Here is a 57,671-nt window from a genome sequence, read left to right as displayed (position 1 = left end):
GTAAGTAGATACAATGCAAGCTGAATTCCCCAGATAAGCGAGTCCTATTACTCCCCAGTCTTTATACCCTTTAACTTTAGCAGAAATGTCGTCATTAGATAATGCAATAACCTTATCATATTCTACAGATTTAGTGGCTATAAGATGATCTAATACCTTACTTGCCTTGTACCTGCTACGTGGCTTGTAAAAAGCATTAGCTGGCATTTTAGCTCTATTTAAAACATCAACTTCAAATCCATAAAACTTTTCAATCTGGGCCTTCACATACTGAACTTCAGAGTTTCTAATTTCTCCAAAGGGCACAAGCGCTATTTTACCTTCGAAAAACAAGTTATCATTTTTAGTGTAGTGAATGTTTACATACCCTAAAGAATGTAAGCCATAACTTATAGATAAAAAGATTAATAGTGAAGCTATTATAATCAAGTATAACCTCTTTGTCATTTTTAATATTACCTAAAGGACTATAAGAAAGGATAAATAGAAATGCATAGGTTTAATATAAACCGTGTAAACAAAATAGCCAGGTCTAATTTATACCTGGCTATTTTATTTATGTACTTTGTATTACTTCTTATTCCAAAGACTCACAAGTAATGTTTATTCTAGCGTCCAAACTGCTTAGCAATTTTAATTGCTTCTTCACTTTGTTTCTTTAAAGATCTCAAGTTTGACTCCAACCTATGTAGGGTCTCAATTTGATTGTGACAAACGTTGTAGAAACTATTGATCTCACCCTTGAAGATAGGGTACTGTGGATCTTTCCATGATTGACTTAAGCCTTCAGAATAAGATTTGATTTTCTTAATATCAGTTTCGAAGTTTTGTTTAAAACTACTGATCTTAGTTATGATAGACTCAAGCTCGGCAGGTGATAAGGAAATATGTGACATATGATATATATATAGTAAAAGGTTATATTTTATTGTAAATTCTGAAACCTTCAATTTTGTACTTCCCGTGTGGGTACTTTATTTGGCCAATTCTTTCCTGAGTAACAGGCTTAGCAGAGAAGTCAAAGACTTCAGTAGAATCATCACCTTTTAAAGCAATGATGTTTTCAAACTCATTGATAACATTAGTATCGAAAATTTCTCTGAAAGACGCATAAGAGTAGTAATGCATAAAGATGTGTATTCCGAAATCTGGCCCATCTTTCATTAACTTAATTAGTTGCTGTGTTACCTGCGGTACATCCCAGTCCGCTTTTCGGAGCTCTCTGGCTGATTGAGCATTTGTAATACCAATACAAATTCTCTTACTACCTTCGTCATCATCACTTATGCGCTTTTGCAATTCTTCGTAAACGCGCTCTACAACTTCCTCGATGTTTCTGCTTCTGCTAAATAACTTTACATCGCCTAAATCCTTAAGTCCGTCTAGCTGCCCCTTAAAGCCTGAATCTATATTAAACAAATCGAATAGATAAAACTCACTCTCAGGAGAGCTCTGCTTTATTAGCTGATAGAAGGAATTGTAAAAAATAGAAACTACAGAAGCACTATCCTGTCCTAAGACTAAAACATTTGACTGTGGCTCTCTCTTTATCCTCACTTTTACACTTTGCTTCGAGAGGTAAGATGGTTCACCTATGTATATATCTGAAATAACATCATTCGGTACAAATGCATCATTTCCAATAGCTTCAGATAGAGCAAGGTTATCGTTAACAGTTGCATTGATGGTACCATCATAAACAAACTTCTCTACTGCAGAACTACCTACTTTAGCGTACTCATCCGCAATTCTGGTAACCTTCTCTTTTAACTCATCATTAGATAAGTAAGCAACTTGAAACTCTGTATTACCTACTTTTAAACCATTCCTATCATTATAAACCGCTTGGCCTGCTCTACTAAAGGTAGATGGCAAAGTGTTCTCGTAATGTAAAATTCTATCACAATCGCTTTCGTTTAATTTGAGCGCAATTCTTAAGCCTATGTTGCTTTTTGTAGAAGTACTAACTTCCACATCAGCTAAAGTCTGAGATGATAGGAGAAGATTAATGCCAAATGACCTACCTCTCTTTGATAAATCTTCTAACAGGCTACTTGATTGGTTACTAACATTGTCCTTTCCTGAAAGCAAAACCTGAAATTCATCTATCACAACTAAAAACCGTGGCATACTTTCGCCAGTAGCCTTCCGATAATCGCCAATGTTAGCAACTCCTGCCTCTCTAAACTTTTCACCCCTATTCTTAATTTCCTCTACCAGGTATTCGAAAACACTCAGACCATATTCTCGCTCACTACCAATAGATAAAATCTTAGCATGTGGCAAGTCTAAGTATAGCTTGAATTCTGTGCCCTCTTTATAGTCAAGTAAAATAAATTGTAGATTGTCTGGAGAATAGAGATGCGCTCCATTTACAATTATGTTGTGTAAGAGCACAGATTTACCAAAACCTGTTGCACCACCTATAAGCGCATGATGAACATTACTTTCACCACCAAGTTCGAAATGTTGTACATTCATTCCTGTTTGTCCAACAGGTATTTTCACACCATAAGAAGAGTCTTCCTGCCAGTAGTCGCCCAAGCGCTTATTAAGATCTACCTTAAGCGTAACTACTTTGTTTACCTCTTCATTAATGTTGTTTATTAAATGCTGTATTTGTGGTAATGTGTTATAGCTTACAGTATAGTTTGCAGAAGGATATAGATCAGTTGAATATTCTGAAACAGTATTTTGCTCTATCGTTAAGAAGTTTTGGAATAACTCGTCTACAAGTGGTTGCAGATCCTGGTGCTTTGTCTTCCAATCTTCCAGAGCAGGTTTATTTATACTAATGAAGGCATATAGCCCTACCCTATTGCCAATTTTAAGCAGCTCAAGCAGTTTCTTAGTTCTCTCACGATCGAAACCTGATGGGAAGTTAGAAATTGCCAAAAGAGTTACCGGCAATGCCATATCAGGATTCTCTTTGTTAAAAGTAGCTATGTTGGTGTACTGGTTCTTTAATATACTTAGTACCAGTTCACCAGATTTCTTTATTGATTCATCGAAAAATTGATCAATTTCCTGAGTCGTATCCAATACATCGTTCCCAATAACCTTTGGACTAAGCGCCACTAAATTTGAGAATGCCAACCCCTTTTTCTCAGTATCTACTATTTTAACAAGAGTCTTTTTAGGAGTATTAGAAGCTATAAGCCTGAAAATAATATTCTCTAAAAGATCATTTGATTTTGAGCCATCTGCAGATAAAGTTATACCTCTCTTTGTATCATTAAATTGAATACAAAAAGGGAAAACCGAATCGTGCAGTTTATAATCTCCGACCTTTAGATAGGCGGGCAGAGTTCGCTTCGTATTATATAGATCAAACTCATCTGATACTGCTGAGCTTGGTTCAGCACCTAGCACATTATCTAAATGAGCTGAATATAGATCAACTTCATGCTGTTGTTTCTGCTTTTTCAAAAACAGCAACAATTCATCTTCTTCTCTTTTTCTTTTTTCAATCTCAAACTGCTTGGCTTGCTCTTCTTGTTGTTGCTGATGAAGTATGGCAGCCGCTTTTTGAGCCTGGGTATATAGAATATTAACGTAGGCATCTACTTCTTTTTTATAGCTACTATAAAATTGCGCATCTGCCAGTACTGTTAGACTTTCTCCGTCATGTAGCTTTTGCGCAATAGCTTTTATTCGTTCATCGATTTCTATTTTTTTCTTCTCCGCTGCAGCAGCTTCTTCAGCCCGTTGCTTTAGCTCAGCCTCTAAGTCTTGGTTTTTTTTAGCTTCTACTTGTAGCTCTGCTTGACGGAGTCTTTCAGCTCTTTCAGCTTCTTTTTTATTACACAGCTGTAACAGTTGGTTCAAGTCAACTTTATGAGAGCCTAGCTTAATCTCATCAGCAAAATTTACTTTAGAAGAGCCAATCTTTTTACCATTGATCATTACACCATTAGTAGAGTTTTGATCTTGGATTTCAAAAGTCGAATCTGGATATAAAATCAGAACAGCATGAGTTCTTGATACTGTTGGGTTGTTTATGGCTATATCGCTCTCATCTAAGCGACCTATAATATATTTTTTCATTTTCCGAATAAAACTTAGTCAATGGGTATTATTTGCCACAGAATTCTATAAGTCTCATAACGAGCAATATATGAGCTATTCAACAATTGTGAGTTTGTTATTATCTAGTATAACTTGTCTGTTGACTATTATAGTTTTAGATGGTGACTCATTTGCTGCTATGTATATTTCTCCTTTAAGGTTAATCACTCCGTTTTTAATATTCTGCAAAACAAAGCCTTGACTCATTTCTTCTCTTGAATAATCGACCATGACTAATGCCTTGCCTGTATTAATAAAGGCAACAAGAATTGAAGAACCATCCACTCCTTCTTGGGTAGAAGAAAAAGTCATAAGTGAACAATCAACTATACCATCTTGCAGGCCATCGCCATTTATGTCCCCTACAATTGCTTTGTACCTCTTTCCATTACCATGAACTCTTCTCAGTTGGTGAACTTGAAACCCACCAGAAATGGAAAATATCACATCCTCAAAAGCAGCTCCAACAACTGATTTAGTTACAACAAAGGGCTCTTCTACAGCAGTTACCTCCTCTGGTACGGCAGTAGTATCCACTTCGATAGCTGTTGTATCTTCAATTATGGTCTCTTCAACCAAGGTCTCATCACTTATTATAGTCTCTGAATCAGAATAAGGTGAGTTACCAGACATTGCAATAGATCCCCAAATAAAACCACCAATAACTACCACTAAAATTGCTATGATCCAGTATAAGGAATTACTTTTTTTCTTAGGCTCTCTACCGAATTTATTTAGATCCAGTCCCGCCTTCTGTTCTACTGCTTTGGTCGCGGCAGCGGGAGAGAAAAATTGAGTAGTTAGTGGCTTTTCGAGTATTTGTGTGGCCTGCGCTGCAGCAGCTACTTGCGTCTTCTGTTGGTCAGGCGTACTTACCACTGTCTTAGCCTCCACTCTAGGAGTTTCATTATAAACAGGCTTAAAAACTGGCTGCTCTACTTTGCTAGATGGAGTTTCTCTTTTGAGTGCCTGTAGAAAATCATTACAGCTTTGAAAACGATCTTCTCTTTTCTTGGCTGTAGCTTTGTCTACCACCTTCTGCAACCACTCGGGCACCTGCTCTAGGCGTGGCAGGGGTTCAGTCATGATCTTTAGCTGCATTTCAAAGCCTGAGTGGGTATCAGCATCATAGGGCGGACGACCTGAAAGGATCTGGTGCAGCGTCACGCCCAGCGCATAAATATCGCTGCGGTGATCGATGCTCTCGCCTGGCTTTAAGTTGATCTGCTCTGGGCTCATATACATCGGCGTGCCTAGCATCGTGCCTGTAGCTGTTGCCTTGGCTGCTCCTACTGGTGTTTCTAGCAGTTTAGCAATCCCAAAGTCCAATACTCTAACCTGTCCGTCTTGTGTTACCATCAGGTTGCCGGGCTTGATGTCGCGGTGCACTACTCCTTTCTGATGGGCGTAGCTGAAGGCGTCGAGCATCTGCGAAAAAAAGGCAATGGCTTTAGACGGGTCACGCAAGGCGTTGTGAGTATAAAGGTATTCGTCTAAGGGAAGCCCTTCCACATAATCCATGACAAAAGCCAGCACATCACCTTCTTCAAAAAAGTCTTTTACGCCTACAATGTGCGAGTGCTGAAACGAAGCCAGTACTTTAGCTTCTGTTAGAAAGCGGCTACGTACCTGCTCGTGACGGACATAGTGAGAGTTAAGCACTTTGATGGCTACCTTGTTGCCCAGCCGGGCGTGCTCGCCTAAGTACACGGTGGCCATGCCACCTTCACCAATAGTTCGAAGGATGTTATAATTGGGAATTAGTAAGTCTGTTGTCATAGAGGTTTACAATCAAAATCTATATCAAAATTTTTAAAATTAAAATAACACCACTTATCAATGGTCCGCCGAAAAAATGTAGCGCACCAAAAAGTTTAAGTGCCTCCCAATACTTATTTTCATCAGGTTCATTACTTACAAAAGGAATTGCCGAATAAGCAAGCGTGAATATTATACCCGTTAGGAATATAATTTCTGTACTATAGTAAACAGCTGGACTATCAAAAGGATATATATTTGATAAATAAACATTTAGGACATAATTTGGTAACCCTCCATAAAGATTATAGATTTCATTTAGGGATTCAGCTCTAAGATCTGCGACAAATTGTAATAAAAGCCATGCTACTCCAAATAAGGCAAGTACACCTAGTAATATCTTCTCTGACAGTGGACTTGATTCTTCCTCAATTTGCTGATCTGGCTTTGACTCAACAACTTTAGTTGCCTGTGCCGGAGGAATAAACTGCGTGGTCTGAGGCTTTTCAAGTATTTGCGTGACTTGTGGCGCAGCAGCAATCTGTGTCTTCTGCTGCCTTGGCGTACTTACCACAGTCTTGGCTTCTACTTTTGCTGCTTCGTTGTAGACAGTCTTGAACACTGGTTGCTCATCCTGCTTGGAGCCTGTTACATTAAAGTTGCCAGTTTCTATTTTGAGCGCCTGCAGAAACTCCGAGCAGTTCTGAAAGCGGTCTTCTCTTTTCTTAGCTGTGGCCTTGTCTACTACCTGCTGCAACCACTCGGGCACTTGTTCTAACCGAGGCAGGGGCTCAGTCATGATCTTCATCTGCATCTCAAAGCCTGAGTGGGTATCAGCATCATAGGGCGGACGACCTGAAAGGATCTGGTGCAACGTTACCCCTAGTGCGTAGATGTCGCTGCGGTGGTCGATGCTCTCTCCTGGTTTTAAATTGATCTGCTCCGGGCTCATGTACATGGGTGTGCCTAGCATGGTACCGGTAGCTGTGGCCTTGGCCGCGCCTACCGGTGTTTCCAAAAGTTTAGCAATCCCAAAGTCCAATACCCGCACTTGTCCGTCCTGTGTTACCATCAGGTTGCCGGGCTTGATGTCGCGGTGCACTATTCCATTTTGGTGCGCATAACTGAAGGCATCGAGTATCTGCGAAAAAAAGGCAATGGCTTTAGCTGGATCACGCAAGGCGTTGTGGGTGTAGAGGTACTCATCCAGCGGTAGTCCTTCTACATAATCCATCACAAAGGCCAGCACATCACCTTCTTCAAAAAAGTCTTTCACCCCTACAATGTGCGGATGCAGAAATGAAGCCAGCACTTTAGCTTCCGTCAGAAAGCGGCCACGCACCTGCTCGTGGCGGGCATAGTGAGAGTTAAGCACTTTGATGGCTACTTTGTTGCCTAGCCTGGCGTGCTCGCCCAGGTACACGGTTGCCATGCCCCCCTCACCTATCACGCGCAGAATATTATAGCTAGGAATCAGTAAGTCTGTTGTCATAGAGTTATTTATTACCGAAAAGATTCGGTATTATTTTAATTGATATTTTTTTTGAGACCTTTAATTTTAATTAGGCATAACCATTAACATATAATAAGTTATGTTTATCAAAAAAAATCAAAAGCTATCTATTTCTCCAATTACCTCTAATTTTTGTAGACCATTTTTGGCGGAATAATTTGTTATCGCGTAAAACAACTTCAAGCTTTGCAGTTCTTATATCACCTCTCATATTATCAACTTCAATTCCTTCTAAAAAAATTATTCCATTTTCAACTTTTGCTAACTTCTTTAAGAGAAACATGTATTTACCGTTTTCAAAAAGTTCAGATGAATTATCATATTCTACTAAATAACTTCCGTTATTAATCATAGCCAAGACACCAAATAACCGCGAAGGAATTGTGTCATTATATCCAGCATATTGTTTGTAGTTGTATGCTATTACTCCATCTTCTAAACTGTCTTTATTAATATCACCAATACCAATGTCATAACCTTTGGGCAGCAGTTCTTTAAAATGACTTGAGTACAAATTAGGATCTGGATGATATTGTACAAAAGAGTCATCGACAACTGTTTTTGATACGACAAAAGGTTCATCTTGAATAGTGAACTCCTCATCATTCATCATAACTCGCCACATTACAACGCAGATGACTGTTAACAACAAGGCAAGACCGATCCATAAAATTGCTTTACTTTTTTCTTCCGGCTCTTTACCTAACTTACTTATATCTAAACCCGCCTTCTGTTCTACTACTTTGGTCTCCGCAGCCGGAGAGATAAACTGCGTGGTCTGTGGCTTTTCAAGTATTTGTGTGGCTTGTGGGACTGAAGCAATCTGTGTTTTTTGCTGCTCTGGGGCAATTGCCACTGTCTTGGCTTCTACTCTTGAAGCTTTGTTGTAGACAGGCTTGAACACTGGCTGCTCTTCTTTGCTAGCACCTATTTCTCTTTTCAGTGCTTGCAGAAATTCAGAGCAGCTCTGGAAACGATCTTCTCTTTTCTTAGCTGTAGCTTTATCTACCACCTGCTGCAGCCAGTTTGGCACATGTTCTAATCGTGGCAGGGGTTCAGTCATAATCTTTAGCTGCATTTCAAAGCCCGAATGGGTATCAGCATCATAAGGCGGACGGCCGGAGAGAATCTGGTGCAGCGTTACGCCCAGCGCATAGATGTCACTACGGTGGTCGATGCTCTCGCCTGGCTTTAAATTGATCTGCTCCGGGCTCATGTACATGGGTGTACCTAGCATGGTACCGGTAGCTGTGGCCTTGGCCGCGCCTACCGGTGTCTCCAGCAGCTTGGCGATGCCAAAGTCTAACACGCGCACTTGTCCGTCCTGTGTTACCATCAGGTTGCCAGGCTTGATGTCGCGGTGCACTATTCCATTTTGGTGCGCATAACTGAAGGCATCGAGTATCTGCGAAAAAAAGGCAATGGCTTTAGCTGGATCACGCAAGGCGTTGTGGGTGTAGAGGTACTCATCCAGCGGTAGTCCTTCTACATAATCCATCACAAAGGCCAGCACATCACCTTCTTCAAAAAAGTCTTTTACCCCCACAATGTGCGGGTGTTGAAATGAAGCCAGCACTTTCGCTTCGGTCAAAAAGCGGCTGCGCACCTGCTCGTGGCGGGCGTAGTGGGAGTTGAGTACTTTAATAGCTACTTTGTTACCAAGCCTGGCATGTTCGCCCAGATACACGGTGGCCATGCCACCTTCGCCTATCACGCGAAGAAGGTTATAGTTAGGAATCAGTAAGTCTGTTGTCATGTAATTATTTTTCTTAAAATAATTTATAGAAAGGAGCTATATGTATTGATTAATCTAATGATGTTAACTTATCATTTCGAAGTACAAGCTTCTTAGTTACTTCAATTGAAGGACAGCACCTTGCGTCATCCTCTGCATATTCGAACCCTTCAAGAAAGATAACCCCATTATTAATTTTCGATATTTTATACATGTAATTAAATTCTTCTGAATGATCAGCAATAGTCAATTTATTACCAGTATTGATGAATGCTACTAGCCCCGGTAGTGCGCCAATTGCATTTCCTCCGCCAGTATCTTCAAATGTTGGTTCAAGAGAGTAATCAACTATACCATCCTGCAGGCCATCGCCATTTAAATCGCCAACTAAAATTTTGTATTTTTTCCCTTCGTAAGCTTCTAACTCCAAAAGGTTTCTTCCTCCAGAAATGTCAGGTAAGTACTGTAGGAAAGCTTTTTCAACTACTGATTTACCAACTACAAAAGGTTCAGCTTCAACAACTTTTACTTCATCCACTTCAATAGCTGTTGTATCTTCAATTATAGTCTCTTCAACCCAGGTCTCATCACTTATCACAGTCTCTGAACCAGAATAAGATGAACTACCAGACATTACACTAACTCCCCAAATGATACCACCAATGACTATAACTAAAACTGCTATGACCCAAGACAAAGTGTTACTCTTTTTATCAGGCTCTTTACCGAATTTATTTAGATCCAGTCCCGCCTTCTGCTCTACTGCTTTGGTTGGTTGGGCAGGGGCGATAAACTGCGTGGTCTGTGGCTTTTCAAGTATTTGTGTTACTTGAGGAACAGCAGTTAAATGTGTCTTCTGCTGCTCTGGCGTACTTACAACTGTCTTAGCCTCCACTCTAGGAGTTTCATTATAGACAGGCTTGAACACTGGCTGCTCTACTATGCTAGCGCCTGTTTCTCTTCTAAGCGCTTGCAGGAATTCAGAGCAGCTCTGGAAACGATCGTCTCTTATCTTAGCTGTGGCCTTGTCTACAACCTGCTGCAGCCACTCGGGCACTTGTTCCAGGCGAGACAGGGGCTCAGTCATGATTTTCATCTGCATCTCAAAGCCTGAATGGGTGTCAGCATCGTAGGGCGGACGACCTGAGAGAATCTGATGCAGCGTCACCCCTAACGCGTAGATGTCACTGCGGTGGTCAATGCTTTCGCCTGACTTTAAGTTGATCTGCTCCGGGCTCATGTACATCGGCGTGCCTAGCATCGTGCCGGTGGCAGTGGCCTTAGCCGCACCTACTTGCGTTTCCAATAATTTAGCAATCCCAAAGTCCAACACCCGCACTTGTCCGTCCTGTGTTACCATCAGATTGCCGGGCTTGATGTCACGGTGCACTACCCCCTTTTGGTGGGCATAGCTGAAGGCATCCAGCATCTGTGAAAAGAAAACAATGGCTTTAGCCGGATCACGCAGGGCATTGTGAGTGTAGAGGTACTCATCAAGGGGAAGTCCTTCAACATAATCCATGACAAAAGCCAGCGTATCGCCTTCTTCGTAGAAGTCTTTTACGCCTACAATGTGCGGGTGCTGAAAGGAGGCCAGCACTTTGGCCTCCGTCAAAAAGCGACTTCGCACCTGCTGGTGCCGAGCGTAGTGGGAGTTGAGCACCTTGATAGCCACCTTATTACCCAGATGAGCGTGTTCGCCAAGGTACACTGTGGCCATGCCCCCTTCGCCTATTACACGCAGAAGGTTATAATTAGGAATTAGTAAGTCTGTTGTCATTAGATTACTCTGCATTATTTACAGTTGGGTTTGATTCAACTGTCGTCTTTTGTGTTTCGTTTGAAGGTATAATGGCATGTTGAGAGGTATTTTTATCTACCGCTTTTCTATCCGTGGGCAGATCATTATCTTCCTTATCTTGTACAGGCGTAGTTAACTCACTTCGCTTCTCATCAGTCTGCTCATTATTATTCAGGCTGGCTTCAGGAGCTCCATTTTGGTACCCTAAGTAGAAGCTGATACAGCTTAACAGAACAGCTAAAAAAATGAGTGTTACAAGTAGCTTTTTGTTAATGCCAGCCTTTTCAGGTGAAGATCCACCATCCTGCTCTGGAATAATTCGTGTCTTAAGATTTGCTTGGTTTTTCTCTAATTTCTTAATCTTCAAGACACCAATAGTCATGTTGTCATGTCCACCGCCCTTAGATTGGCCTACATTATCTACAACAGAAATAATGTGGTCTAAGCAATCCTCTAAATGTTCTTTCGAATTGAGTACCTGAACTAGCGTAGCATCATCTAAAGCACCAGTTATTCCATCAGAGCATAGAAGAAACATATCTTCTTCCTGTAGGTCTGTTATTGTATGTGAGTCAACCTGTACAGTCGAGCTTATGCCTAAAGCTCTAGTTATAATATTTGACTTTTCATGATGTTGAGCTTCTTGTTCGCTGAGAAGCCCATTTTTCACCATCTCCCCTACCCAAGAATGGTCCTGAGTCTTAAACTGGATAGAATTACCTCTTATATGATATATCCTGCTATCTCCTACATGACAAAGAATAGCAGATTCGTCAGTTAGTAATAAAGCTACTATGGTTGTACCCATACCTTTTAAAGCTGGGTCCTCTTGAGCAGTATTATATATAGCTTCATTGGCCTTGCAAATACTGTTTACTAAACAATCTGATGCAGATAATGAGACTTCACAATTATTTACAGTATCTAAAACAACTTCAATAGCTTTTTTTGATGCTATACTCCCTCCATTATGCCCACCCATTCCATCGGCAATTAAAAGTAGCCGGCCAATTTTTGTTTGTACTCTCTCTGAATTGCTCGAGTCTTGCTGCTCAGATCGTCCACCAATGTGGCTTTTTATTAGTTGTATAGTTTTCATTTAAAAATTGGATTTGGATATACAAATAAGAGAGTAGTTGAGCAGAACCTATTATTACGGTAGGTGGGTTATCAAGAATTCCCCTTATTATATTTTCAAATATATATAAATATCAGAATATAATAATGAAAAAATCATGCACGTTTAGTAAGGAGTTCTTTTAATAAATAATGATCAGCTTTTATTAGAATTTAACTACTCCTAAAGCCTCTGATTCTTTTAGTTTATGCACATACTTCAAATCATATTTTTGGCGTGTCTCGCATCTTTAATGCACTTAAAACCTTTCCTTACTAAGGATCAGTTAACACAACTAAATTTGGAGTATGTAAAAATTATTAAAAATGAGCGGAGTAAACTAAAGGGAATACCTGTAGATGTTTATTATGATAGTAATTTATTATATGACACCTATTTATTTAACCATAGATTGTATAAAGAGCAAGATCTATATCACTACAATGGCACCATATGCGAAGAATGTGTTGTTTCGGCTGAGCTTTGTGGATATTCTACTCAGGATGAGTATAAGGATATTAAAGAATTAGCTAATGCTATTTATGATAACTTTAAAGATTCCCCTAGACACCATGCGATTCAAATGGATGAAGGCTACTCTTATATAAGTATTAGTTATATTTCGAATTACTATGTAGTAAGATTGGCCTCTTTCCCCCACAATGTTGTTGGGAGCCAAAACAAATCAAGGATAGAGTTTGAAAAGCTTGTGAGATAATGATAGTTGCGTATACTTTTAATTGAAGTACTGCTGAACATAGCAATAGAGTTATTGACAGTACACAAAGTATAATATTATCATTTTACAGATTTATATACCCATTCGCTTCTAACTACAAATTTTTTTGGTTTTAAAGAATGAATTAGACCATCTTGTAGCTTTAATTTGAAAACACCAAAGTTTAACTCAGTATAAACATGTTTGCTTTTGAGAAACTCTATTTCTTGCCAAAGTAATACTCTATCCTTCTCTTTCTTTAGTTTAAATGGGTTTAATGCATAAGAAAGTCTCCAATCCTCCCTCTGTGAAAACCTAACCACTTTGGTTTCACCAATCCGCATTTTTTGTAAATGTCTTACCACAACTGGAGAAGATTGTATATAGGTTGGATCAAGATTTAAATCTGAGCCATTTCCATTGATATAATGATTTAATATCTCTGCCCCTTCTGGATACAAGAACTTGCCAGCTACTATCATACCTTCATACAGCAACTTACACTCTATACTGTCAAAAGCAGTTATTTCGTTGCTAAGCATCCTGTTATGGATTGACATAAAATGAAGGTTTATGCCTTTCTCGATAATTCGTCCTAATGGAGAAACCATGATTATAACAAATACAATCATGGTGGCCCCACTATACAGGAAAAGTTGTTTTATTCTTTTTAAAGCCTTATCCATTAAGATACTTGTACTCTATTCAATGTTCTGAAGCTATGAGCGCTTAAAGACCCATATAATAGAAGTATTGTTACCTTACTAACATCTCAGTTAACATTAAATTCAAAGCCTGCTAGATCACACCAGTGTTTCCAAATGATAACCATGGCTAGCGTATCTAAATGGCAATAGTTAAGTAGAGACTTTTTTACAGCTTCTGATTTTGCAGTATCATTTTTATATTCACCATAGATCATCTCTTTATAAGCTTTGATAGCTCCCGTGCCATCACTTACATTTAATGCTTTATTACCAATGGTTATATCTGGCAACAAATTATAGGGATTGATAACCTGACCTATTTCATCAGTGCCATACAATTTTTGAGGACTTAACATGTTTTCAATCTTCTTTGTGTCCATGGCAGCAAGAACAGCAGGCAGAGTTACCTTGATAGAAGTTCTACCACCCATCAACGGATGATGATAGTTACTAGTAGCGAATTCGCGCATATCAAGTATTCTAGCTGATTCCTTTTTCAAGGTTTCTGCCCATTGGATCAAATCTTCGTGAGTAGTAGGGTCTAACTGTTGTACTAATTTATTTATAGTTTTCGACTCATGATTAGACCAGGTTAAAACTGTACCACTATTTCCGATACAGTTTTTCAATGACGTTAAAAATTCAAGATTTGGATTTGCAGCTTTTGTATTGATCCACTCGTCATGAATTATAGGTGCACCCTTTTCTTTAATGGTATGACAACTCCATTGGAAACCTACATCTTGGTAAGGTCTCATACCTGCATGTGGAGGTATTACCATATTTGTTGTTTCAAAGTCAACGAAGTAAAGTGGATACTTGAGAGTAGACGTTATTTTATTAAACGCGTCTGTTTCAAAAAACTCTTCCTTACGATAAGCCTGAAACCAAGGCCTACGAATCTTCATTTTTTGCAACTCAGCTTCTGGGATGTCAGTTTGCAAAACTTTACCTTCTTTAATGAGCCTGTCAATCAATTTCCCTTTCTTTTCAGTGTTTAAATTTCCTAAATATGACAGCTTTAAAATGTGCGGTTCTCTGTATGCTAAATTACCCCAACACTGTTCATAACCGCTTTTAGGAAAATTAGCGTTTGTAACTGTGTAATTACAATTGTTGCATTTCGCAGAAATCGGGACTTGAATTTTATTATTGGCAACAACTGCCTGCTCAAAATTATAAGCTTCTGCAGCCATGGCAGGTGTGATAAATTTATCTATTCTTACTGTACTTAACAGACTTTCCTTGCGAAGCTCCTCCTCATCACCAGTAAAATTAAAAATATAGTCTGTTTTACCTGTACCATTTATAGCTTCCTGAAGCTCAAACATAGATGCAAGCCCTTCCATCTTAGTAATTTTATCTGTATCTGGCAGCATCAGCCAAGTTTCAATAATTGACTCTGGATAAGCTGATGCAAGCACTAATTTTTGGAATGCTACATCATGTAATTCAGCAGACCACTTGCTTCCAAAGTAGGTATTCCCTTTTGCTTCTGCTATATTGAATTCACTAGAAGAAAATGACTTGGATTTAACTTCTATGATTTTTAACGCATTGCCCACTTTCTGTAGAATATCAATTCTAACAAGCATTGCACCATGTTTAACAGTTGCTTCAAACAAAGTAACATTTTCACTTTCTAACAGCGCTTTAGTTGCTTCAATGGCAGCTTCTGTATTAGTATCACTACCAGCTAAAATTCCTTCAGGGAAATATAATTGCGCCATTTTACCAACAGCATATCCACTTTCAGCTAACATATTCCTAAACTCGTTGCCCTCATCAGAAGTTGGCATTCCAAGCTTTTTATAATACAATTTAGTTGGGCATTCCTGAGCCACCAGGAAGTCGGATTTAGTTAGCAAGTTTTCCATTAATAAAAATTGTAAGAGTGAGAAGTTTATAAATTTTCTATAGCAACTATAGTATGAAAGTTTCGCTGTATAATATAGCGCTTTAAATATATTTTAAAAAAGATAAGGAAGTTTTAATCATATATGTCTGCAATATGAGTTTTAGAAAATACTTGAGGATCTACTAGAAAATAGTCATCCACTTTTTCCTTAACACAGGATGCCCAAGTACTCTCAATAAAGAAGTCATAACCATACAATTCCACAGAATTCCATGCATGCCTTCCTACGCCTGATCCATTGTAAGCCCTCCCAGTTATTCGAACAGCACTCAAACCAGCGTAGTAACACATCTCTTGAAACAAGTAACTAAACCCACTGCATACTCCTGAATTGTTCTTAAAGGTATCGCCTGCAAAGTAATATGAATAGGTGTAGTCGTAGGTAATGTTATATACAATCCAGCTATAGATTGCCCTCGCTTTCTCAAAATCATGAGTCAGGCCTTTTGTTAATTCCAGAGCCTGTTCTTTGATGGCAGACTGCTTATTAACTGCTAATGCCTTTTTATCAACTTCGCCAAAATCATACTTTATCAAAAACTCTTGCAAGGCACCTCTGTTAGCTTGTTCTAATGTCTCAAGCTTCGGGTAAACACTATGATAAAGGACTGTCGTATCTCCATGTCTAGCGAGTATGTTAACTATACTCCTTGTTAGCATTAGTTGATCCGTATGCAGGAACTTCTCAGCAACCTGATTAAAGTATATTAAAAGAGACTTGTATTGTGGCAGTGTGAGATATTGCTTTGTGCTATCCAGTGCTTGTAGCCTACTATAAAGACCGACCAATTCTCGAAGATTATTTTTTTCACCTCTTTTTAAAATTGCTGAAAGTTTGAAATGGTAGTAGACTATGTCATTTCGGAGAGAATACTTTAAGTTGCCTTCTTTATCAAATCTCTCCTGCTCTAGCTTTTTAATCTCCTTAAGAGCTTTATCATACTCGCCACTTAGATAAAGCTTTTCAATCTTTTTGTAAAACTTTGCTTTACTTAGTGCCTGCGCTTTGCATAGACTAGCGCATGAGAGAAGCAAAAAAAGTAAAGTAGCTTTTAACAAGAGACTGATTCCCATAAAGTCCATATTTACCTTTTCACTGTCACTTTATTTATTGTATTAAAACAGTATTACTTTCCGGCTGTGCAAAATGATATGGTCCTAGCACATAATCAATAACATCCTGCTCATAAGTGATCATTGAACGATCTAAGCTGATTTTTTTAGGCATAGATTTCTCGCCCTGGATGTAGTACACTTTTGAGCTCTCAAGGCCAATTTTGTCTATAAATAGCTTTTTAATTTTGGCAATGATAGGAGAAAGTATGGCATCATCCGTAACTAAAGAGTCAATAGTATTTTCAATACCAGCGTACCGATTCAATGAATCAGTATTATTGATTTTTATTCTGTTGGTAAGGTTTGCATATAGATAAAGTAGCTCTTCTCTATACTTTGTATGCAATAACTTACTTAGTACTACCCCTTCTGGATGATTTAAAAAGAAGAGATAAACAAGAGACTGTGTTGGGTTAAGTTCCACTAACTGTTTCGATTCCAATAACTCTACAACGATACCCTTTTTTCTGCCTTTGTTTCTTCTTATAGCAATGCTCTTGGGCACTAAGTTTAATTTGTAGCGCTGCCGAAATAACATCTCTTGGCGTATTACATCAAAGAGTGAAAGTGCCTGGGTAATGTATTCTGGCTTTAATCCTGCATGCACCATTTTCTCTAAGCAGGGAACACAAATATCAGCTGTACGCAACTTAAAGGTTATGTCCTTTTTATAGCTACAAAAGTCATTGATACATCCCTCTGGTTTATCGTGTGTATGCGCTAGCTTAACAGCAGTTGATTTGTACAATGCTTTCTGTAGAACCTGAGCCATTACAAGGTAAGCAACAGGATATACCGGGCTACAATGTAAGTACTTTTCCCACTCATCTGTTCGTATAAAGATGTTGTTCTCTTCATCGTCAAAAGCGGTAAACCAGTTTAAGAATAATGGTTCGGGTGTAAGTAGTACCACAACATCCTCTGGTGATAAACCATTTTCATTTCGGTATCTGGTACAGAAGTCGTTAAAGTTCTGCCAGCTGGTATCTGAGGTATAACCATCAAAGTCTTTTTCAACAACTACACTCAGTCTAAGACATCCACATATGGTTTTGCTGCCGATAAACGATATAAGTCCTGCTTTAGATTGAAGCACGTTCTGAATCATTTCAAAAGCTTCAGAACTAAAATCATGAGAACGAATTAAATGAACTTGCATCATATCACTACAGATGGAGACACTACTTGAAAAAAATAGAACACACTCGACTTATAAATGCGGAAAATAGACAGGCTTAACCTTTACTCTGTTAAACACTTAACATGTAGTTAATCTCGCTATGAGACTTAACCGACTCATGCCGCACATACAATACATTTGAGTCTTGAAAGGCATATGCCTTGATTACTCTTTTAACCTGTGTAATTCTGCCATTGGGCCAAGTATACGTTACATTTGGTCCCATAATCTCGACACCTCCATAAAAAACATGTTGAACTTGTTTCGTTACATGATCTGGAACCCCAAGCGCATTAATCATAGGTAAACTACTGCTGTACCCAATTGTTAGGCTAGTAACTAATCCACTAGCTATTTGCGGAGCAATTTTATCTGGCCATTTTTGCTTGCATTCATCTAATAGAGCCTGCTCTATAATTTCCTTATCAATTCCATAGCTAAAGGTGCCTGCACCTATAAAACGATTGGAAGAAACATATAACTTACCACCTTCTTCATGTGGAATAATAAAAGGATAAGAATATTTAATCATACAGGTTTATGTTAAATGTTCAAATATAAACCTGTATGAAGTGCTGCACTGATAGTTTGCAAGCTTGTAATAAACCAGGGGTAAAAGCTTAAGGAATAATTGTCTCAATGACCCCTTAAGCGTATAATTTATTTCTAACATTCAGAAACAACTAGTTTTGTATCAGAACAACAGTCAAAGGTTACTATAAACCATTATGCCTTAAGCACCTGCCGTGCTTTTTGTATTTAAATGGTATAGTACAAACTGAGGATAAAGTGGTTGAAATAAATCTACTAACGTACTATAGGAAGTACTGCTGTAAGTATGAGAGTATCCTTCAACGATGTGTGGGTATACTAAAGCCCAAGAAGAAGCAATCATACCTATTGTACTATCAAAAGCATCGCTAAATCTTAAAAATTCATCATTTGAGAATTCCCCTGCAGAGTTTCTCATATTCATATAATTAGCTCCTTCAGTGTCTATAGAAGATAGGTTTCTGTTCCGTATAAAATCTTGAAAATAGCTATAGAGATCATTAACTTCCTTAAGAGGAACGTAATCAAATTGCTTTGAGAACTTCTCTATGTTTTGGTCTTGTTTTAATTTCGTTATTACCTTCTTCCAGCTTGGTGTAGATGCATTGTAAGAATACCACTCAACAAATTCTTTACTCATTACTTGATTACCTTTTTCATTTTCAAGAACCTGAAAATATAAGGCAACTATCCCCATTTCTAATGCACTACTTAAGCAAGTAGCAGCCGTTTTATAAAAACCGCTTGCTAAATTCCATAAAGCAGCGTTTAATTCACGTGTAATAACTGGAACGGTCCAATTTAGAATCTCATCGTCTTGATCTAAACCCTCTTTTTCATAGTCATCATATAATCGTAGGAATAAATGTAATGACGTGGTTTTAGTAGCTAATTCATTCAGCCTATTCATTATATCTGGCTGATGTGCAAGTTTATTTATTGTACTTAAAGCGACCTCTAGTACATTAGGTTCTTCATTTGTTGTAATGTCCATCATAAGAATATAAAGCTTTGTCGTACTAATGATTTTAAATCACTAAAATAAATAACCTAAAGCAATTTAAAATCAGCCAACATTTGTTTGAGAGGAACTTTATGCCTAGCTTCTACCCATTGACTGTAAAGAATGTAATCATTATTCTTCAGAGGGTTTCTGTAATATCTTGCTCGCCCTTTTGAATCTTTTATCTGATTATTTATATCATCATTGGGATTAAGCTGCTTCAACAATTTAAGTTCTTTGCCAGTTGGAATTCTATCATTCTCTAAATAGTCAAGTACACGGTGGAATAGAGCCTGATCTTCATCTAATTTATTAAAAATTGTTTTCGCAAACTCTCCAATCTTTAAGTTACCTTCATCCAACATTTTAGTTAACTCTTTGTATGAAAGGGCATCTAGAGAAATCTCATCTGTTAAACTTCTCTGATCTGCCGAAACATCATCTTGATCTAATTCTTGAATTTCTATATTACCTAAATCTTCTACATTTAAATTCTCTCTTAAGCAACCGAATACATCAAGCAGTTTAGTAGCTCGTGAAAATAATTCTGATGTATCGGCTATATTCCTAGTATGATTTAGGACTGGTAATAATATCTGTTTTTCAAAATTATCATTGAAAATACACTTAAAGTCAAAAGATAAACTATCAAAACATCTTTCAACCTCTGATAATGTTACATCAAGCTTGTTTAATGTATCTTTATGTACCTTAGGGGAAGCAAAAACTATTTCCGCATTATCAGTTTTGAAATAAATTAAAGTGATTAATGCAGCTCTAGCAAGTTTCTTAGCAACCACTAAGTGTGGGTTCTTATAACCTAATCCTCCCTCATGGAATGCTATATCAACTGCTGAGATGGCATAAGATGGATTGTTTATACCTGTACTAGTATTGATAGATAATCCCAACACATCAATTTCAGCTTGCCTCAAAAATTGGTCAAGCTTTACAGATTCTCCAATTAAGTTTACCCCTCTTGTATCAGTTATCTTTTTTAATTTTTCAAAAATGTCTTCAGCAAGTTCAATATTTGATTTTTCCCAAGTCCCTGAAGTCTTCCAATTAAGCTGTACAAACTGACACTGCTTTTCATGTCTAAGCCAAGAATAAATTATCGATTCTCCAATGTCTACTTTCATAATTATAATTTTAAAGTGTAAAGAACTTATTTTAAACTTTCAGCCAACTGCTCCACTATCGCAATCCGCTTCATAAGTAGTGCCTCAATAATCGGAATATCCGCCGGGGCAAAATTATAGTCGCCAAACTCGTAGATACTGATCCACTTTAGCTGGTCATGGTCTTTAGAAGTAATGGTTTCCTGTTCCGATCTGGCAGCATAGGCAACTAATCGTATTTGCTTATTACCTTCGCCAGACACAGATTCGCCAATGTATTCCTCAACCGTTACATCAAGGTCCAACTCTTCCTTTAGTTCTCGGGCCAGGCATATTCGTGGGTTTCTCCGGCTTCTACTTTGCCACCCGGAAACTCCCAATACCCTTCCAGGCTTTTACCAGGCGCACGTCGGGCAATTAGAAAAAGGCCATTTCTCTGAATTACTCCAGCTGTTACTTCTATCATGTGTTGGCTATAGTTGGTTATAGGTTAAAACTTACAGGCTATGTTATGAAACTATAATCGGGCTATACTATAGAGGTATAGGCCGACCATATTTTACAGCTCTGCTCCTTCTTCTATTAGAAAAACTCTTACTTCAGGTGAGGTAATGATTGCGCCATACATGGAAGCACATGTAAAGTCATTCTTATCCATCTCGTCATCTTCATTAACGATCAGGTTAATGTCAGCATCAGACAAGTTTGCATCGTCCATAATGGCATGAGAGAAATCTGAGTAAGCCATCTTACAGCCGGACAGGTCAGCACCGGTTAAATCTGCATTAGTAAAGAAAGTAGAGAAGAGTTTAGTATAGCGCATCTCTGCTCCTTTAAGGTTAGCTTTAATAAGTTGGCTGCAGTCAAACTTTGCGTCCACTAAACAAGCCCCTTGTAAGTTAGCTCCATCCAATTCAACACCTTTAAACTCAACCTCTTTCAGAATTGCCCCTCTAAGATTAGCTCCTTTTAAGTTAACCTTTGTAAAAGTTGACCCGCTCATGTTAAGACCGGACAAGTCCAATCCGCTCAGGTCTACATCTTGCTCATTAAGGACGATTGGCTCATTGGACGAACGAACATCTTCTAACTGGCGGCAAATAAAGTCTCTTCTCATTTAACAGGGGTTTATAGGTTGAAATACAGACACACGGGAACACATCGCATCCTAATCAAGGACACGAACGAACACAAAGCGCCCTTTCGGCACTTTTACTTTCACTAACCAATAAATAAAGGGGAATTGTATTACAAAAGTATATAAAAATACTATATAATAAAAATTATATACTTAGAAAGTGTAGGAATTTTACAAAATTTCGTCAAGGTAGCCCATAATGGTTTCGCCGGCAGCAATGGCTACCCGGAAAGGTTCTTTACTGATATAAGGATTTACTTCTACCTGTGGCTCGTAAGCAATGGAGTGGCCTAAAAGCATATTGGCAGCCATTACCAGATCAGCTGTGTGTAGTGATAGTACTGAATCATAAGCATTGGTACGATAGCCCCCAAACAACGACATACTAACTGGTAAATGGTACCCCAACTCTTGCTCTACTTCCAGCACCCACTTATAAAACAACTCTGCCACCAACAACCAGTAATCTGTATTCACGCTTCCGCCCAAGTCATCATACACATGCGAGTCGGCCCCATGGCACCATACAATATAGTGTATCTCTCTGGCAAGTATTTTCTCTTTAAGTATAGCCAGGTTGCGGCACAGATCTGCCAGGTAACTTTCGTTGGTACCTTTCGGGTTTATGTTGGCATAGACAGGAATCGCCTTGTCCAGATCTGGTACGAAACTGCGGCTGTCTTCTATGGAGTTGCCGAAGTGATGGTCCAGGTCCAGGTAAGCCCCGGAAACACCCAGCTCTTGGTATAATTTAACCGAAGCAATCACCTGTCCACTAAAGGTACAGAACCCGGAGCCACGATCAGGTTTGGCGTGGTGAAAGCCGCTGGTCGGGCTAAAGGTGAGCACTTCAGGGTGCTGCATGGCGTATTTGATAGCATGGTATAGGCTGGCATTTGTATAGCACACAGAATTGACCAGGTTCTCGCTCCAGGTAAGGCCGTTGGTGGTAGCCAGTGGTTTGGTACCTTCAAAAAAGGCATCTACATATTCCTGTGTATGCGCCAGGTAAAATTCTTCCTTTTCAAAAGGAGCATATTCTTTTACATCAAAGTACGGCATCAGACCTTCCAGCTTTAATTTGTTTAACAGCAAAGCCGGCTTGTTCGGACTGCGGGTATACAGGTCTTCTCCGTTGAGGGCATCTACCTGCTGGGGCATGTAAAAAGTAGTGATCTGTTTCTTGCGCATAGCTATCGTTTATATGAGCTTTACTGAATAGGAAATTGGAGCTGATGATGTACCTTTCCGGGCAAAGCGGCTTCTTCGTGGCGCACATGCAGGATGCATGACTCCATTCCAACTGTATACCCATACAGTATTTTAGTAATGCGGGTGATCTTGCCGGAAGGCCATCCATAGGTAACGTCGAGACCAGTAATGGGAGTCTTGCCAGAATAAGCTAACTCCATAGCTGAGAACGTAAAGTCAGGCAGGATAATGGCACTAACAAAAAGGTCTCTGCTTACGAGATAGCCTTTAGACTCTTTAATTACCCTTCGGGCCATCTCGTCCGCCATTTCCTGCGACCACTCTTGTTTGAACTTATCAGACAATACTTTAGCTAACGGGTAGTGCTTGGTTTTAAACGTAACATCACCTGTGCAGATCAGGCGATCGGGCGCTACATACAGGATAGGTTCGTAGCTCAGATTTTCGTCCGGCAGCGTAACAAAAGGATAAGGAACAAACGGCAGGGGTTCAAGCATAGGCAGGAGTGGATAGTACGGCACAAATATACTGCGCCTACTCCCCTGCCCTTGCTACTTTGCAAGCTTGTAATTAGTTCTCAGAAAAGGTAGATGCGATGAATGTTACCCGCAGCTGATCTTCTAGGTCTTCATCAATCGCATGGCCAAAAATTATCTCCGCCTGTTCGCTGGTACTGTTTTGGATAAACTCAGTTATCTCTGTCAGCTCCTCCATTTCAAGCTCAGTTTCAGGTCCGGAAATAACAGAAAGCAGTACCCGGTTAGCACCTTGAATTTCGTTGCCAAGCAAAGCTGTAGCAATTGCTTCCTGGGCAGCTATCATAGCACGGCCTTCCCCGGCACCTGTACCGCTTCCAACAGTAGCTCTTCCAGCTCCTGCCATAACTATACGCACGTCTTCTACATCTACATTTACTTCAGCGGTTACTGTCACTATTTCAGTTATAGCCCGCACCGCTGTGGCAACATATTTATTTAGCTGATCAGAAACATCTATCCTTAGCGAAATCTCCTTCTGCTGGTTCAGCTTATCTATTGAAAGCACAATGGTAGTATCTGTATGTTTCTTCATAGCATTAATACCGGCTTCAGCTATAGTTGAGTCTTTAGGAGCCGTCACAACACCTATCGTCAGCAAACTTAGTTCTTTAGCCAAGCGGGCAATCTCCGGTGCAGCACCTGTTCCGGTTGCGCCACCCATCCCGGCAACTATAAACACAATCTCCGTATTGCCTTCTACCAGCATTTCCTTCACACGTTCTGCTTTAGTGAAGACCGTGTTCTGGATTATCTCAGCGTCAGCATTAGCAGGATTAGCTTCTTGTTCATTTGCTTTTAGGAATAGCGTGTCTGCTATTCCACTATCAGAAACTGGTCCTTGAAAATCACAGGCTACAAGTTGAACATGATTGAGTTTCTGCTCATGGATGTAGCTTATAGTATTGCAGCCGATACCGCCCACTCCTATCACCTTCACGGTGGTTCCGTTATATGTTTTCATACCTGAAATTCAAATTTTAAATATTAAGATGCACTAGTTCTAGCACTAGCTAAAGATTAACTATAGCTTACACCTTTACAATATATATAGATTTTATTATACTTGTGTAAGCTATCTTACCCTATCATGAAAATAAACTTACTTCTACTGTTTACCTTTCTGTTCCTGTCTTCCTGTACTTCAAGGGAGAAACTAGCATCTACACGCTTTGCCACCCCACATAGTGAAATTAACGCCACTCTCTATTCAGAGACCTTCTTTAATCCCGAAGGTATTGTTAAGAGGATCATACACCTGGAATTTGAAAACGGCAGGTCCAGCGAATGGGAAATCCACCAGGCTCATTACAGCGATGTAGTAAACCTGAAGGTACTACAGGAAGACAAACAAGCTTTCTTGATTGCTGAAGATAACACAGGATATGCTGTCTGGGATTTACAAATGAATAAAGTAATAGCAGAGCGTGGAATTGACGAAAGCGGAAACTTAGGTGAATCTGGCACAGCAAAAGATTACATGGTTCACAGAGCTTTAAGTAAAAAGCAATGGGTAAAAGTGTTGGACCTAAATACAGCAAAGCAACACATCCTGACAACTATAGACTGGCATTAAGCACACAAACAAAATGTATTTCCTGAAAAGCCTCTCCTTTTATCTTCTCCCGCTGGCGCTCGCTTTTGCGACTATGATCGTTATAAATGAATATACCAGAAGCACTATGCCTGAAAAGCAAAAGACCACTAGGCCGCTGTTGATGAATACCGCCGAAGCTTTGCCGGACGCCTGCAGTTGGAAGTGCTTTCATGATACAACTTACTGCAAGCAACATCATGTTAAGTTAGCTAAAAGCTATTTCGGAATAACAGATACGCTTTATTTTGGAATGATCTCAGGTTTAATGCTTTTCGGAAACTATGGCGCTGCCAATCTCATTTTCCTGGTTTTGCTGTGGCCTTTACTGATGTCGTACCTACTCGTTAAACTGTTTCTGATGCAAGTTCAAATAACAAAAATAAACAAGCGCCATGTATAACCTGATTTCACAGGCTGTGACGGCCGTTTTCAATTACTGCACCGATTTTGTTATTAACTTGGCTAACCTCACAGGTCTCTCTTACTATGAAATAAATACGCTGCTATTCGTAATTGTATGGCCGCTACTAACAGCAGGTTTAAGCTTGCTGTTTATAGTTCAGAAGATCCGCCTTATACAGGCCCAACGCAGAAGAGTAAAACAGGTACAATATTCAAAGGTCAAGGTATGAAAGTACTCAAACCCATCTTTATGTTTTTCCTGCTATTGCTAATCAGTTGCAGCAGCCCTGAGGGAGACGAAAGTCAGGCGATATGGGAAACTGCTAATCCTGGTCCTGATATGGCTAAACTGGAAGCAAAAGCTCACGAAGCAGAGGAGTATTGCCGCACCAGAAATCTGAATACCGATTTCTTTATCATCATTGACATGAGCATGCACTCCGGTTTAAAGCGATTCTTTATTTGGGACTTTAACCAAAGTAAAATAACTAATAGCTTTTTGGTAAGCCACGGCGCCTGCGACAACCCCTGGTCTAGTGACGTGTCCAAAGATCAGGTTAAATTCAGCAATATCGAGAACAGCCATTGTTCTTCAGTAGGTAAATACATTTTAGGGGAGCGTGGTCCGAGTCAGTGGGGTATAAGAATAAAATACCTGATGCATGGCCAGGAAGGGACTAACAACAATGCTACCCGCCGGGATATTGTTTTCCACTCGTGGGAGCAGGTAAGTGATGAAGAAGTTTACCCAGCCGGCACACCGGAAGGCTGGGGCTGCCCGGCTATTTCCAACAGCGCCATGCGTGCAGTAGATCAAAAATTGCAGCAGGCAGTGAAGCGTACGTTGATGTGGATTGTCCAGTAAAGAAACATCAATTCAGAATAAATTCTTGCGTTTCCCTATTAGAAGAAGGGCCGCCTTACTTAATGTAAAGCGGCTTTTTTGAGTTTGATAAATATCCCCTTTGGTTAAACTCATAAATCTTCAATTAAATATTATCTGCTCTAGTTTTTTTCTAGTACAGTAGGTCAGAAGTACCTCAGCTCCAGTTCAACTATATTAGAAGTATAAGTTTAATGGATTTAATTTAGTACATCTCTAATAATATAAATGTAATACAACAAATTCTACTGTGCTCAAAGTACTTAACTCCCTCCTCTCTCACTGCCAAGTAACATAGTTTCCCCGATAACTACTTTTAAATTAAACAGACCCGTTTTCTAAGAAAAAAATAATTCGGAAGCTATAAGGGGTTATATTCCCTGCCTAAGGTTTTAAATCTTAAAGTCATCCGTATTGAAACCGTCCGTACAGTCATAGCCGCTATACTGATCTTCTATAATTTTTAGCTCTCTTGTCGTATAGGAGTGAATGGAAGCGTAACCACCGTAACGGATCTCTTCAAAATCGATGTAAACCTCATCCCACTCCTGGCCAGTCCTTTTATTGAATTCCCGCTTCAGCATGGTGAGCTCCATCGGTTTGTTAGGTTGGTATCCATGCTCCTGTTCATAATAGGACATTTCCTCTTCCAGATCGTAAAGTACCCGGCATAGGGAATCATCTTCCAGGTGCTCCAGCTTCCATCTGAGAAATGGGTCGGTCTTGCCAACATACTTTTCGATGCAGCGGGTGTAAGCTCTGAAGTCATTGGTGTGGACAGCTCGTAGTTGTGTGATGGCTTCAAAAACAGGTTGCTTTTTCATGTGTCTTGTAAGTTAAACCAGCACTACCCTGTGCAGCCTGGTAACACTTATACTTTTGAGGGAATTCAGGATTACCTCAGCACCCGGCAACCTCATCCGCATCTTACTCCTCAACGATTAGCAACTTTATAGCAACCTCAGACCAACATCATTTAAACCTTCCGTAAACTACTACTCCGTACTATTCCGTAAACTCCTCAACTTATAGTTTCCGTAGTGTCCTCAACGCTGTTTCCTTAAAAAAACACTCCTCAAAGCTGTTTCCGTAATTATTTTACGGATTTTGCTTGTCCTCACAATCATTTCCGTAACTCCTCACCTCGTTTTGCTCCTCATACATTGTGCGGAAATCCGTCTTTTTACCAGGGTTAAATCCTTACATAATTCAGCTCCTCAAGCAAGGTAATTCTGATAACAGCCAGGGCAGCGTAACAAGTGAGGACCTACTTTGTATATTGGCTGTCTCCCGATTCCGTCGTCAGACAGCACAAATACACTTCTAACTTTTAAACTTTAAACACATGTTTTTCGAAGCCAACGCACACTTACATTCTATTAGTGAGCCTACCTACTGCAGCAAAATAATTGACCATCTACAAGAGGTGGTGGACATAAGCGCGCTTAGCGATTATAACCTGATCGAAGTGCTGGTGAACCTGGAAAAAGAAATAGAGAAGAACAAGGGAATAGCCGGTAAGAATTTGGATATTTATTGGACTCATCAAAGAGAACATGGCTTTTTCAGATGTTCCTCAGGCTTCTATTACTTAGGCGCTCCTCAGGAATATGCTCTCCTCAAAAAAGAGTATATGAAACGCACCGGGGAGAGCTGGGATAAGGGCGGTTACATTCAAGGCTACCTTACATTTGAGGAATGCCGGATGACCAACTATGTGGACAATTACGTCGGAGATGATCTGGGAATTGATGAGGATGATTATGAAGCGGGCGTTCCTTATCAGTATATGGTGAACTGGTAGAGATCACCTGAAATAGCAACAGCCTAAGGGTGCTGCCTAGTGTTTTAATTTGCTGAAAATTTACATTGGAAGCTGAAAATAGGCTGGTTCCTTCCCCTTGCGCTTTAGCTTCTTGAGAACTTATAAAACCTTAGTTGATAGCCATTCTTTTAAGTTAGGCTTATCCCAAATAGCTTACCATTGCAGCCAAATCACTGTGGAAATGGTTCGATAATTCCATCCTTTGGTCTACTAAAAGGGAACAGCCTCTCCATTTAATGGAGAGGCTGTTCCCTTTTGTAATCCCCCCTTTTGGTAGACTTTTTAAACTATTGTTCAACCTGTCAGTCGCCCTTTCCGAAACCTCTCTTATCTGTTTCGATACCAACTTACCAACTGAGTTGGCCTTTTTTACCTAAGTATAAATTACAAGTATCAATTAATGGTAGCTTGTAACGCAGCCGCAACTGTCTTAGCCATAGGCGTTGTTGGGCGCCCTATCAGTTTGGAAAGCTGACGACTTTCGTCGAACAAAGCACCTTTAGATGCAGCTACATCCCAACCTGCAATAGCACCTGCCAGTCCTTCAGGTAATCCAAATCCTGCTAATGCAGTAGCGTAATCGGCTTCAGGTAAATTTTTATAGGGGATGTCCTGGCCGTACTGGCGGGAGATTTCTGCAGCGAGATCGCTAAGGGTATACGCTTCGTCTCCGGCCAATTCGTAAACTTTACCTTTATGCTCCTCATCTGTCAGCACAGCGACGGCGGCGTCTGCATAATCTTCGCGGGAGGCGGATGAAATTCTACCATCACCGGCGCTGCCAATAAAAGCGCCACCGGTAAGAGCCCCTTGTATAGCGCCAGTATAATTTTCGGTGTACCAGCCGTTACGTAAAATGGTATGTGCTATCCCTGTTTCCTTCAGCATCCTTTCTGTAGCCAGGTGCTCATCGGCTAGGCTCAACGTAGATGTGTCGGCATGTAGCAGGCTTGTATAAACTATGTGTTTTACATTGGCTTGCTTTGCAGCTCCCAATACATTTTTATGCTGGGTGGCACGCTGCCCTACTTCACTTGACGAAATCAAAAGCAGTATGTCAATTCCCTGGAGAGCTTTATGCAGCGTCTCCGGTTTTGTATAATCGGCTTCGCGTACTTCAACCCCTAAACCTTCAGCTTTTTGCGGTGTACGTACAAGTGCAACAATTTTATCAGTCGCCACTTTATCTTTTAGTTTCGATACAACAAGTCTTCCTAACTGACCTGTGGCACCTGTAATTCCAATTTTCATAGATTTTTAATTTATAGTCAATGTGTTAATTTGTTCTTTTAATGAGTAGCTATACTTAGTTGCTGCAGCTGGCTATAGTTTATTATACCTTAGTCCTTATCAGCAGATTCCTTCAGCTACTCCCCAGTAGCTAGGCGCAGCAGGTAATCTAATGTCAGGCTATATTGTAGCGTGTTCTGTTTTATATTTTCTGTAATTGCCATAGCTTTTAGTTTAAATTGACTGATGCCCTACCCTATCTTCACAGAGGTCATGGTCAGCGAACCACCTACCACTTTATCGTTGAAGAAAGATACATCATCCTTGTTTCCTTGCAGCCCCAGCGTGTACATTAGCGGCCAGTAATGTTCCGGCGTCGGAATGGCCATCATCGCTTCCTTGCCCAGCTGCTCATACTTTATCAACTTATCATGATGCCCATTGCTGATCATTTCCTTAAAAGTGGAATTTATCTGTTTGGCCCAGTCATAGCCGTATTCATCGTCGTTCAGTCTGTCCCAGGCTACCATGCGCAGGTTGTGCACCATGTTGCCGCTGCCCATAATCAGTACGCCTTTTTTGCGCAAGCCGGCTAATTCTTTTGCCAGGTCGTAGTGGTACTGCGGGCCTTTGGTATAATCTATACTTAACTGCAGCACGGGTATATTGGCGTCGGGGTACATGTGCCGTACAATGGTCCAAGCGCCGTGGTCTAAGCCCCAGTCGTGGTCCAGTTCTACCTCTGCCGATTTAATGATAGAAGCCGTTTCTTTAGCCAGCGCCGGGTTGCCAGGTGCATTATACTGCACATCAAATAATTCCTGCGGAAAACCTCCGAAATCGTGGATGGTTTTCGGGAAATCCATGGCCGTAATGCGGGTGCCTTTGCTCAGCCAATGTGCCGACACCACCAGCACTGCTTTGGGTGTGGGCATTTCTTTGGCCAGCTTTTTCCAGTATTGGCTAAAGGCATTGTCTTCAATACCGTTCATCGGTGAGCCATGGCCCACAAATAAAACCGGCATGAGTTGCTCCTGCTTGCTCAGGTTATCTGTAAATCTATTAAATGCTGATAATGTGCTCATACCTACTACTCCTGTTATTAATGTTCTTATAAATTGGTCCCGACGCATGGTGTTGGTTTGATAGCTGTCATAGGCTGAAAATCCGGTGTCTTTTAAGTCAAATTCAAATAGCTTGCTGCACTACTCCATCGAAAGTCTTCTGACATAGGTTGGCAAAGCTGATTACGATCTTCTGGTTGGCTACTGCCTTCACTTTGCGCAGATCGTTGACACAAAGCAGCAGTATATAGTTACCCTTTGCCAGCCCCCTGAATATGGCAATTCCCATGTTTCCGGAAGCGCCTATGATGGCGATGGTTTGTATTGTCTTCATAGGCATGAGCTTCTTACAATACAAAGGTACAGCCAAACAAGGGCTCGGCGCATTGCGCCATGTCAAGAAAGAACCTTGACATTTATCAAGGGAGAAAAGGAAAATTACCTGCGCTCAGCCATTTTCTTGCGTATCCGGCTCAGGGTTTCAGGTGTCAGGCCTAAGTAGGAAGCAATCATGTGTTGCGGCACGCGCTGGGCAATAGCAGGGTAGGTATCTGTAAAGCGGGTGTAGCGTTCTTCTGCCGGCTGGCTGATGTTGGATGAGAGTCGCCGTTGCAAAGCAATGTAAGCACCTGTAATAAGCAGGCGGATGTAAGTCTCGTATTTTGGCTGGGTTCTTAGAAGTTCTTCGTGGGCAGAACGGGTGATCAGTACCAGTTCTGCATCTTCCAAGGAATCGATGTTATAAGTGGCAGGCTCAGCCGTCAGGTAACTGAACAGGTCCGAGATCGTCCAGCTTTCTATGGCAAACTGAATGATGTGCTCATTCATGTTCTCATCAACCGTGTAGGCGCGCAAAGCCCCCTTTTCTACAAAAGCAATGGATTTGCACACATCTCCTTCCTGCAACAGGTACTGTCTTTTGCGCAGTTTCTTCGGCGTTAAGTATACCTTTATTTGCTCCTGTTCTTGAGGTGAGAGTGCTACTTTTTCATTGAATTTCTGGAAGAACAGTTCGTACATATAAGGTTTGTTTAGGCAGAGCCATATAAATACCGGTAAAACAGATGCATGCAATTTAGCATATTCTATACTTTGGCTATTACCAAATTTGCACCATTACTTATAACAGATTTATCGAAACATCTTTACTGTTAAAAACAACTTTGTTCCGATTATGTAATTCCACCCGATCCGTTACTATTTCAGATTGTTCTCATAGAAATTCTACCCAAGCCCTAAGTATATAAGGATAATGCGTAAAAGCTTCTAAATGTTTCTCTGAAAGCGCTAACATCCTCGTGTATAATGCTCCGTAACTCAACCCTGAAGTTTACTTTTATTTAAAAGCCATTTCAAGTAAATAGAGCCTGATTTCACTTTGCCAGGATAATAAAGAGTATAAGCTAGTAGTAATATCTAACAGCAACATAAACATGTTAGCGGTGGAACTTCACAAAAATTGTTAGCTTTACTATATTAGTTGCTTAGCATATTTGCACCAAATCTAACTGGCATCACATGAATAAAGGCTTACTCCCTCTCATACTTCTGGTCTTCGTGTTAGTATTCCCATCCATGATGCTGGCACAAAAAAAGAATCCTCACTTTGAACCTGAAGAATTGGCAAACCCGCTGATGGGCACAGATTCTAAAGTAAGCCTATCTAATGGAAACACCTACCCTGCCGTGGCTGTACCTTGGGGCATGAACCTATGGACGGCGCAAACCGGCAAAATGGGAAATGGTTGGGCCTATACTTATGACGATGATAAGATCAGGGGGTTTAAGCAAACGCACCAGCCATCGCCATGGATGAATGATTATGGCCAGTTCGTGCTAATGCCGGTAACAGGCAAATTACGCTTTAACCAGGATGAAAGGGCTAGCTGGTTCTCCCACAAATCAGAAGTGGCAAAACCATACTACTACAGCGTATACCTTGCCGACCACGACGTTACCACCGAATTTACACCAACGGAGCGTGCTGCCCAGTTCCGCTTTACTTATCCAAAGTCTGATAGTTCATTTATAGTGATTGATGCGCTGGACAAAGGCTCATACGTAAAGGTTATACCCTCCGAAAACAAAATAATAGGGTACACCACCAAAAACGCACGCAGCAACCCAAAAAACTTTAAAAATTACTTTGTAATCTATACTGATAAACCCTTCACAGTAGCCTATACCTGGCATGACACAACGCTTGTTAAAGATAAGCTGGAGATGAACGCGCATCATGCCGGTGCAGTTGTTGGTTTTAAAACTGCCAAAGGTGAAAAAGTAAACCTGCGCGTTGCATCGTCTTTTATTAGCCTGGAGCAGGCCGAGCTGAACTTGAAGCGCGAATTGGCTTCTGATGGTTTTGAAGCTACTAAGCAGAAAGCAAAGTCGCTTTGGAACCAGGCCATGAGCCGGATTACCGTAGAAGGCGGCACCGACGAGCAAATGAGAACATTCTACAGCTGCCTGTACCGCACGCTGTTCTTTCCGCACAAAATGTATGAGTTAGATGCCGATGGCAACGCTGTACACTACAGCCCATATGATGGGAAAGTATACCCTGGCTACCGCTTTGCAGGCACGGGCTTTTGGGATACTTTCAGGGCACTTTACCCTTTCCTGAATCTGACTTACCCAAGTATAAACAAAGAAATGCAAGCGGGCTTGGTAAACGACTATAAAGAGGGCGGATGGCTGCCTGAGTGGTCCAGCCCCGGGTATGCCAATATTATGGTTGGCAACAACTCTGCCTCTGTAGTGGCCGATGCCCACATAAAAGGGCTGCGTGGATACGACATTAATACCCTTTATGAAGCCCTGTTGCATGGCGCGAACAATGAAGGCCCCATTACCGCCATTGGTCGTGCAGGTGTGGAATATTACAACAAACTGGGTTACGTGCCTTACGATGTAAAAATAAACGAGAATGCTGCCCGCACGCTGGAGTATGCTTATGATGATTTTGCCATTTACCAGCTTGCCAAAGCACTTAACAGACCACAATCAGAAATCGACCTTTACGCTAAACGCAGCCAGAACTACCGCAACCTTTTTGACCCTACGACCGGGCTAATGCGCGGTAAAAACCAGGATGGGTCTTTCCAGTCGCCGTTTAACCCGTTTAAGTGGGGCGATGCCTTTACCGAGGGCAACAGCTGGCACTACAGCTGGTCGGTGTTCCATGATGTGCAAGGGCTCATAGACCTGATGGGCGGCAAAAAGAATTTTGTTGCCAAGCTGGATTCTGTTTTTTCGCTTCCCCCGAAGTATGACGAAAGCTACTATGGCGGTGTGATCCATGAGATTCGTGAAATGCAGATTGCCAACATGGGCCAGTATGCGCATGGAAACCAGCCTATCCAGCACATGATCTACTTGTACAACTATGCCGGAGAACCCTGGAAAGCGCAATACTGGGCACGCGAAACCATGAACCGCATGTACCAGCCTACACCAGACGGCTACTGCGGCGACGAAGACAATGGCCAGACATCCGCCTGGTATGTTTTCTCAGCCATGGGCTTTTACCCGGTCACACCTGCCGTAAACCAATATGTAGTGGGGGCTCCTCTGTTTAAAAAGACAACTATAAAACTTGAAAACGGAAAAGAATTTGTTATTGAAGCACCAGCTAACAGCAAAGAAAACCTGTATATACAAAAAGCCACCTTAAACGGTAAAAAGTATGAAAAGAACTGGATCTCGCACGAAGACATACTGAAGGGCGGTAAGCTTAAATTTGATATGGGGGCAGAACCAAACCAGCATCGTGGCACAGAGCAAAGTGCCGTACCTTATTCTTTCTCCAACGACAAACAATAAGCCCTTATTTAAGACCTATAAAGCCCAAACCTGATGTCTTCCTTGAAACCAAGCTCAGCTGAAGAGGCAACTCCAAAGCACGTCGATCTTTCCCAGAACTACAAAAATTCTACAACCCCGCTTATTGTAGTAACAATGTTGTTTTTTATGTGGGGGTTCATCACCTGCATGAACGACATCCTGATTCCTAAACTGCAACAGGTGTTTACGCTACAGCTTTGGCAGGCCATGCTTATTCAGACAGCATTTTTCGGGGCATACTTTATAGTTTCGTTAGTATACTTTTTGCTTTCTGCCACCAAAGGAGATCCCATACTTAAGATTGGGTATAAAAACGGCATCATTATCGGTTTGCTAGTAGCAGCGGCAGGTTGTACGCTGTTTTACCCGGCGGCTGTTTTACATAACTATGGCTTTTTCCTGCTGGCGCTGTTTGTACTTGCATCAGGCATTACGGTTCTGCAGATAACCGCTAACCCTTACGTGGCAATACTTGGCCCTCCAGATACATCGTCCAGCCGCATGAACCTGTCGCAGGCTGTTAACTCGTTTGGCACCACCATAGCCCCGATTATAGGCGGTTACCTTATTTTTGACCAGGTGGCCTCCACTGAAATAGACAATGCAGACTCTGTGAAACTCCCGTACCTGGGTTTGGCTGCCTTGTTGCTTTTAATTGCCGTTCTCATTAAAGTAGCCCGCCTCCCCCGCCTGGAAGGTAGTGGCAAAATTGAAACTGGTGCAGGCGCCGTAAAGCACAGGCATTTGGTATTGGGCATCATCTGCATATTTATGTATGTGGGCGGCGAGGTAAGTATAGGTAGTGCAATCATCAATTTCATCAAACTACCGCAGATTACAGGTTTGTCAGAATCGGAGGCAAAGCATTACCTGGCCTTTTACTGGGGCGGTGCCATGGTCGGGCGTTTCTTTGGAGCCATTGCGTTAAGCACCATCAAGCTGTTTGGTAAGTTTGTGTTCATTCTATTTATTTCTCTGATCACTTTCCTGACTGTTTACCTGGTATATGATCTCGATCAGGCCTTAATCATACTTGGGTTGATTGCGCTGAACTTAGCTGTCTTGCTGATTGCCAGATTCATCCCGAACAGAACAGTTGCCTTTTTTGCCATAGCCGTTATTGGTTTATTACTGGTAGGAATATTAGCAAAAGGTTCGCTGGCTATGTGGGCTATCATTGCCATCGGACTATTCAATTCGGTAATGTTCCCGACTATTTTCGACTTAGCCATTAAAGGTCTTGGCAGAAACACCAGCCAGGGATCATCGCTTTTAGTTATGGCGATCGTTGGAGGAGCAATTATACCACCCTTACAAGGGTTGTTTGCTGACGTTTCTGGTAATCTGCAGCTCTCTTTTGTAGTACCCATGCTCTGCTATGCATTTATCGTATACTATGGCTTTGTTGGATATAAAATCAGGAAAACGTAGGTCATATAATGCCAGTTTGAGCGCAGCGGTAACTGGTGGTAAAGTATGGCGGCAATTTGCAACTGCCGGATTCCAGAACTATAGTTTCGCCAGTTACAAACTGGCACCATAGTTAGCCACAAGTTGCGCTATCGCTAAACTTGCGACATCTTTCAGACCTAAACAAGAAAGCCTTTCCAATCAGGAAAGGCTTTCTTGTTTACTCATAGCTATAGTTTCAATTATTAAGGTTCTACGGTCATCAGCTTTTTGTTAGGCTTGCTGTCCATGTAAAACGTGATTTTACCGCCGCTCACGATCTCATCGTGTGTTATATAAGTACGGTTTATAGCTCGGCCGTTTAACTCTAATTTCTGTATAAATACGTTATTGTTCTTTTGGTTTTTGGTTTCTATAGTAAAAGTCTTGCCGTTTTCCAGGTTTATACTTGCCGATTTAATCGCTGGGCTTGTAAGTGCATAATGGTCAGAGCCGGGAGCTACCGGGTAAAATCCAAGCGCGCTGAAAATATACCAGGCACTCATCTGGCCAAAGTCATCGTTTCCACCCAAGCCATCTACAGTAGGTTTATACATAGCCTTAAGTACCATGCGGGTGCGTTCCTGTGTTTTCCAGGGTTGGTCTGTCCAATTGTAAAGGTAGGCTACATGGTGGCTAGGCTCGTTGCCGTGCACATAATTACCGATTATACCGTCTCTCGAAATATCCTCTGTATTCTCGAAATACTTGTCTGGCAGGTCCATGGTAAAAAGTGAGTCCAGGTGCTGGGCAAAGCGCTTCTTCCCTCCCATCATCGCAATCATTTGGGCCGGTTCGTGTGGCACATACAAGCTGTAGTTCCAAGAGTTGCCCTCAATAAAGCCTTGTCCGTGTGTGTCAAGCGGGTCAAATTCTTTTTTCCAAGTGCCGTCGCTCAACTTAGGGCGCATATAACCGGATTTGGCATCGTACACATTTTTATAGTTCTGGGATCGCTTGCTGAACTCTTCGTAAATGTCTTGGCGGTTGAGCTTTTTCGCCATCTGCGCAATACACCAATCATCGTAGGCATATTCCAACGTTTTTGATACCGACGAGCCATTTTTGTCTTCAGGCACATACCCCATTTGCATATAATATTCCAGGCCATCGTAGTAGCGGGTGCGAGCAGTCTGTATACTGGCATCAAGGGCACGGTTTGCATCAAACTTGGCCTCACCTTTCATTACCATGTCGGCAATAACCGGCACAGCATGGTAGCCTATCATACACCAGTTCTCGTTGGCGTGGTGCGACCAGACAGGCAGCATTTTGTGGACGCTCTGGTCGTAGTGCGCCAACATCGACTTTACCATGTCGTTGTTGCGGGCAGGCTGCAAAATGCTGAACAGCGGGTGCAGCGCGCGGTATGTATCCCAAAGCGAGAAGCTGGTGAAGTTCGTAAAGCCATCTGCCTGGTGCACGTTCATGTCAAGGCCTCTATACTTGCCGTCTACATCCATGTAAGTGGTTGGCCCCAGGAACGAGTGATACATGGCTGTATAGAAATTCACCAGATCGTCTTTGCCAGCGTCAACCACCACTTTATTTAATTCTTTGTTCCAGGCGGCTTGTCCTTCACGCTTTACACGCTCAAAATCCCAGTGCGGTATCTCGGCTTGCATGTTAGCCAGGGCTCCCTCGGTGCTTACCGGCGATAGCGCAAATTTTATTTTTATCTTCTCTCCTTCCTCCGTTTTAAAATCAAAGTAAGCGCGCAGCTTTTTACCGGCAAACTCCGGGAAATTTTTGGTTTGGTCGAACTTACGCCAGAAGCCTTTGTACACCTGCGCCTCCGAATAATCTTTGTTGCCATACTGGTAAAAAGGCTTGCTAAAGGCCATAGCAAAATACATAGTGCGGGTGCGTGCCCATCCGTTTGTCTGGCGGTATCCGGTAATCAGGGTGTCGTTCTCCACCCGCACAAAGGTCCAGGTGGTTTTGTCGTCGTAGTTGTAGATGCCCGCCATCAGGTCAAGTATAATATGGGCCTCATCTGATTTCGGGAAAGTATACTGGTGCATGCCTACGCGGTTGCTTGCTGTTAGCTCCGCCAGAATGTTGTGGTCGTCGAGCTTCACTTTGTAGTATGCGGGCTCTGCCAGTTCATTTGCATGCGAAAAAGCGGAACGATAACCTGACTCAGGTTTGTCTTCAGTACCGGGGTTCAGCTGCAATTTACCGGTGGTGGGCGCTATCAGGAAATCCCCTAAATCGGAGTGGCCCGTGCCGCTGAAGTGTGTATGGCTGAATCCTACGATTGTTTTATCGTCGTGCTGATAGCCGGCGCAGTACTTGTAGACGTCTTTGTTATACTTGCCATTTACTTCATAAGGTATGGTATCGGTGTCTGGGCTGAGTTGCACCATGCCAAAAGGCACCGTTGCGCCCGGGTAAGTATGCCCCATTTTAGCGGTGCCAATCATAGGATTCACATATTTGGTCAGGTTTTGAATCGGCTTTGATTGTGCGAACGTGATTACAGGTGAAAGCAACAGTACCCCCAGGACAAGTTTTTTCATTTGGTTAGTTTTTTGGGCAAGTATAGAATTAAAGTATGTTTAAAGTTAAGGTTTATTTTAACAAAGTGTAAAGCTATCAGTTTGCCATATTCTGCCACAGACAAGCTGCACCCAGCAAGGCAGCTTCCTCTCCTAGCGCTGCTGTTTTTACCGGTACATTTATACTTTGCTCCAGTAGCTTTTGCTGCAAAGCATCTCCGAATAAATAAAAAGCCTTGGCAATACTGCCACCTAATACAATTACTTCGGGCTGCTCCTGCTGCACAAAATCCCTCAGGAAAGTTGCCAGGTTAGCTGCAAACTCAGAAAAGAGTTCGTGCACTTCTGGCTTCGCTGCACTCAACTCCACTATACTTTTCACATTGGCTGCATTTGTACCGGTCAGCTCATAAAAGCGCTTCACAAACCAGCGCGAGCTTAAATATGCCTCGGCTATACTTCCTTGAAAAGGAGTATCCCAGAGGTTGGCATCCCATGCCTTGCCATTCACGGTAACTGCTGACCCCAGGCCTGTGCCCAAGGTTAACCCAATTGCCCTGTTGTACCCCCTGGCTGCCCCCGCAAAAGCTTCGCCTTGTAAAAAGCAGGGAGCATCGTTCTGGAATTTTAAATACATCGGTTCTGTAAGTAAAGCCTCAGCCAAAAGCTCTTTTACATGAACCCCGTAAAGCGCATCATACTTGTCCTGGTGCTGCATCAAAGAAATGCCACGCTCGTAATCAAAAGGACCAGGCATGGCTATTCCGAAATGATTTACAATGCCTTCCTGCTTCTTTAAGGCGGCCAGCATGGTACTGCTCCAACCGGAAATAATGGATGCTACACTTCCACCAGAATCCACAGGCTGACGGCTTATACTCCCGGGTATAAGCGTTCGGGTACTTAAGTCTACAACGGCGGCGGTAATGTGCGTGCCGCCAATATCAACTCCAAGTATAAACTGATTCATATTAACTGGCTGATCTTAAAAGACAATAACTTATCACACTGTAAATTACTTAAGATTTTACATGTTGCAAATAATAGAGGCACTCAGATTTTAGGGGTGATACAATAGCAACCTGCCAGGTATAGTCACTAACAGGTTGAATAAAAGAATGCGGAGGGCGTATCGATGAACTACAATAGCAAACTAATTTTCAACTTGGCGGCCCTTCGCTCATACTTCCTTTGCAGCTTCTCTCTTTCCCTGTACTAGGTAAGATAATCAAATGCGCTACAGCAAGTATAGAATAAGCTCGCAAAACGGTTTAACCACAGAATTAGTGGAGCCGCATTATAGCAGATGCGAACCATAAGAGGTAATTTTGCTCCTGAACAGCTCTTGCATTAAACCGTAGATGCAATATACAGCAGCCTCACAACCCATCTGTTTTAGAAGGTGCGGCTGCTTGGAGTTGCCGATTAAACATAAGAAATATGATGCCCACGCAAAAACCAAAACGGTTATTTGACTGCCTTACCTATCAGTTAGAAAATTTCCCGTTGCCAGATATGCTTTGCTCTAAGGAGGATGGCGCCTGGAAAAAATACAGCACGCAGGAAGTTTACAAGATCGTGAACCAGATTAGCGCGGCTCTTCTCGCCGCAGGAATTTCGAAGGGTGACGGCACGATAGAAGGCAGAGACAAAATTGCGATCCTTAGCGCAAACTGCCCGGAATGGATGTTGGTGGACCTAGCAATACAGCAGATAGGCGCTGTATCTGTGCCTGTTTACCCAAACATAAACGAAAACGAGCTGAAATTTATACTTGAAGATGCGCATGTAAAAATGGCTTTCGTGGGTGATACGGCACTCTACCATAAACTTAGCGGCATCAGCGAGTCATTACCAAGTATAAAATCCATCTATACTTTTAAACCAGTAGCTGGCGCAAGCCATTGGTCCGAACTGCTAATACAGCTAACACCGGAAGCACAGCAGCAGGTAAACGAGCAGCGGGAATCAATACAGGAAACTGACTTGGCTACCATACTATATACTTCGGGAACAACTGGAACACCAAAAGGTGTCATGCTTTCTCACCGCAACATGCTCAGCAACGTTTTCGGAAGTGCAGAGATTATCGAGGAAATTGGGGTGCGGGGAAAACGAACCATAAGTTTTTTGCCGCTAAACCATGCCTTTGAGCGCATGGCAACTTATTGTTTCTTTTACTGCGGAGTTTCTATTTACTATGCCGAAAGTATGGAAACTATAGCTGCTAATCTGCAAGAGGTAAAACCAACCCTCTTTACAACAGTACCGCGCCTCCTGGAGAAAGTATACGAGGGTATTTTAGCTAAGGGAGCTACACTTACAGGTATAAAAAAACGCCTGTTTTACTGGGCACTTAAACTAGCTGAACAATACGAGATAAACCAGCCCCAAAGTGCCAGTTACAGAATGCAGCTGGCGTTGGCTAATAAACTTGTATTCAGTAAATGGCGCGATGCCCTGGGAGGTGAAGTCAAAGCAATTATAACGGGCGCAGCGGCGTGCCAGGTACGGCTACTAAAAGTATTTACAGCCGCACAGATTGTAATACAGGAAGGTTATGGGTTAACCGAGGCATCGCCTATCATCAGCGGTAACCGCTACAGCGAAAAAAACAGGATGTTTGGTACGGTTGGCCCTTTGCTTTCAGGTGTTGAAGTTAGAATTGCCCCTGACGGAGAAATACTTTGCAAGGGACCTAATGTGATGATGGGCTATTTTAAACGCCCTGATCTTACAAACGAAGTAATTAAAGAGGGATGGCTGCACACAGGGGATATCGGCACTATGATAAACGGCAAGTTCCTGAAAATTACAGACCGCAAAAAGGAGCTTTTTAAAACAAGCGGCGGCAAGTATGTCGCACCGCAGCCCATCGAAAACAAGATGGTGGAAAGCCCATGGATTGAGCAGATAATGGTTGTAGGAGAAACACAGAAATTTGTAGGCGCGCTTATCGTACCTGCATTTAATGCCCTGAAGGATTGGTATACACAGGAAGGATTAATGTATCCGGGCAACAGCGATGTTGTAAACGACAAACAAGCCCATGATTTGATAAAAGAATCGGTGCACCAGCACAACAAGCACTTTAACCAGGTAGAGCAGGTAAAGAAATTCGTACTCCTGCCAAACCATTGGACAATAGAAGGCGAAGAACTAACTCCAACACTTAAGCTTAAAAGAAAAGTAATTATCGAAAAATATAAACACCTGATCGGTTCAATGTACACAAAGTAACAGGTGTTATGCTTGCTACTGCCGCAAGCCTGGTTCAGCACATCATCCGAGCTAGGCTTGCGCTATTTTACTGCCTTCTTTGGTATTTGATCGCAAGGCCCTTCGTAGCGTACAAAAAAATTAATCCAGATAATACGGGACAATCTGAAAATAACCGGCAGCAGCCCAATAACAACTACTGCTACCACCCCTATCATCATCCCCATAGTTACCTCTTCCACAAACTGGGATAGTATAAAAAGGGAAACCAGAAAGGCCGCTACATTAAAGGCAAAACTCACGTACATGGCACCGTAGTAAAAGCCCGGCTCTGGCTCGTAGGCCTGCCCGCAACAGGGGCAACTGGAATGCATATCGGCAAACCGGGTAGTATACAACCCACCCGGAAACATTTCACCTTCTCGGCATCTTGGGCATTTAGCGGTGGCTATGCTGTATAAAAGTGAATTCTTGCTGCTCATACTATTGTATTATAGGCCTCTAATCACAAGCATTTCTAAGATATTACTACTTACGGAAGCCGTATTGATATGGATTATAAGGTAAATATACGCGGTAAATCTGTAGCGGTAAAATTGAAGGCTATAATAGTCTTAGCCATAGCTATGGCTATAATCAGCATCAACCTTCTAAAACTGCTTATCGCCGAGCTTTAGCTATAGCCTTATGTGAGAGCTTTTACCTGCAACTTAAACAGTTAGCTGCCGTTTTTTATGCAAGCACCCAAACTATAAAGCAAACTTATACCAAAAGAAACATGAAGGAGAACCAGGAAGATCAGAAAAAGAAGCAGAACCCGCAGGAGCAGTACCCAAAGCCACCCTATCCGGAGCAAGAGCAGGAAGTGCCCGGAACTGAAGAGGACTTAATGCCTCAGGCAGACCACGGTGAAAAAAGCTACCGCGGATCTGGTAAGCTAGAAGGTAAAAAAGCAGTTCTAACAGGAGGCGATTCCGGAATAGGCAGAGCCGTTGCCATCGCTTTTGCGCGTGAAGGGGCTGATGTACTTATCTCCTATTTAAGTGAGCACGAAGATGCCGAAGAAACAGCAAAGTATGTAGAAGAAGCCGGTAAAAAAGCGGTGTTGGTCGCTGGCGATATAAGTGAGGAGTCTCATTGCAAAAAGATAATAGACCAGGCAGTAAAAGAGTTTGGGCAGATTGATATCCTGGTAAATAATGCCGCTTACCAGATGGCCAGGGAAACACTTCAGGATGTATCAAGTGAAGAGTGGGATTACACGTTCCGTACAAACATCTATGCCATGTTCCATTTGTGTAAAGCAGCCGAGCCTCATATGAAGCCCGGAAGCACCATCGTAAACACCACCTCTGTAAACGCCTATAAACCCAAGCCTATACTGCTGGCTTACGCTGCTACGAAAGGGGCTATACAAAACTTTACCGCTGGGTTGGCACAGTTACTAGCCGACAAGGGAATACGTGTAAACTGCGTTGCCCCAGGCCCCATCTGGACCCCGCTTATACCATCTACCATGCCAACAGAAGAAGTGAAGACTTTTGGGAAGGACACACCGCTTAAGCGGGCCGGACAACCAGCCGAACTTGCTCCTATTTACGTACTGCTGGCCTCCCAGGACTCAAGCTACATGACTGGCTCTACTGTACAGGTTACTGGCGGCACTCCTACTATATAAAGGGTTTGCCCAAGCATGCCGTACCAGGCTGTTTTCATGGTACGGCATGCGCTAATTAAACTGCTGAGAGCTTAAAAGCATACATAGCTTACCTAAACTGTTTAACATATTTACCGCACTATACCCATGAAAACAAATCGCAACCAACCTGAAGCTTTTAACCGCCGGAAGTTTCTGAAAGGAGTTACTTTAACCTTGGGAACTACAATTTTAGGCCTGCCCCTGCTTTCGATGAGTCAGAAAAGTGCTGAGAGCAGCGTTGCAGCTGAAAATGAGTCGGAACAGACAGGAGCTCAAAAAAGGAAACTTGGCATCGCATTGGTGGGGCTCGGGCAGTATAGTGCAAACCAACTTGCGCCTGCCTTACAAGAAACCGAAAACTGCTACCTGGCAGGGATTGTAACGGGTACTCCTTCTAAAGCACAAGCCTGGAAAACAAAGTATAACATACCCGCTAAAAACATCTACAACTACGAAAACTTTGACGAAATAGCCCAAAACAAAGACATTGACATTGTATATGTAGTATTACCAAACGCCATGCACGCCGAATACACAATACGCGCAGCAAAGGCTAAAAAGCACGTTATTTGTGAAAAGCCCATGGCTACAACTGTAGCGGATGCCCAGCGAATGCTTGATGCTTGTAGGCAGAACAATGTGCAGTTAGCCATTGGCTACAGGCTGCACTTCGAGCCTTTCCATAGGCGTGTAATGGAGCTGGGGCAAAAGCAGGTATATGGCAAAGTGCAGCAAATAGAAGCCCGCAACAGCGGCGACCAAACCAACGGAAGCCTTGATATCTGGCGCCTTAACAAAAAGTTAGCTGGTGGGGGCCCTTTAATGGACCTTGGGATTTACTGTGTGCAGGGAGCAATTTATACAATGGGCACAACACCGGTTGCAGTTACAGCTAAGTTTGGAGAGGTTACTAAACCAAGTTACTTCTATGATGTAGAACAATCCATAAGCTGGCAAATGGAGTTTGAAAACGGTGTGGTGGCTACCTGCAACAGCAGTTATGCTGATGACGAAAATGTACTTTCGAGCAAGGCCGAAAAAGGCTGGTGGAAACTTAGCCCCTCCTATGCTTATGAAGGCAAAAAAGGAGAAACCAGCGAAGGCCCGATGAATTTGCCAAACATTTACGAGCAGGTAAAGCAAATGGATAGCCAGGCAGAGAGCTTCCGAAGGAACAAACCCTCTATTGTGCCCGGCGAAATGGGCTTGCGCGACATGAAAATACTAATGGCCATTTATGAGTCTGCCAAAGCAGGTGGAAAGCGCGTGCCGATAAACTAATGCTTATACTTGTATACAAGCCTGGCCAGTTTATTATTCGTGCATGTAAGCTTATACTTTTAAATTATAACTGCCCGGAAGAGCGCATTACATTGCTGATGCCGGTAACCACCATATCTACGCCAATTGCACCCAGAAAAAAACCGTTTATACGCAGCAGCAGCTCCATATTCTTATCAAAAGCCAACTGTACCTTTTTAGAGCGCATACCACGTCTAACCTGTTTTAAACCCATAATTATAAGGTAATTAATCAGCATAATTACGGCAAGAGACACCGTACCCTGCCATAGTTCCAGTTGCTCCGACATCAACACGGTCAGCGATATAGTGCCGGCTCCTACCATAAACGGCAAAGCAATCTCAGATGCTAAATCGTGTAGGTCTCCCTTTATCTGGATAAATGCTTTTTTACCCTGTACAATAAACATGTACGCAAACGAGAACAGCACAATGCCGCCAAATATCCTAAACGATTCAAAATTGATCCGGAAAACGCGCTGAAATACCAAGTCACCAAATAACAGGAACACCAGGTAAATTGAAAAAGAGATCAGGGAAGCTTTTACAAACACATTCCGGAAATCTGCATCTGAAAGATCCCCCATTACAGGTTTCAGGTATAGGAAAAGGGCGAAGGGATTAAGCATTACCAGGAAACTAACTATTGCTGCTATCATAGGTGCTCTTACAAGTATAATTTGCTTCCTGTTACGCAACAGTACGCACATTGATTTAAGTTAAGCGCACGTAATTGGTAGTCACTATTAATATCACTCTGGTTTGTAGCCTGTAAGTAGCTGTTATACATTATTATAGGCTTATTGCTGTTTCCTGCAAGTTAAGTTAATGAGCTTTTGGTTTCACAATCATTTCTTAAGAAAGTGTTCATGTTGCGCATGCATGAGCCTAAACTGAGGTTTATTTTCAAATCAATAAAACAGAAAGTTGCCTTATCAATCTACGCTCCTGCTGCTGAAACGTATCTGTTCTATTAAGGCTTTAAATTATACTTAAGCAAGCGGAGAGCACACTTAATGGCAGAAATAATAGTAGCATGGTTTACCTATATTCTGGTCCTGGTAACTTTGTTGCCCATCTGGAGGCACGAGGGCTGGTGGGTTCGCGGTTTAGATTTCCCGAGGTTCCAGTTCATGATCTTTGCCCTTATACTTTTTGTAGCAGCCGCTATGTTCCTGGACTTTTCAAGTTATAAGGCTGGGGTGTTGGCCATAACATCTTTTGGCTGCTTTTGCTTTCACTTTGGTTGGATTTTGCCCTATACTCAATTATTTCCTGTGGAGGTAAAACAGGCAAGACATAAAGATAAAGCTAATCTCATCAGTATACTTACAGCCAACGTTCTCACCACAAACCAAAACTACCAGGGCTTACTTGACATGATCGCAAAGTATAAACCTGACATAGTGGTAACGCTGGAAACAGACCTTTGGTGGGAGGAAAAATTGATGGTGATAGAAAAAGAGTATCCCTATACTTTAAAGTGCCCGCTCGACAACAAGTATGGCATGCATGTGTACTCTAGTTTGGTTTTGGAGGATACCGCAATTCAGTTTTTGGTTGAGCCTGATGTTCCGTCGATGCATGCGCTTGTTGTTATGAGGTCCGATATTAAGGTACGGGTACATTTCCTGCACCCCGCACCGCCAAGCCCCACCGAAAACTTGCGCTCATCAGAAAGAGATGCCGAACTGTTGGTGGTAGCTAAAAGCGTTTCAGATGAGTTTTCACCGATTATTGTAACCGGTGATTTGAATGATGTTGCCTGGTCTGCCACAACGAGGCTGTTCCGGAAAATCAGCAGGTTGCTGGACCCCAGAATTGGCCGTGGCATGTTTAATACTTTTCATGCTGATTTCTGGTTTGCCCGCTGGCCTTTGGATCATCTTTTCCATAGCGGCCACTTTACCTTATCCTACATTAAAAAGCTGCCATACTTTGGGTCTGACCACTTTCCGATGCTGGTTGAGCTGATGTATGATGTGCAGCACGGGTCGGACCAGGAAGGCCTTAAGGCACGAGAAGTTGATCATGCATGGGCAGAACGTAAAATGAAGGAGCACGATGTAGAAGAAGAGGATGTGCACGAACCGGGTAAATAAGTGTATTGCCTCTAAAGTTGCGACATAGTACAACATGAGCTCCCAGGTTTTTATACACCTGAATAGGCATTAAAGCCACCATCTACTAACACAGTTTCGCCATTCACAAATTTAGAAGCATCGCTTAGTAAGTATATTAAAGTGCCGGTTAACTCCTCGGGCACCCCAAAGCGCTGGAACGGCGTATTGTTTATAAATTTGCGTGCTCTGTCGGTCATGCTTCCATCTTCATTTAAAAGTAAGCTCCTGTTTTGTTCAGTCAGAAATACACCCGGAGCAATGGCGTTTATTCTTAGCTTTCCGTTGTAGCGCATGCCAAGTTCAACTGCCATCCATTGGGTAAAAGACTCAACCGATTTCTTGGCCATGGCATACCCCAAAACACGTGTAAGCGGCCTTTGCGCTGCAACCGAAGAGATATTGACAATAGTGCCCCTACCCTGCTCTGCCATTACTTTACCAAAAACTTTAGTCGGAATAACAGTTCCAAACAAATTCAGGTCTACGGCCCTACGCGTGTCTTCTATACTAAAGTCAAACACATCCTGATCAGGCGAAACAGTTGCGCCAGGCATGTTCCCTCCCGCCCCGTTTACAAGCCCATCCACAGTACCCCAGGCAGTTAAGATCTTATCTCTGGCTGCCTCCATTTGCCGCACATCCAACACGTCCGCCAATACTGCCATGGCCTCTCCCCCGGTTTCTATGATGGCTTCTACACGTTCAGCGGCCCTTTTCTCATTTCTTCCGAGGACTGCCACCTTCGCTCCGGCCTGAGCAACAGCTACTGACAGCGCAGCCCCCAAAACACCTGTTGCACCAGTAATTACGACTACTTTATCATTCAAAGAAAATTGTTCTATACCTGTCTTCATTTCAAATTTTTTAAATCCCATATACGACAAAGTGTTGGCAGCATTGATAAATGCTAAGTATAAATGAGAAACAAATAGTCTTACAGCACGCGCATTTAAGCCTATGGCTATACTATTTGAGCAGCATTACTTTAAAAACACCTACACTAAATTAAGCTCATAAAAAAATCTTACCCATCAGGAACTTTTTGATTAAGGCTCTGCTTAGGGGGTCAACACCGAACAATACCATAAAGTATAATGAGATAATTTTTATTAAATCTTTACATTATTTAATCGGATACTGAACAATAATAAACAGTATAGTGCAATTTCCTAATTTATATTTAACTCCAATAAGCAAATCTATCCCATTACACTATTTTGCTATTTTAAGTACTTATCAGCATTATTCGATATAATTATTATAATATAATACATGCCAGTAATTAATAACATAAGAGGAACATAACCCTTAAAAGGTTTAATACTATGACATATATCATCTTCATTCATAGCTAAATAGTATTACATTTGCCTAGATTACTTTTGCTTCAACTATATAGATATATTCCATTTTAACTACCTGTTGCTTTACCTCCTGCATTACCCTTATTAATTGAATATGAGAATACAATTACCCTTCAGAAACGCTTGCATTTCTGCATTTATATTTCCTTTACTACTCACATTATTATTTTCATTTTTCAATTTCCAGACAGCTGCACAAACCAAAACAGCTATCTGGACTGGAGAAGGTACACAAGTCTGGTTTTGGAAGTCGAATACTGATGATTGGAATAACCCGGACAACTGGAACCCCAGAGTAGTGCCGGATGCAGTAACGCAGGTTTTTATACGTAATGTAGCCAATGCACCAGTCATTGCTGAGAGTAATGCCATTACCATTCATTCACTTACAGTTGATGCAGGCGCAACACTTTATGTTAAGAATCAAAACTTAAAAGTTACCATTCTCAACAACCTGACCAATAATGGCGCCATTTATAATCAGGGTTCCGACATGGCAGTAAATGGTAATTGGGCAAACAATAGCAATTATATTGAAAGTCTGAATTACTCTTACTCCCCAACTATGGAGTTTGGTGGCAATGGTATGACTATTGGAGGTACATCAAGCTGCTCCTTTAATAACCTGGTCATTAAAGGAGATATCACCTTAAGCAAATCTATAGCAATCAAGCCTATAACATATGCTGTGTCTAAATTCGAGGTATTAGGCATATTTAACCCCGGGCTACACAAGGTAAACTTTGCAAGCATTCCAACTGAAGGGTTTAGATTGGGTGATGGTGCTACCCTGATGGTTATGGCACCTGCCTATGATGGTAACTATGGACATTTCCCATCGACTATGTTTGTTACCAGCACCATAGACTATGCTGCAAACGGAAATCAAACAGTACTGGCTTCAAACTATGGCAGGTTAAATATCAGCGGAGGTGGTGTTAAAACACTAGCAGGCAATACAACGGTATCCCCTATCTCTGGTCTAACGCAGCTGAATGTATTAGCAGGTACGTTAGACCTGGGGGCCTTTACGTTGAACAGAAGCAGAACAGGAGACCCAACTGTAACTGGTGGCACTCTAACTGTAGCCAATGGTGCTTTTCTGAAAATTGGAGGCACAGGCACTTTCCCTTCTGGCTATGCGACCAACAACCTCGGCAATACCAGTACAGTTGAGTATAGTGGATCAAACCAGGCAGTATCGCAGGAGGCTTACGGCAACCTTACATTAAGTGGCACAGGCACGAAAACAATGCCTGCTACAGCCATGGTTATATCCGGGAATTTTACAGGCACAGGTACTGCCTCTTTTACAGCCATGGCTACTTTAGATGTAAAAGGCGATTTGGCTCTGAATTCCTCGTCTATATTTAATGGTGGTAATTTTACCCATACAATTAATGGTAATTGGACCAATAACGCTACATTCTCGGGTGCAACAAGTACAATAGTAATGAACGGTGCCGGCAAGCAGATACGAAGAAATGTAACCGGAACTGCGACTTTCAATAACCTGACAATATCAGGCTCAGGTATAAGTATAACTGCTCCAACCTTAACAGTTACTGGTCACCTTAGTACAACTGGTTCAGGAACGCTAACACAGGTAAAGGATGGGCTTATTACTCTAACAGGTACAGATAAATATATACAGGGTAATGGCATTACATTCCAGAATCTAACCGTAAATGGCAGCATCAAAACCTCCTCGTCATTCGAAATTAAGGATAACCTTACTGTTAATACTGGAAAAACGCTTAACGCAAGTGCAGGAAGAATTCTTATGTCTGGTTCAGACAGGAAAATAACCAACGCGGGAGCTCTTTCTGTATTCGGCCTTCAATTAACTAGTAACATAAGTACAGAAAGCTCTTTTACCGTTAAGTCCGAGTTGATTGGGCATGGTAAGCTTACGGCAACAGCTGGTACTATCGAATTTTCAGGAACAACTACTTATGGCGGTATCCATCAACTAAACCATGTGAATGTGTCGGGGGTGCGCCTGCGTATGGTTGCTAATGCCAACCTTACAGTTGCAGGTAACTTTGTAGTGCAACCTGGTTCGGCATTTGATGCAGTAAGCAACAGGCCTAATACGGTAACATTTAACGGGACAGCAGTACAATCCGTGCCATCCTTAGCTTATCACCACGTGACTTTTAAGAACGCGGGTTCAAAGCAAGCCGCTGGATCGCTTTCTGTTAATGGCGATTTGCTTATCGACAGCAACTCTAATTTTGATGCTGGCTCTTTTAACCACACCATTATCGGAAACTGGGAGAATTACGGCAACTTTTTGGCCAGGGAAAGTACTATAACACTTAATGGTGCTGCTGATACATTTGTGACTGGCTCAACGGTTTTCAAAAATTTAACGATAAGTAAAAATACTGTTGGTGTTACAGTTACCCTGAACAACGATGTAACAACAGCTGTACTAAACATGAATAATGGTTTGCTGGTAACAAGAGCAAACAAGGTAACAGTAACCGAAAATCGTTTCGGGGACAGCTGGGTAGTAGGTACAATAAGAAGAAATCATACTTTCGCAGCTGGCATCCCATATGCGCTGAATGCCCCAAATGCGTATATAAAGTTTGCGACAGTTTCCGGTGTTACAGATATTTCGTCAACTGTTGTACATGGTAACATAGCTGATTTTCCTGCTAATGCGGCAGCTAATGGAAGGTATATAATAGCTGTAGCATCAGGAACGTACTCAAATGCTACCTTACAGTTACAATACTTGGAAGAAGAACTGAATGGTAACAGCGAAAACAACATGCAGTTGTTCAGACAATCGGGTAACGCCTGGGCTTCAGAAGGCTACACACAGAGAAGCATAGAGCAAAACTGGATAAACAAGTCTGATTTAAGCGACATCAATGGTGTCTGGACAGTTTCCTCAGCATCAAGTGTATACAGGTGGAAAGGCACTATCAGCTCAGCCTGGGAAAACCCGGGAAACTGGGATAGCTACATCAATGAGAAACTGAATCCTACGTCATACATACCGGGAGCAACTGATATCGTAGAACTAGGCGGCACTTCGCCAACTAACCAGCCACGTATAAACTCAAACGTAAACATAAAGTTGTTGCGCTTTGTAGGTAACGCTCCAATAGACCTTAGCCTACTTTCAGGCGGCTTAACCATCGAAGGTAACTTGTCTGCAAAAAGTGGCGGTTCCGAAGACGAATCATTTGCAGAATTCAACAGCTCTGCTGTAAACAATACTTTAAACATAGGGTCCCAGAGTCTGTCAATAGGTGGCAACATGGTACTTCACGATGGTACAGGTTTAAATAATGTAATACTGATCCTGGGCAACAGCACAGCAACTGTAAGAGGAGACATTGACTATGGCACCGGAATCATAAGCCTTGGGAGCAGCACCTTTAAGTTACTCGGAAATTTCCTGAATGCTAACCGTTATACATTTGACAAAGGTACTGGCACCTTCATATACGAAGGTCCCAACTCTCAGCTGATAGGAGAAGTTTACTACAACAATTTAACAATAGATAAAACCGCTGGTGTTGCGACCCTGAAAACTGAAACAGAAGGATGGGTTGCAGGAGACATTACAGTAAATAGCGGAACATTATCAATACCAGGAGGTAGCTATATACTTGAAAAAAATGTTATCCAGAACGGCGGCTTATTAACTGTTGGAAGTTCTAAGATCGTACTAGAAGGCAACTGGTCAAAAAACGGCGGCACTTTCGAAGCTGGAACAAGTACAGTAACTTTTACAGGAGATGCATTAGTTGCTACCTCACCACTAACCTTCAATATTTTTCAGGTGGCAAAAGACCCTGCTGATACTTTTACCATCACCGGTGATATTCTGATTAACAAAGAGGTTACTCTAAATAGCGGAATAGTAAACCTGGCTACAAGCACCCTTAACAGAAGCGCAGCAGGAGGGCATTTTAAAATGGGCAAAGATGCTACACTTCTGTTAAGCGGCTCTAACTTCCCTTCTAATTACGGTACCGTGACGTTAGATGCTGGCAGCACAGTAAAGTATGTTGGCATGGGTACACAGGAGATTGAGGCTGTAACTTACGGAAACCTTGAAATAGCTAATGGAGGCACCACAACCAAAAAGCTAAAAGCGACTACCCTGGTAGACGGAGACTTTATCATCAACAGCGGGGCAAGCTTAAACGCTGATAATGAAACCTTGATACTTAAAGGTAACCTGACCAATAATGGCGCTTTCATACCCGGCATACCTACCAAAGATGCAACGATTAAAAATGCATTGATACTAAGCCCATCCGATAAATCTGTAAAAACCATAGGCGGTACGTCAGAGCTGGAATTAAATAACTTCATTGTATTACCTGATGCAAAGTATAAACTTGAAAATAACCTGAAAGTAAATGGCAGTTTTAATGTGGCAGGAAAAGGAAACACAGCAGCTACGGATACCATAACTAACGCAGAGTTTGATGCTGGCGTAAACAATGTTTCCGTTTCAGGAGACCTGGTAAACCAAGGTGTCCTGAAAGGGAGCGGCAAGTATACGCTAACTGGAAACAGGTTACAGCACGCTCAGCTGTTCACTCCTATCCTACCATCCACCAGTATGCCGCCGACGATATCCTTCGAAGGCACTATTCCTCCTGTTTTTAACTCAACGGCGCAGCCTAATTTTGGTAATGTTATTATCAGTAACTCAGGTGGTATTTTAGCAAGTGCAGACTGGACTGTTTTAGGTAGTCTTGAAGTTAAACCTGGCGGTTTATTTGATGGCGGCCCTTACAGCCATACGATCATGGGCGGAATAGATAACCAGGGCACATTTAAAAGTAAAGGCATCATAAACTACATTCCTACAGACAATGGTATAAGCAAGGCACCACTACGCCTATACTTTGGAGCTGATGAAAGTGCTTTCCAAAGTACAGGCACACTCCGGATTAACGGCTCCGAGGCGGTAGTACTTGGTGGTACAATACCTGCTACGCTACACCACCTGGCGCTGGAGAATACGAATGCAGCAGGTATAAGCTTAGCAGAACTTGAGGGCACTAACATCAGGATTACCGGGGACATGAGCATTAGCCAGGGTACTACGTTTTATGGGGGCGACAAAAAACACACCATAGATGGTAACTTAACGATAAATGGCACTTTAGATGGCAGAGAAGCAGATTTTACGTTTACATCATCTAAAGATAACCCTGGAGAAGAAAGCGAAATTGCGGTAATAAGTGGTGTAGGAACTACTTCCGTTAAAAACCTTATCGTAGGAGATAAAGCACGTGTAAACATGACAAAAGAGATTATACATGTTTATGAGAACTTCGTGCACAATGGCCTGCTATTCGATGGAAAGAAAGCGGAACTTAAGTTTAAGGGTACTTTACCTTCTGTGTTAACGTCATCAAATAGTCAGGAAATACAGCTACAGCACCTGCATGTGGCAAAGGCTGCCGACGCTACTGTAACGCTACAGTCACCTTTAGCCGGAGTAACCAGCCTGATGGTAGAAAGCGGCACATTGGATGCAAAAGACATGGCAATCGCCACATCAATAGACCCTGAAGGTGAAAAACGTACAGATTACCTTGTCTTCTCTGTTAGTAATGGAGCGACTTACAGCTTGTCAGGAAACAACGCTTTACCATTCTTCAAAAACTATAAATTCGGAGAGGCAAGCACAATCAAATACTATGGTACTGATCAAAAGGTAAAAAGTGTACAGTATGGTAACCTGCAGTTACTTAACAGCGGTAGCAAGACATTTGAAGGTGACACAGCCCGCATTGCCGGCGCTTTAACTATTGCGAAGGATGTACAGGTGATCACGCCAACTATTGTAGAATACAACGGTCATGGTGCTCAAACGGTAGCTGCCTTGCAATATAACCAACTGGCGTTAAGAAATGCCGGTGAAAAAAAACTGGCAGCAGGTATAACCGGTGTGGCATCTGCCATATACGCAACAGGAAATGCAACTTTAAATGCAGCAGGAAACGGCGTAACCGTGGATTACAATGGCACTATGCCACAGGAGGTACTCCCAACAAATTATTACAACCTGAAGCTTAGCAATGGCAGTACAAAACGCTTCGCCAACACAACCGGCATCGCAGCAGACTTTACTATAGTGGAAGGAGCCACAGCAGATCTGACTAGTGCTAGCACAATTGACTTTAATGGTGCAAGAGACCAGTTGGTGCCCGCACTAAAGTATAACAACCTGCTTGTTTCAGCACCCGGTATAAAGACGCTGCAAGGTGACGCCACAGTAGAAAAACAATTAAAGCTTACCTCTGGGCAGTTAAGAACGTCTAACTACACCATCACGCTGGATGAGGTGGCATCCACTATCTCTGAAACCCAAAGCGCATTTGTGACAGGTACAGTACATACGCAGCGCCTGCTTGCAAGTGGTGCAGAAGACTTTGGAGGTATTGGCATCTCGGTTACTCCCTCCTCATCACCTGGTACCGTAAAAGTGACACGCGTAACTGGCCCTTCCTCAGCCCTAGGAAACGGCAATAACATACAGCGTTACTTCCAGTTGCAGCCGAGTACTGCCAGTAAAGATCTAAAAGCAGATATCACCATGAATTACCTTAATCATGAGATGGGAAGCAACACCACGGAAAACGATCTGATAGTTTACTGGTCTGATAGCGAGAAAGGTTGGTGGCGCACGATCACACCAAGTGCATCGCCAGCAAACAACCAGGTAACAGCCTCTGATGTAAGCCCTTTTGGCTACTTTACACTTGGCCGTGCCATATCACCTCTGCCTGTCGAGTTGCTATACTTTGAAGCCGCTAAAAGTGGCAAAGATGCGCTTTTGAGTTGGGCAACCGCAACAGAGCGCGATAACAACGGCTTTGCAATAGATGTGTCCACAGACGGTTATACTTACAGAGAGATTGGCTATCAAAAAAGTAAGGCAGAAAATGCTTCGGTATTGCAGAAGTATACTTTCAAGGATACAGAAAATGGCAAATCTGGTATACGCTATTACAGGTTAAGGCAGTTAGACAAGAACGGTAAAGAAACGCTCTTTAATACCAAAACCGTTGATTTTGGGTCAATAGCCAACACTACCATAGCGGCTTACCCTAACCCGTTTACGCACGATTTAAATTTATCTGTTAATGCCACGACAGCTGGTAAAGTTAGCATCAAAGTATACGATCTGGCTGGCAAAATGCTTTTCTTCACTTCTCAATCTGTAGCTGCGGGGGCAACACAGATACCGCTTCAGATGGATAAAATTAAGCAAACAGGCATGTATATGATAACCGTAGATTTTAATGCAACGACGTACCGCCTGAAGGTTATAAAGCAATAACTACGACTTAAAAATAAAAACGCCTGGCATTGATCTATGCCAGGCGTTTTTGCTTTTAGGGCTATTTTAACTAGCCAAGTTATATTTGTGCAGCCTGTAAGTAAATGTAGGCCTTAACCCCTGGTTACTTTGCCTTTCAAATCCCAATGGCTTTTCAGTATTTCATTGCTACCCGGCTTTCGAACAATCTTGCGCACGTAACGCTCCCCGACAATATCACCGTCTTCGCGACGTTTGCCAATAAAAAGGGTAATCGCCTCTCCAAATTCGTTTGTCATGTAGCTGATATCGTTGCCCATAAATTTAGAGTCGTACCGTTCGTTTGGAGCATAAACTTTATCAAGTAATTTTTCAAGTTTAGAACCTATAGCCATAAACTGGTCAGTTTAACGTTTGCAGTTTTACCATAGGGTACGAATCTCCCCCGCTGTCAGGTTAGAACAGCGCGTTATTATTCTGGCTGGCCTGCATTTTCTGCTTTGTTTATCTTTGCTTCAATGTCCCTCCAATCATAAAAATGGAATGTTCTCCCTTCGCTCATGGCTACAAACATCCCCTTCGGGAAATCAGCCCCTAAATTTATACTTGTCACATCAGACCCATCGCTTGCCAACGTAGACAGGGGTATTTCGGCCAGCAGTTTGTGCTGGTGCGGGTTGTCTTTTTCACCCTCACGCCTAAAAACAAGAAAGGTGTTTGCCTGCTGGTTCGATACTAAAATATAGCCCGTAGATTCGCCAGTAGTATAAATTGAAATTCCCTCCGCATCCTCCTTAAATTCATTTAAGCCAAAAATGGAGATTTCGCTATTAGTTTTCTTGTCCGGGTCGGCATGATATTTTCGTACGCCAACGCCTTCATCAGAATAATACACATAGCCCAACTGATTGTCTATAGCTATACTTTCAATCTCTTTATTACTACTGTAATTACCAAACTTGCGCACCAGTTCGGCTTTAACCTTACCGTTGCCATTATCAGATAGGCGGTACTGCCATAGGTACTCAGTTTCAGGGCCGGATTTGCGGCTAACAACAGCAAAAATCGCTTTGTCAGAAGGCCTCGTATAAAGCGAGATACCCATAGGCGAACGTTTGGCCTCACCCACAAATACTTCTATTCCACCATTATCCACAGGCTTCATGTCCGGAAGAGTGTAAATTCTGATTTTATTTGTTTCCCGCTCAGTAACAACCGCAATATCAGTAGCCTTATTATTTAAAATAAAGTTGTAGGCAACATCCACGTTGTTTGGCCTTTTTAAGCCGCTGATTGTCTTTTCGGCTATTATCTTTCCTTGCAGGTCGTATACATAAAGCGCTCCATCCGAATGCTTGTCTGTTCCAATAATCAGGCTTTTAGATACATCTTTGGAGTTAATCCAGATGGCAGGATCGTCGGTATCATGTTGTGTTTTTTCGGTAATGATCACCGGTTTTAAAACAACCTTATCAGAACTCCCTACAGTATCACGAAACGACTTGTCTTGTTCTTTTTGCTGTGCATCACAAGAAAAGCAAATAAAGCAAAGTGCCAGACAGATAAAGCTAGTATACTTCATGGAGTTATATTAGTGAAATGAACTGAATAAGCTGTAATATTCAAACATTATACTTTTAACAATAAATAATGTTATTTATTATATCTTTTATATAGTTTGACGCAGCCATTGTTGTTACGCATAATACACTTAAAGGCGCTTATACTTGCTTTTTCCAGACTTAAGTGCACCTACGAGTAAAATCAGAAGTATACATTACAGACTGATTTATACTTCCCCTTAAAGTTGCTGTCAAAGCTTCAGTACATACAGTAAAACTGCTTCTACCAGATTTAATTTCACTATTTTTGTGTGACAGGCCAGCTTTATGAGTGGCTTCAAAAACTAAATCACAGCACTCCAATATTTTGACAACGCAGCTTAAAAATCAAATCAAGGCCATTGCTATATACCAGCTAGCAGGCGGTATAATTGGCATTATACTTACTGTATGGGTTATGTTCGGCGGTAAGATGGTGGTAGACCAGCCAGCTTTGCGCATGGGTTTATTTGCAGGTGGTCTGTTCTTGTTTTCCATCCTCTGCGGCCGCATGCTGTTCCGGAATACAAAACGCGGACTTATACTTTCTTTAGTTAACCAGGTGCTGCAGGTAATATACTTTTCCTTTGGCGCTTACGGCTTCCAGTATGTGGCGGGCCTGCGGGTAGGCATCGGTGTAGACATGGTAGAAGGATGGATTTTTAAGTTCAGACTGGCTATTTCCTCGTTTCATTTCAGCTTTGGCTCCGACTTAGACCAAAGGTTTATCGGGGTTAATATTGTAGCTTTATTTCTGATATTCTGGATTGAGCGCCTGCTTGAAAAGCTGAAAACCAATAAAGCAGTTTAGTATACTTATAAGTATACTTTAGTGGTATGCTTGGATAACGGTTTACTGGTAGCAGCTAATCCAAACCGGAACATACTTAAAGCATATAATAAACGTATTGCTTGCCTCAGCTTCAAAAGTTGTACAGCAAGTATAAAAAGAGCCCCGACCATAACGGCCGGGGCTCTTTTTATACTTCTTGTCCTGTCCTGAAATAGGTTGACACCAACATCAACCTTATATGGAAAAACTGACAGCGAAAAAAGGCAAGCGTA

45 protein-coding genes (1 of these 45 running past the window's edge) are annotated in these 57,671 nt (G+C 41.9%); 12 read left to right on the top strand and 33 right to left on the bottom strand.

Annotated elements, in window-relative coordinates:
- The 7 genes from Q1A23_RS17955 to Q1A23_RS17925 form a co-directional block, all read right to left on the bottom strand.
- Positions 1-447: the 5' portion of a zinc-dependent metalloprotease family protein gene (locus Q1A23_RS17955; RefSeq protein WP_299826001.1), read on the bottom strand. The gene continues 216 nt to the left of window position 1, outside the view; only the first 447 of its 663 coding nucleotides appear in the window; the start codon lies at positions 445-447; the stop codon falls past the left edge of the window.
- Between the two features lie 471 nt (positions 448-918).
- The gene (locus Q1A23_RS17950) at positions 919-4,047 is read right to left on the bottom strand and encodes an FtsK/SpoIIIE domain-containing protein (RefSeq protein ID WP_299826000.1); all 3,129 of its coding nucleotides are present in this window, start codon (positions 4,045-4,047) and stop codon (positions 919-921) included.
- Positions 4,048-4,122: 75 nt separating this feature from the next.
- Complete coding sequence (locus tag Q1A23_RS17945; RefSeq protein WP_299825999.1) at positions 4,123-5,847, bottom strand: serine/threonine-protein kinase; 1,725 nt, start codon at positions 5,845-5,847, stop codon at positions 4,123-4,125.
- Positions 5,848-5,866: 19 nt separating this feature from the next.
- The gene (locus tag Q1A23_RS17940) at positions 5,867-7,318 is read right to left on the bottom strand and encodes a serine/threonine-protein kinase (protein ID WP_299825998.1); all 1,452 of its coding nucleotides are present in this window, start codon (positions 7,316-7,318) and stop codon (positions 5,867-5,869) included.
- Positions 7,319-7,442: 124 nt separating this feature from the next.
- Positions 7,443-9,095 carry a serine/threonine-protein kinase gene (locus Q1A23_RS17935; RefSeq protein ID WP_299825997.1) on the bottom strand — a complete coding sequence of 551 codons (1,653 nt, stop codon included), beginning with the start codon at positions 9,093-9,095 and terminating at the stop codon, positions 7,443-7,445.
- A 49-nt stretch (positions 9,096-9,144) separates the two neighbouring features.
- Entirely contained in the window at positions 9,145-10,854 is a 1,710-nt protein-coding gene (locus Q1A23_RS17930; protein WP_299825996.1) for a serine/threonine-protein kinase, read from the bottom strand.
- Between the two features lie 4 nt (positions 10,855-10,858).
- The gene (locus Q1A23_RS17925) at positions 10,859-11,974 is read right to left on the bottom strand and encodes a protein phosphatase 2C domain-containing protein (protein ID WP_299825995.1); all 1,116 of its coding nucleotides are present in this window, start codon (positions 11,972-11,974) and stop codon (positions 10,859-10,861) included.
- 319 nt (positions 11,975-12,293) lie between these two features.
- Here Q1A23_RS17925 and Q1A23_RS17920 point away from each other — a divergent pair, with 319 nt between their 5' ends.
- Positions 12,294-12,710 carry a hypothetical protein gene (locus Q1A23_RS17920; RefSeq protein ID WP_299825994.1) on the top strand — a complete coding sequence of 139 codons (417 nt, stop codon included), beginning with the start codon at positions 12,294-12,296 and terminating at the stop codon, positions 12,708-12,710.
- An 80-nt stretch (positions 12,711-12,790) separates the two neighbouring features.
- Here the strand turns inward: Q1A23_RS17920 and Q1A23_RS17915 are convergent, their stop codons facing one another.
- The 13 genes from Q1A23_RS17915 to Q1A23_RS17860 form a co-directional block, all read right to left on the bottom strand.
- On the bottom strand, positions 12,791-13,396 hold the full coding sequence (locus Q1A23_RS17915) for a hypothetical protein (RefSeq protein WP_299825993.1): 606 nt from the start codon (positions 13,394-13,396) through the stop codon (positions 12,791-12,793).
- 86 nt (positions 13,397-13,482) lie between these two features.
- Complete coding sequence (locus tag Q1A23_RS17910) at positions 13,483-15,294, bottom strand: DUF2779 domain-containing protein (RefSeq protein WP_299825992.1); 1,812 nt, start codon at positions 15,292-15,294, stop codon at positions 13,483-13,485.
- Between the two features lie 113 nt (positions 15,295-15,407).
- On the bottom strand, positions 15,408-16,409 hold the full coding sequence (locus tag Q1A23_RS17905; protein ID WP_299825991.1) for a transglutaminase domain-containing protein: 1,002 nt from the start codon (positions 16,407-16,409) through the stop codon (positions 15,408-15,410).
- Positions 16,410-16,443: 34 nt separating this feature from the next.
- On the bottom strand, positions 16,444-17,613 hold the full coding sequence (locus tag Q1A23_RS17900; RefSeq protein ID WP_299825990.1) for a hypothetical protein: 1,170 nt from the start codon (positions 17,611-17,613) through the stop codon (positions 16,444-16,446).
- An 88-nt stretch (positions 17,614-17,701) separates the two neighbouring features.
- Positions 17,702-18,163, bottom strand: coding sequence for a hypothetical protein (locus tag Q1A23_RS17895; protein WP_299825989.1), 462 nt, complete (start codon positions 18,161-18,163; stop codon positions 17,702-17,704).
- Between the two features lie 201 nt (positions 18,164-18,364).
- Positions 18,365-19,180 carry a hypothetical protein gene (locus tag Q1A23_RS17890; protein WP_299825988.1) on the bottom strand — a complete coding sequence of 272 codons (816 nt, stop codon included), beginning with the start codon at positions 19,178-19,180 and terminating at the stop codon, positions 18,365-18,367.
- A 53-nt stretch (positions 19,181-19,233) separates the two neighbouring features.
- Positions 19,234-20,328, bottom strand: a complete 1,095-nt coding sequence (locus Q1A23_RS17885; RefSeq protein ID WP_299825987.1) for a hypothetical protein — start codon at positions 20,326-20,328, stop codon at positions 19,234-19,236.
- Between the two features lie 26 nt (positions 20,329-20,354).
- The gene (locus Q1A23_RS19625; RefSeq protein WP_363322084.1) at positions 20,355-20,612 is read right to left on the bottom strand and encodes a hypothetical protein; all 258 of its coding nucleotides are present in this window, start codon (positions 20,610-20,612) and stop codon (positions 20,355-20,357) included.
- Between the two features lie 8 nt (positions 20,613-20,620).
- Entirely contained in the window at positions 20,621-20,773 is a 153-nt protein-coding gene (locus tag Q1A23_RS19620) for an NUDIX domain-containing protein (protein ID WP_363322083.1), read from the bottom strand.
- Between the two features lie 93 nt (positions 20,774-20,866).
- On the bottom strand, positions 20,867-21,424 hold the full coding sequence (locus tag Q1A23_RS17875) for a pentapeptide repeat-containing protein (RefSeq protein WP_299825986.1): 558 nt from the start codon (positions 21,422-21,424) through the stop codon (positions 20,867-20,869).
- 192 nt (positions 21,425-21,616) lie between these two features.
- Positions 21,617-22,636, bottom strand: a complete 1,020-nt coding sequence (locus Q1A23_RS17870; RefSeq protein WP_299825985.1) for a hypothetical protein — start codon at positions 22,634-22,636, stop codon at positions 21,617-21,619.
- A 20-nt stretch (positions 22,637-22,656) separates the two neighbouring features.
- Entirely contained in the window at positions 22,657-23,154 is a 498-nt protein-coding gene (locus tag Q1A23_RS17865) for a hypothetical protein (protein WP_299825984.1), read from the bottom strand.
- Between the two features lie 73 nt (positions 23,155-23,227).
- The gene (locus Q1A23_RS17860; RefSeq protein WP_299825983.1) at positions 23,228-24,157 is read right to left on the bottom strand and encodes a hypothetical protein; all 930 of its coding nucleotides are present in this window, start codon (positions 24,155-24,157) and stop codon (positions 23,228-23,230) included.
- A 126-nt stretch (positions 24,158-24,283) separates the two neighbouring features.
- Here Q1A23_RS17860 and Q1A23_RS17855 point away from each other — a divergent pair, with 126 nt between their 5' ends.
- Positions 24,284-24,769 (top strand): hypothetical protein, encoded by a 486-nt coding sequence (locus tag Q1A23_RS17855; RefSeq protein ID WP_299825982.1) that lies wholly within the window; start codon positions 24,284-24,286, stop codon positions 24,767-24,769.
- Here Q1A23_RS17855 and Q1A23_RS17850 read toward each other — a convergent pair.
- Positions 24,753-24,962 carry a hypothetical protein gene (locus tag Q1A23_RS17850; RefSeq protein ID WP_299825981.1) on the bottom strand — a complete coding sequence of 70 codons (210 nt, stop codon included), beginning with the start codon at positions 24,960-24,962 and terminating at the stop codon, positions 24,753-24,755. The two genes, Q1A23_RS17855 and Q1A23_RS17850, sit on opposite strands and share 17 nt — an antisense overlap.
- A gap of 456 nt (positions 24,963-25,418) precedes the next feature.
- Here Q1A23_RS17850 and Q1A23_RS17845 point away from each other — a divergent pair, with 456 nt between their 5' ends.
- Positions 25,419-26,057: a murein L,D-transpeptidase catalytic domain-containing protein gene (locus Q1A23_RS17845; protein WP_299825980.1), complete on the top strand. Its 639-nt coding sequence runs from the start codon at positions 25,419-25,421 to the stop codon at positions 26,055-26,057.
- A gap of 410 nt (positions 26,058-26,467) precedes the next feature.
- Here the strand turns inward: Q1A23_RS17845 and Q1A23_RS17840 are convergent, their stop codons facing one another.
- Positions 26,468-26,899, bottom strand: a complete 432-nt coding sequence (locus Q1A23_RS17840) for a hypothetical protein (RefSeq protein ID WP_299825978.1) — start codon at positions 26,897-26,899, stop codon at positions 26,468-26,470.
- A gap of 521 nt (positions 26,900-27,420) precedes the next feature.
- Between Q1A23_RS17840 and Q1A23_RS17835 the strand changes: the two genes are divergently transcribed.
- On the top strand, positions 27,421-27,879 hold the full coding sequence (locus tag Q1A23_RS17835) for a hypothetical protein (RefSeq protein ID WP_299825976.1): 459 nt from the start codon (positions 27,421-27,423) through the stop codon (positions 27,877-27,879).
- 414 nt (positions 27,880-28,293) lie between these two features.
- Here the strand turns inward: Q1A23_RS17835 and Q1A23_RS17830 are convergent, their stop codons facing one another.
- From Q1A23_RS17830 to Q1A23_RS17815, 4 genes are all read right to left on the bottom strand, one after another.
- A complete protein-coding gene (locus tag Q1A23_RS17830) occupies positions 28,294-29,151 on the bottom strand; it encodes an SDR family oxidoreductase (RefSeq protein ID WP_299825974.1) in 858 nt (285 codons plus the stop codon).
- Between the two features lie 230 nt (positions 29,152-29,381).
- On the bottom strand, positions 29,382-30,215 hold the full coding sequence (gene ygiD / locus Q1A23_RS17825; protein WP_299825972.1) for a 4,5-DOPA dioxygenase extradiol: 834 nt from the start codon (positions 30,213-30,215) through the stop codon (positions 29,382-29,384).
- Between the two features lie 103 nt (positions 30,216-30,318).
- The gene (locus Q1A23_RS17820) at positions 30,319-30,528 is read right to left on the bottom strand and encodes a hypothetical protein (protein ID WP_299825970.1); all 210 of its coding nucleotides are present in this window, start codon (positions 30,526-30,528) and stop codon (positions 30,319-30,321) included.
- A gap of 104 nt (positions 30,529-30,632) precedes the next feature.
- Positions 30,633-31,214, bottom strand: coding sequence for a Crp/Fnr family transcriptional regulator (locus Q1A23_RS17815; protein WP_299825969.1), 582 nt, complete (start codon positions 31,212-31,214; stop codon positions 30,633-30,635).
- A 498-nt stretch (positions 31,215-31,712) separates the two neighbouring features.
- Between Q1A23_RS17815 and Q1A23_RS17810 the strand changes: the two genes are divergently transcribed.
- Both Q1A23_RS17810 and Q1A23_RS17805 read left to right on the top strand, forming a co-directional pair.
- Positions 31,713-34,016: a GH92 family glycosyl hydrolase gene (locus Q1A23_RS17810; RefSeq protein ID WP_299825967.1), complete on the top strand. Its 2,304-nt coding sequence runs from the start codon at positions 31,713-31,715 to the stop codon at positions 34,014-34,016.
- A gap of 33 nt (positions 34,017-34,049) precedes the next feature.
- Positions 34,050-35,468, top strand: coding sequence for a sugar MFS transporter (locus Q1A23_RS17805; RefSeq protein ID WP_299825965.1), 1,419 nt, complete (start codon positions 34,050-34,052; stop codon positions 35,466-35,468).
- 224 nt (positions 35,469-35,692) lie between these two features.
- Here the strand turns inward: Q1A23_RS17805 and Q1A23_RS17800 are convergent, their stop codons facing one another.
- Both Q1A23_RS17800 and Q1A23_RS17795 read right to left on the bottom strand, forming a co-directional pair.
- On the bottom strand, positions 35,693-38,008 hold the full coding sequence (locus tag Q1A23_RS17800) for a GH92 family glycosyl hydrolase (RefSeq protein WP_299825963.1): 2,316 nt from the start codon (positions 38,006-38,008) through the stop codon (positions 35,693-35,695).
- A 76-nt stretch (positions 38,009-38,084) separates the two neighbouring features.
- Positions 38,085-38,957, bottom strand: coding sequence for an ROK family protein (locus tag Q1A23_RS17795; RefSeq protein WP_299825961.1), 873 nt, complete (start codon positions 38,955-38,957; stop codon positions 38,085-38,087).
- Positions 38,958-39,427: 470 nt separating this feature from the next.
- On the opposite strand from Q1A23_RS17795, the gene Q1A23_RS17790 reads away from it, so the two are divergent.
- Positions 39,428-41,227: a long-chain fatty acid--CoA ligase gene (locus Q1A23_RS17790; protein ID WP_299825959.1), complete on the top strand. Its 1,800-nt coding sequence runs from the start codon at positions 39,428-39,430 to the stop codon at positions 41,225-41,227.
- Between the two features lie 62 nt (positions 41,228-41,289).
- Here Q1A23_RS17790 and Q1A23_RS17785 read toward each other — a convergent pair whose 3' ends face one another.
- Positions 41,290-41,688, bottom strand: a complete 399-nt coding sequence (locus tag Q1A23_RS17785; protein ID WP_299825957.1) for a DUF983 domain-containing protein — start codon at positions 41,686-41,688, stop codon at positions 41,290-41,292.
- A 296-nt stretch (positions 41,689-41,984) separates the two neighbouring features.
- Here Q1A23_RS17785 and Q1A23_RS17780 point away from each other — a divergent pair, with 296 nt between their 5' ends.
- The gene (locus Q1A23_RS17780; RefSeq protein ID WP_299825956.1) at positions 41,985-42,884 is read left to right on the top strand and encodes an SDR family oxidoreductase; all 900 of its coding nucleotides are present in this window, start codon (positions 41,985-41,987) and stop codon (positions 42,882-42,884) included.
- Between the two features lie 126 nt (positions 42,885-43,010).
- On the top strand, positions 43,011-44,186 hold the full coding sequence (locus Q1A23_RS17775) for a Gfo/Idh/MocA family oxidoreductase (RefSeq protein WP_299825953.1): 1,176 nt from the start codon (positions 43,011-43,013) through the stop codon (positions 44,184-44,186).
- Between the two features lie 64 nt (positions 44,187-44,250).
- Here the strand turns inward: Q1A23_RS17775 and Q1A23_RS17770 are convergent, their stop codons facing one another.
- Entirely contained in the window at positions 44,251-44,865 is a 615-nt protein-coding gene (locus Q1A23_RS17770) for a MarC family protein (protein ID WP_299825951.1), read from the bottom strand.
- A gap of 357 nt (positions 44,866-45,222) precedes the next feature.
- On the opposite strand from Q1A23_RS17770, the gene Q1A23_RS17765 reads away from it, so the two are divergent.
- Positions 45,223-46,308, top strand: a complete 1,086-nt coding sequence (locus Q1A23_RS17765; RefSeq protein ID WP_299825950.1) for an endonuclease/exonuclease/phosphatase family protein — start codon at positions 45,223-45,225, stop codon at positions 46,306-46,308.
- Between the two features lie 50 nt (positions 46,309-46,358).
- Here Q1A23_RS17765 and Q1A23_RS17760 read toward each other — a convergent pair whose 3' ends face one another.
- Entirely contained in the window at positions 46,359-47,183 is an 825-nt protein-coding gene (locus Q1A23_RS17760; RefSeq protein WP_299825949.1) for an SDR family oxidoreductase, read from the bottom strand.
- Positions 47,184-47,787: 604 nt separating this feature from the next.
- Here Q1A23_RS17760 and Q1A23_RS17755 point away from each other — a divergent pair.
- Positions 47,788-55,026, top strand: a complete 7,239-nt coding sequence (locus tag Q1A23_RS17755; protein ID WP_299825948.1) for a T9SS type A sorting domain-containing protein — start codon at positions 47,788-47,790, stop codon at positions 55,024-55,026.
- A gap of 113 nt (positions 55,027-55,139) precedes the next feature.
- On the opposite strand, the gene Q1A23_RS17750 is transcribed toward Q1A23_RS17755, so the two are convergent.
- Positions 55,140-55,400, bottom strand: coding sequence for a hypothetical protein (locus Q1A23_RS17750; protein ID WP_299825947.1), 261 nt, complete (start codon positions 55,398-55,400; stop codon positions 55,140-55,142).
- 77 nt (positions 55,401-55,477) lie between these two features.
- A complete protein-coding gene (locus Q1A23_RS17745; RefSeq protein WP_299825945.1) occupies positions 55,478-56,587 on the bottom strand; it encodes a phytase in 1,110 nt (369 codons plus the stop codon).
- Positions 56,588-56,934: 347 nt separating this feature from the next.
- Between Q1A23_RS17745 and Q1A23_RS17740 the strand changes: the two genes are divergently transcribed.
- The gene (locus Q1A23_RS17740; protein WP_299825943.1) at positions 56,935-57,417 is read left to right on the top strand and encodes a hypothetical protein; all 483 of its coding nucleotides are present in this window, start codon (positions 56,935-56,937) and stop codon (positions 57,415-57,417) included.
- Positions 57,418-57,671 lie beyond the last annotated feature (254 nt).

Source organism: uncultured Pontibacter sp., from assembly GCF_947492645.1.
Lineage (GTDB): Bacteria > Bacteroidota > Bacteroidia > Cytophagales > Hymenobacteraceae > Pontibacter.
The sequence above is the reverse complement of the archived record's forward strand: the minus strand, read 5'-3'. Positions and strand labels throughout refer to the sequence as shown.

Excerpts from the sequence above, each read along its gene's own strand:
- Q1A23_RS17950 (WP_299826000.1), bottom strand. The coding sequence starts at position 4,047 with ATGAAAAAATATATTATAGGTCGCTTAGATGAGAGCGATATAGCCATA.
- Q1A23_RS17945 (WP_299825999.1), bottom strand. The coding sequence starts at position 5,847 with ATGACAACAGACTTACTAATTCCCAATTATAACATCCTTCGAACTATT.
- Q1A23_RS17940 (WP_299825998.1), bottom strand. The coding sequence starts at position 7,318 with ATGACAACAGACTTACTGATTCCTAGCTATAATATTCTGCGCGTGATA.
- Q1A23_RS17935 (WP_299825997.1), bottom strand. The coding sequence starts at position 9,095 with ATGACAACAGACTTACTGATTCCTAACTATAACCTTCTTCGCGTGATA.
- Q1A23_RS17930 (WP_299825996.1), bottom strand. The coding sequence starts at position 10,854 with ATGACAACAGACTTACTAATTCCTAATTATAACCTTCTGCGTGTAATA.
- Q1A23_RS17925 (WP_299825995.1), bottom strand. The coding sequence starts at position 11,974 with ATGAAAACTATACAACTAATAAAAAGCCACATTGGTGGACGATCTGAG.
- Q1A23_RS17915 (WP_299825993.1), bottom strand. The coding sequence starts at position 13,396 with ATGGATAAGGCTTTAAAAAGAATAAAACAACTTTTCCTGTATAGTGGG.
- Q1A23_RS17910 (WP_299825992.1), bottom strand. The coding sequence starts at position 15,294 with ATGGAAAACTTGCTAACTAAATCCGACTTCCTGGTGGCTCAGGAATGC.
- Q1A23_RS17905 (WP_299825991.1), bottom strand. The coding sequence starts at position 16,409 with ATGGGAATCAGTCTCTTGTTAAAAGCTACTTTACTTTTTTTGCTTCTC.
- Q1A23_RS17900 (WP_299825990.1), bottom strand. The coding sequence starts at position 17,613 with ATGATGCAAGTTCATTTAATTCGTTCTCATGATTTTAGTTCTGAAGCT.
- Q1A23_RS17895 (WP_299825989.1), bottom strand. The coding sequence starts at position 18,163 with ATGATTAAATATTCTTATCCTTTTATTATTCCACATGAAGAAGGTGGT.
- Q1A23_RS17890 (WP_299825988.1), bottom strand. The coding sequence starts at position 19,180 with ATGATGGACATTACAACAAATGAAGAACCTAATGTACTAGAGGTCGCT.
- Q1A23_RS17885 (WP_299825987.1), bottom strand. The coding sequence starts at position 20,328 with ATGAAAGTAGACATTGGAGAATCGATAATTTATTCTTGGCTTAGACAT.
- Q1A23_RS19620 (WP_363322083.1), bottom strand. The coding sequence starts at position 20,773 with ATGATAGAAGTAACAGCTGGAGTAATTCAGAGAAATGGCCTTTTTCTA.
- Q1A23_RS17875 (WP_299825986.1), bottom strand. The coding sequence starts at position 21,424 with ATGAGAAGAGACTTTATTTGCCGCCAGTTAGAAGATGTTCGTTCGTCC.
- Q1A23_RS17870 (WP_299825985.1), bottom strand. The coding sequence starts at position 22,636 with ATGCGCAAGAAACAGATCACTACTTTTTACATGCCCCAGCAGGTAGAT.
- Q1A23_RS17865 (WP_299825984.1), bottom strand. The coding sequence starts at position 23,154 with ATGCTTGAACCCCTGCCGTTTGTTCCTTATCCTTTTGTTACGCTGCCG.
- Q1A23_RS17860 (WP_299825983.1), bottom strand. The coding sequence starts at position 24,157 with ATGAAAACATATAACGGAACCACCGTGAAGGTGATAGGAGTGGGCGGT.
- Q1A23_RS17855 (WP_299825982.1), top strand. The coding sequence starts at position 24,284 with ATGAAAATAAACTTACTTCTACTGTTTACCTTTCTGTTCCTGTCTTCC.
- Q1A23_RS17850 (WP_299825981.1), bottom strand. The coding sequence starts at position 24,962 with ATGAAAGCACTTCCAACTGCAGGCGTCCGGCAAAGCTTCGGCGGTATT.
- Q1A23_RS17845 (WP_299825980.1), top strand. The coding sequence starts at position 25,419 with ATGAAAGTACTCAAACCCATCTTTATGTTTTTCCTGCTATTGCTAATC.
- Q1A23_RS17840 (WP_299825978.1), bottom strand. The coding sequence starts at position 26,899 with ATGAAAAAGCAACCTGTTTTTGAAGCCATCACACAACTACGAGCTGTC.
- Q1A23_RS17835 (WP_299825976.1), top strand. The coding sequence starts at position 27,421 with ATGTTTTTCGAAGCCAACGCACACTTACATTCTATTAGTGAGCCTACC.
- Q1A23_RS17830 (WP_299825974.1), bottom strand. The coding sequence starts at position 29,151 with ATGAAAATTGGAATTACAGGTGCCACAGGTCAGTTAGGAAGACTTGTT.
- ygiD (WP_299825972.1), bottom strand. The coding sequence starts at position 30,215 with ATGAGCACATTATCAGCATTTAATAGATTTACAGATAACCTGAGCAAG.
- Q1A23_RS17820 (WP_299825970.1), bottom strand. The coding sequence starts at position 30,528 with ATGAAGACAATACAAACCATCGCCATCATAGGCGCTTCCGGAAACATG.
- Q1A23_RS17815 (WP_299825969.1), bottom strand. The coding sequence starts at position 31,214 with ATGTACGAACTGTTCTTCCAGAAATTCAATGAAAAAGTAGCACTCTCA.
- Q1A23_RS17810 (WP_299825967.1), top strand. The coding sequence starts at position 31,713 with ATGAATAAAGGCTTACTCCCTCTCATACTTCTGGTCTTCGTGTTAGTA.
- Q1A23_RS17805 (WP_299825965.1), top strand. The coding sequence starts at position 34,050 with ATGTCTTCCTTGAAACCAAGCTCAGCTGAAGAGGCAACTCCAAAGCAC.
- Q1A23_RS17800 (WP_299825963.1), bottom strand. The coding sequence starts at position 38,008 with ATGAAAAAACTTGTCCTGGGGGTACTGTTGCTTTCACCTGTAATCACG.
- Q1A23_RS17795 (WP_299825961.1), bottom strand. The coding sequence starts at position 38,957 with ATGAATCAGTTTATACTTGGAGTTGATATTGGCGGCACGCACATTACC.
- Q1A23_RS17790 (WP_299825959.1), top strand. The coding sequence starts at position 39,428 with ATGATGCCCACGCAAAAACCAAAACGGTTATTTGACTGCCTTACCTAT.
- Q1A23_RS17785 (WP_299825957.1), bottom strand. The coding sequence starts at position 41,688 with ATGAGCAGCAAGAATTCACTTTTATACAGCATAGCCACCGCTAAATGC.
- Q1A23_RS17780 (WP_299825956.1), top strand. The coding sequence starts at position 41,985 with ATGAAGGAGAACCAGGAAGATCAGAAAAAGAAGCAGAACCCGCAGGAG.
- Q1A23_RS17775 (WP_299825953.1), top strand. The coding sequence starts at position 43,011 with ATGAAAACAAATCGCAACCAACCTGAAGCTTTTAACCGCCGGAAGTTT.
- Q1A23_RS17770 (WP_299825951.1), bottom strand. The coding sequence starts at position 44,865 with ATGATAGCAGCAATAGTTAGTTTCCTGGTAATGCTTAATCCCTTCGCC.
- Q1A23_RS17765 (WP_299825950.1), top strand. The coding sequence starts at position 45,223 with ATGGCAGAAATAATAGTAGCATGGTTTACCTATATTCTGGTCCTGGTA.
- Q1A23_RS17760 (WP_299825949.1), bottom strand. The coding sequence starts at position 47,183 with ATGAAGACAGGTATAGAACAATTTTCTTTGAATGATAAAGTAGTCGTA.
- Q1A23_RS17755 (WP_299825948.1), top strand. The coding sequence starts at position 47,788 with ATGAGAATACAATTACCCTTCAGAAACGCTTGCATTTCTGCATTTATA.
- Q1A23_RS17750 (WP_299825947.1), bottom strand. The coding sequence starts at position 55,400 with ATGGCTATAGGTTCTAAACTTGAAAAATTACTTGATAAAGTTTATGCT.
- Q1A23_RS17745 (WP_299825945.1), bottom strand. The coding sequence starts at position 56,587 with ATGAAGTATACTAGCTTTATCTGTCTGGCACTTTGCTTTATTTGCTTT.